Annotated in this window: 50 protein-coding genes and 1 pseudogene; 33 read left to right on the top strand and 18 right to left on the bottom strand. The window is 58.1% G+C overall.

Annotated elements, in window-relative coordinates:
* Window positions 1-63: 63 nt before the first annotated feature.
* The 4 genes from AACR14_RS12585 to rnd all read left to right on the top strand — a co-directional run bounded on the left by AACR14_RS12585 (window position 64) and on the right by rnd (window position 4,562).
* The gene (locus tag AACR14_RS12585) at window positions 64-579 is read left to right on the top strand and encodes a Slp family lipoprotein (protein WP_019446435.1); all 516 of its coding nucleotides are present in this window, start codon (window positions 64-66) and stop codon (window positions 577-579) included.
* Window positions 580-599: 20 nt separating this feature from the next.
* On the top strand, window positions 600-1,466 hold the full coding sequence (locus AACR14_RS12580; RefSeq protein ID WP_026035075.1) for an alpha/beta fold hydrolase: 867 nt from the start codon (window positions 600-602) through the stop codon (window positions 1,464-1,466).
* A 198-nt stretch (window positions 1,467-1,664) separates the two neighbouring features.
* Window positions 1,665-3,341 carry a long-chain-fatty-acid--CoA ligase FadD gene (gene fadD, locus AACR14_RS12575; RefSeq protein WP_085942148.1) on the top strand — a complete coding sequence of 559 codons (1,677 nt, stop codon included), beginning with the start codon at window positions 1,665-1,667 and terminating at the stop codon, window positions 3,339-3,341.
* A 108-nt stretch (window positions 3,342-3,449) separates the two neighbouring features.
* Entirely contained in the window at window positions 3,450-4,562 is a 1,113-nt protein-coding gene (gene rnd / locus AACR14_RS12570) for a ribonuclease D (RefSeq protein WP_019446433.1), read from the top strand.
* A gap of 188 nt (window positions 4,563-4,750) precedes the next feature.
* Here the strand turns inward: rnd and AACR14_RS12565 are convergent, their stop codons facing one another.
* From AACR14_RS12565 to selD, 3 genes are read right to left on the bottom strand one after another with little or no spacing between them, the layout of a single operon-like run.
* On the bottom strand, window positions 4,751-5,395 hold the full coding sequence (locus tag AACR14_RS12565) for an MBL fold metallo-hydrolase (RefSeq protein ID WP_019446432.1): 645 nt from the start codon (window positions 5,393-5,395) through the stop codon (window positions 4,751-4,753).
* Window positions 5,396-5,417: 22 nt separating this feature from the next.
* On the bottom strand, window positions 5,418-6,533 hold the full coding sequence (gene mnmH, locus AACR14_RS12560) for a tRNA 2-selenouridine(34) synthase MnmH (protein WP_019446431.1): 1,116 nt from the start codon (window positions 6,531-6,533) through the stop codon (window positions 5,418-5,420).
* The gene (gene selD / locus AACR14_RS12555; protein ID WP_019446430.1) at window positions 6,530-7,567 is read right to left on the bottom strand and encodes a selenide, water dikinase SelD; all 1,038 of its coding nucleotides are present in this window, start codon (window positions 7,565-7,567) and stop codon (window positions 6,530-6,532) included. Before selD ends, mnmH begins: the two co-directional genes overlap by 4 nt.
* Window positions 7,568-7,972: 405 nt before the next feature.
* On the opposite strand from selD, the gene AACR14_RS12550 reads away from it, so the two are divergent.
* The gene (locus AACR14_RS12550) at window positions 7,973-8,401 is read left to right on the top strand and encodes a GNAT family N-acetyltransferase (protein ID WP_019446429.1); all 429 of its coding nucleotides are present in this window, start codon (window positions 7,973-7,975) and stop codon (window positions 8,399-8,401) included.
* Window positions 8,402-8,435: 34 nt separating this feature from the next.
* Here AACR14_RS12550 and AACR14_RS12545 read toward each other — a convergent pair whose 3' ends face one another.
* The 3 genes from AACR14_RS12545 to AACR14_RS12535 form a co-directional block, all read right to left on the bottom strand.
* Window positions 8,436-9,620: an acyltransferase family protein gene (locus tag AACR14_RS12545; RefSeq protein ID WP_019446428.1), complete on the bottom strand. Its 1,185-nt coding sequence runs from the start codon at window positions 9,618-9,620 to the stop codon at window positions 8,436-8,438.
* Between the two features lie 349 nt (window positions 9,621-9,969).
* Complete coding sequence (locus tag AACR14_RS12540) at window positions 9,970-11,163, bottom strand: class I SAM-dependent methyltransferase (protein ID WP_005336736.1); 1,194 nt, start codon at window positions 11,161-11,163, stop codon at window positions 9,970-9,972.
* 112 nt (window positions 11,164-11,275) lie between these two features.
* Complete coding sequence (locus tag AACR14_RS12535) at window positions 11,276-12,706, bottom strand: methyl-accepting chemotaxis protein (protein WP_019446427.1); 1,431 nt, start codon at window positions 12,704-12,706, stop codon at window positions 11,276-11,278.
* An 81-nt stretch (window positions 12,707-12,787) separates the two neighbouring features.
* Here AACR14_RS12535 and AACR14_RS12530 point away from each other — a divergent pair, with 81 nt between their 5' ends.
* A complete protein-coding gene (locus AACR14_RS12530) occupies window positions 12,788-13,060 on the top strand; it encodes an acylphosphatase (RefSeq protein WP_019446426.1) in 273 nt (90 codons plus the stop codon).
* A gap of 118 nt (window positions 13,061-13,178) precedes the next feature.
* Window positions 13,179-14,346 (top strand): annotated as a pseudogene (locus AACR14_RS12525) (IS3 family transposase).
* 147 nt (window positions 14,347-14,493) lie between these two features.
* Here AACR14_RS12525 and rne read toward each other — a convergent pair.
* Window positions 14,494-17,589, bottom strand: coding sequence for a ribonuclease E (gene rne, locus AACR14_RS12520; RefSeq protein ID WP_026035073.1), 3,096 nt, complete (start codon window positions 17,587-17,589; stop codon window positions 14,494-14,496).
* Between the two features lie 413 nt (window positions 17,590-18,002).
* Between rne and rluC the strand changes: the two genes are divergently transcribed.
* Both rluC and AACR14_RS12510 read left to right on the top strand, forming a co-directional pair.
* Window positions 18,003-18,947: a 23S rRNA pseudouridine(955/2504/2580) synthase RluC gene (gene rluC, locus AACR14_RS12515; RefSeq protein ID WP_202801611.1), complete on the top strand. Its 945-nt coding sequence runs from the start codon at window positions 18,003-18,005 to the stop codon at window positions 18,945-18,947.
* Window positions 18,947-19,609, top strand: coding sequence for an HAD-IA family hydrolase (locus AACR14_RS12510; protein WP_019446422.1), 663 nt, complete (start codon window positions 18,947-18,949; stop codon window positions 19,607-19,609). The genes rluC and AACR14_RS12510 overlap by 1 nt, the downstream gene beginning before the upstream one ends.
* A gap of 102 nt (window positions 19,610-19,711) precedes the next feature.
* Here the strand turns inward: AACR14_RS12510 and AACR14_RS12505 are convergent, their stop codons facing one another.
* Window positions 19,712-20,293, bottom strand: coding sequence for a Maf family protein (locus AACR14_RS12505; protein WP_019446421.1), 582 nt, complete (start codon window positions 20,291-20,293; stop codon window positions 19,712-19,714).
* A gap of 118 nt (window positions 20,294-20,411) precedes the next feature.
* Here AACR14_RS12505 and yceD point away from each other — a divergent pair, with 118 nt between their 5' ends.
* The 15 genes from yceD (at window position 20,412) to AACR14_RS12430 (ending at window position 32,594) form a co-directional block, all read left to right on the top strand.
* Window positions 20,412-20,933 (top strand): 23S rRNA accumulation protein YceD, encoded by a 522-nt coding sequence (yceD, locus tag AACR14_RS12500; RefSeq protein ID WP_005345553.1) that lies wholly within the window; start codon window positions 20,412-20,414, stop codon window positions 20,931-20,933.
* Between the two features lie 19 nt (window positions 20,934-20,952).
* A complete protein-coding gene (gene rpmF / locus AACR14_RS12495) occupies window positions 20,953-21,120 on the top strand; it encodes a 50S ribosomal protein L32 (RefSeq protein WP_005300935.1) in 168 nt (55 codons plus the stop codon).
* Window positions 21,121-21,129: 9 nt separating this feature from the next.
* Window positions 21,130-22,149 carry a phosphate acyltransferase PlsX gene (gene plsX / locus AACR14_RS12490; RefSeq protein ID WP_019446419.1) on the top strand — a complete coding sequence of 340 codons (1,020 nt, stop codon included), beginning with the start codon at window positions 21,130-21,132 and terminating at the stop codon, window positions 22,147-22,149.
* A gap of 7 nt (window positions 22,150-22,156) precedes the next feature.
* Entirely contained in the window at window positions 22,157-23,116 is a 960-nt protein-coding gene (locus AACR14_RS12485; protein ID WP_019446418.1) for a beta-ketoacyl-ACP synthase III, read from the top strand.
* 71 nt (window positions 23,117-23,187) lie between these two features.
* A complete protein-coding gene (gene fabD, locus AACR14_RS12480) occupies window positions 23,188-24,123 on the top strand; it encodes an ACP S-malonyltransferase (RefSeq protein ID WP_005333161.1) in 936 nt (311 codons plus the stop codon).
* 13 nt (window positions 24,124-24,136) lie between these two features.
* Window positions 24,137-24,871 (top strand): 3-oxoacyl-ACP reductase FabG, encoded by a 735-nt coding sequence (gene fabG / locus AACR14_RS12475; protein WP_005333159.1) that lies wholly within the window; start codon window positions 24,137-24,139, stop codon window positions 24,869-24,871.
* Between the two features lie 158 nt (window positions 24,872-25,029).
* A complete protein-coding gene (gene acpP, locus AACR14_RS12470) occupies window positions 25,030-25,266 on the top strand; it encodes an acyl carrier protein (protein WP_005300909.1) in 237 nt (78 codons plus the stop codon).
* An 82-nt stretch (window positions 25,267-25,348) separates the two neighbouring features.
* Window positions 25,349-26,590, top strand: a complete 1,242-nt coding sequence (gene fabF / locus AACR14_RS12465; protein ID WP_026035072.1) for a beta-ketoacyl-ACP synthase II — start codon at window positions 25,349-25,351, stop codon at window positions 26,588-26,590.
* A gap of 68 nt (window positions 26,591-26,658) precedes the next feature.
* Window positions 26,659-27,465: an aminodeoxychorismate lyase gene (gene pabC / locus AACR14_RS12460; RefSeq protein WP_019446416.1), complete on the top strand. Its 807-nt coding sequence runs from the start codon at window positions 26,659-26,661 to the stop codon at window positions 27,463-27,465.
* Window positions 27,455-28,456 carry an endolytic transglycosylase MltG gene (gene mltG, locus AACR14_RS12455; RefSeq protein WP_005333156.1) on the top strand — a complete coding sequence of 334 codons (1,002 nt, stop codon included), beginning with the start codon at window positions 27,455-27,457 and terminating at the stop codon, window positions 28,454-28,456. Before pabC ends, mltG begins: the two co-directional genes overlap by 11 nt.
* Window positions 28,456-29,097 (top strand): dTMP kinase, encoded by a 642-nt coding sequence (gene tmk / locus AACR14_RS12450; RefSeq protein ID WP_019446415.1) that lies wholly within the window; start codon window positions 28,456-28,458, stop codon window positions 29,095-29,097. The genes mltG and tmk overlap by 1 nt, the downstream gene beginning before the upstream one ends.
* A complete protein-coding gene (gene holB, locus AACR14_RS12445; protein WP_019446414.1) occupies window positions 29,082-30,029 on the top strand; it encodes a DNA polymerase III subunit delta' in 948 nt (315 codons plus the stop codon). The genes tmk and holB overlap by 16 nt, the downstream gene beginning before the upstream one ends.
* Window positions 30,030-30,054: 25 nt before the next feature.
* Window positions 30,055-30,834 carry a TatD family hydrolase gene (locus tag AACR14_RS12440; RefSeq protein ID WP_019446413.1) on the top strand — a complete coding sequence of 260 codons (780 nt, stop codon included), beginning with the start codon at window positions 30,055-30,057 and terminating at the stop codon, window positions 30,832-30,834.
* Window positions 30,835-31,206: 372 nt separating this feature from the next.
* The gene (locus AACR14_RS12435) at window positions 31,207-32,148 is read left to right on the top strand and encodes a site-specific integrase (protein ID WP_019446412.1); all 942 of its coding nucleotides are present in this window, start codon (window positions 31,207-31,209) and stop codon (window positions 32,146-32,148) included.
* Window positions 32,149-32,321: 173 nt separating this feature from the next.
* Complete coding sequence (locus AACR14_RS12430; protein WP_019446411.1) at window positions 32,322-32,594, top strand: RepB family protein; 273 nt, start codon at window positions 32,322-32,324, stop codon at window positions 32,592-32,594.
* Between the two features lie 214 nt (window positions 32,595-32,808).
* On the opposite strand, the gene rsmF is transcribed toward AACR14_RS12430, so the two are convergent.
* From rsmF to AACR14_RS12410, 4 genes are all read right to left on the bottom strand, one after another.
* Window positions 32,809-34,239 carry a 16S rRNA (cytosine(1407)-C(5))-methyltransferase RsmF gene (rsmF, locus tag AACR14_RS12425; protein ID WP_019446410.1) on the bottom strand — a complete coding sequence of 477 codons (1,431 nt, stop codon included), beginning with the start codon at window positions 34,237-34,239 and terminating at the stop codon, window positions 32,809-32,811.
* Window positions 34,240-34,383: 144 nt separating this feature from the next.
* Complete coding sequence (locus tag AACR14_RS12420) at window positions 34,384-36,936, bottom strand: MlaD family protein (protein WP_019446409.1); 2,553 nt, start codon at window positions 36,934-36,936, stop codon at window positions 34,384-34,386.
* Between the two features lie 55 nt (window positions 36,937-36,991).
* On the bottom strand, window positions 36,992-37,594 hold the full coding sequence (locus tag AACR14_RS12415) for a paraquat-inducible protein A (RefSeq protein ID WP_019446408.1): 603 nt from the start codon (window positions 37,592-37,594) through the stop codon (window positions 36,992-36,994).
* On the bottom strand, window positions 37,578-38,204 hold the full coding sequence (locus AACR14_RS12410) for a paraquat-inducible protein A (protein ID WP_019446407.1): 627 nt from the start codon (window positions 38,202-38,204) through the stop codon (window positions 37,578-37,580). Before AACR14_RS12410 ends, AACR14_RS12415 begins: the two co-directional genes overlap by 17 nt.
* A 147-nt stretch (window positions 38,205-38,351) precedes the next feature.
* Here AACR14_RS12410 and prpB point away from each other — a divergent pair, with 147 nt between their 5' ends.
* Genes prpB through AACR14_RS12395 form a run of 3 tightly spaced genes read left to right on the top strand, consistent with a single transcriptional unit; the run spans window position 38,352 to window position 41,833 of the window.
* Window positions 38,352-39,239: a methylisocitrate lyase gene (gene prpB, locus AACR14_RS12405; protein WP_019446406.1), complete on the top strand. Its 888-nt coding sequence runs from the start codon at window positions 38,352-38,354 to the stop codon at window positions 39,237-39,239.
* A gap of 10 nt (window positions 39,240-39,249) precedes the next feature.
* Window positions 39,250-40,377, top strand: coding sequence for a bifunctional 2-methylcitrate synthase/citrate synthase (gene prpC, locus AACR14_RS12400; protein ID WP_019446405.1), 1,128 nt, complete (start codon window positions 39,250-39,252; stop codon window positions 40,375-40,377).
* A gap of 10 nt (window positions 40,378-40,387) precedes the next feature.
* Complete coding sequence (locus AACR14_RS12395) at window positions 40,388-41,833, top strand: bifunctional 2-methylcitrate dehydratase/aconitate hydratase (protein ID WP_019446404.1); 1,446 nt, start codon at window positions 40,388-40,390, stop codon at window positions 41,831-41,833.
* Between the two features lie 99 nt (window positions 41,834-41,932).
* On the opposite strand, the gene AACR14_RS12390 is transcribed toward AACR14_RS12395, so the two are convergent.
* Window positions 41,933-42,661 carry an FFLEELY motif protein gene (locus AACR14_RS12390; protein ID WP_019446403.1) on the bottom strand — a complete coding sequence of 243 codons (729 nt, stop codon included), beginning with the start codon at window positions 42,659-42,661 and terminating at the stop codon, window positions 41,933-41,935.
* Window positions 42,662-42,920: 259 nt separating this feature from the next.
* On the opposite strand from AACR14_RS12390, the gene AACR14_RS12385 reads away from it, so the two are divergent.
* The gene (locus AACR14_RS12385) at window positions 42,921-43,253 is read left to right on the top strand and encodes a polyhydroxyalkanoic acid system family protein (RefSeq protein WP_019446402.1); all 333 of its coding nucleotides are present in this window, start codon (window positions 42,921-42,923) and stop codon (window positions 43,251-43,253) included.
* 255 nt (window positions 43,254-43,508) lie between these two features.
* Complete coding sequence (locus AACR14_RS12380) at window positions 43,509-44,939, top strand: wax ester/triacylglycerol synthase family O-acyltransferase (protein WP_019446401.1); 1,431 nt, start codon at window positions 43,509-43,511, stop codon at window positions 44,937-44,939.
* A 115-nt stretch (window positions 44,940-45,054) separates the two neighbouring features.
* Here AACR14_RS12380 and AACR14_RS12375 read toward each other — a convergent pair whose 3' ends face one another.
* From AACR14_RS12375 to AACR14_RS12360, 4 genes are all read right to left on the bottom strand, one after another.
* Window positions 45,055-45,843 (bottom strand): hypothetical protein, encoded by a 789-nt coding sequence (locus tag AACR14_RS12375; protein ID WP_019446400.1) that lies wholly within the window; start codon window positions 45,841-45,843, stop codon window positions 45,055-45,057.
* Window positions 45,844-45,868: 25 nt separating this feature from the next.
* Window positions 45,869-46,510: a TetR/AcrR family transcriptional regulator gene (locus AACR14_RS12370; RefSeq protein WP_019446399.1), complete on the bottom strand. Its 642-nt coding sequence runs from the start codon at window positions 46,508-46,510 to the stop codon at window positions 45,869-45,871.
* 1 nt (window position 46,511) lies between these two features.
* Window positions 46,512-47,699: a patatin-like phospholipase family protein gene (locus tag AACR14_RS12365; RefSeq protein ID WP_019446398.1), complete on the bottom strand. Its 1,188-nt coding sequence runs from the start codon at window positions 47,697-47,699 to the stop codon at window positions 46,512-46,514.
* A gap of 94 nt (window positions 47,700-47,793) precedes the next feature.
* Complete coding sequence (locus tag AACR14_RS12360; RefSeq protein WP_005333118.1) at window positions 47,794-48,366, bottom strand: phasin family protein; 573 nt, start codon at window positions 48,364-48,366, stop codon at window positions 47,794-47,796.
* 248 nt (window positions 48,367-48,614) lie between these two features.
* On the opposite strand from AACR14_RS12360, the gene AACR14_RS12355 reads away from it, so the two are divergent.
* On the top strand, window positions 48,615-50,588 hold the full coding sequence (locus AACR14_RS12355) for an SDR family oxidoreductase (protein WP_019446397.1): 1,974 nt from the start codon (window positions 48,615-48,617) through the stop codon (window positions 50,586-50,588).
* 90 nt (window positions 50,589-50,678) lie between these two features.
* Here the strand turns inward: AACR14_RS12355 and AACR14_RS12350 are convergent, their stop codons facing one another.
* Window positions 50,679-51,554, bottom strand: a complete 876-nt coding sequence (locus tag AACR14_RS12350; RefSeq protein WP_019446396.1) for an esterase/lipase family protein — start codon at window positions 51,552-51,554, stop codon at window positions 50,679-50,681.
* A 170-nt stretch (window positions 51,555-51,724) separates the two neighbouring features.
* Between AACR14_RS12350 and AACR14_RS12345 the strand changes: the two genes are divergently transcribed.
* From AACR14_RS12345 to AACR14_RS12335, 3 genes are all read left to right on the top strand, one after another.
* Window positions 51,725-52,027 carry a YebG family protein gene (locus AACR14_RS12345; protein ID WP_005333111.1) on the top strand — a complete coding sequence of 101 codons (303 nt, stop codon included), beginning with the start codon at window positions 51,725-51,727 and terminating at the stop codon, window positions 52,025-52,027.
* Between the two features lie 379 nt (window positions 52,028-52,406).
* Entirely contained in the window at window positions 52,407-53,684 is a 1,278-nt protein-coding gene (locus tag AACR14_RS12340; protein ID WP_019446395.1) for a tyrosine-type recombinase/integrase, read from the top strand.
* Window positions 53,685-54,058: 374 nt separating this feature from the next.
* Entirely contained in the window at window positions 54,059-54,397 is a 339-nt protein-coding gene (locus AACR14_RS12335) for a hypothetical protein (RefSeq protein ID WP_005333109.1), read from the top strand.
* Window positions 54,398-54,668 lie beyond the last annotated feature (271 nt).

The following is a 54,668-nucleotide window of genomic DNA, read 5'->3' as shown; positions in this document are numbered from 1 at the left end:
GGGTGGCCCGACGGGCCACGCCGGCAACAGGAGAGTGACATGATGCGTAATACCAGAAGCGACATGATGAAACGCACTATGGTGGTCGGGGCGCTGGCTCTGCTGCTCGGGGCCTGCAGCTCGGTCCCCAAGGAGCTGGCCTATGAGCCAGAAAACCAGCTGGTGGCTTATCAACCCGCCCTTGGCGGAATGGAGGGCAAACCGGCCCGCTGGAGCGGCGTTATCTCGGCGGTGCACAACAAGGCGGATCAGAGCGTTATTGAAGTAGTCTATCTGCCGCTCAAGTCCAATGGTGTGCCGGAGCAGACCGAGCAGAGCCCGGGACGCTTTCTGGCCATCATGAAGGGTTTTGTCGATCCGACCCTCTACGCCAAGGGGCGCAGCCTGACGGTGCTCGGCACCATAGGCCAACCGGTTGATAGCCAGATTGGCGAGCACAAGTACCGCTTCTCTGTGCTCAATGTGACGGGCAGCAAGCTGTGGCCGCCAGTCAAGGAGGTGGAGGTACGCTATATGGACCCCTACTTCTACGACCCCTTCTATGATCCCTTCTGGCCGAGACGGCCGCTGCGTCGTTAAGGCTGGCCATGACCAACCCCATGATGAGTACTCTGTACGAACGTCTGCTGACCCTGGCAGATGGGCGGCGGGTAGCCCTGCTGGATAACCAGTCTGCGGAGCATGATCAGCAGGGCAAACCCCTGCTGATCGCCCTGCATGGCTGGCTCGACAATAGCGCCAGCTTCTTGCCGCTGGCGCCGCATCTGGGTGATTTTCACCTAATCTGTGTCGATCTGCCGGGACATGGTCACTCCGATCACAAAACCACTCCTTATGTCTTTGTCGACTGGCTGGACGATCTCTACCAGATCGTGCAGGCGGCAGGGTGGTCGCGCTTCACTCTGCTCGGTCACTCCCTCGGGGCGTTGATCGCCTCCGCCTATGCCGGGGTGTTCCCCGAACAGGTGGAGCGGTTGATCATGCTGGAGGGGCTGGGGCCGCTGAGTCAGCCTGATGAGGAGGCTCCTGCCCAGCTGCGACGTGCGATTTTAAACCGCAGTCGCACCCGGGAGCGCAGTGCTAACGGCTTTGCCTCCATCGATGAAGCCGTGGCTGCTCGTTGCAAAGTGGCGGATATCACGCCGCAGTCGGCGCGTCTTATCTGTGAGCGGCAGCTTGAGATGAGGGCAGGGCGCTGGCATTGGCGCAGCGATCCCCGTTTGCGTGATCTTTCACCCCTGAGAATGAGCGAAGGGCAAGCCCGGGCACTGATGGCGGCTATCCGTTGTCCTGTGCTGTTGATTCAGGGAGAGCAGGGCTTTGCTGCGCTTGAAGCCCAATGGCAGGCCCGTCAGGATGCCTTCCAGCAGATCGAGCGGGTCATATTGGGTGGAAACCACCATTTTCATATGGAAAATTCGGTTGATACGGCCGTTTGTATCGTAAAGTTTTGTCAAGTTCGGTAGAATCGCCAGCTTTCAATAATTCCAGGTTTGTTTTCTCCCTCACATTTTTCTGTTGTTAATTTGCTGTTAATTGATGTTGCGCTGTGTAAATATGTGCGGCATTAGAGCATCAGCTTAAAACAACCGATTAAAATGGATGTGAACCGGGACGGAGGCAACACAGTGAGCGCACAGGTGCTAGTTATGCAGGAGAAGTTTGTGGAAAAAGTCTGGCTGAAACGTTATCCGGAAGGGGTCCCCGCCGAGATCAATCCAGACCAATACAGCTCCCTGGTCGAGATGTTCGAATCCTCGGTAACCCAGTTTGCCGATCAGCCCGCCTTCGTCAACATGGGCCAAACCATCACCTACCGCCGACTGGAAGAGCAGTCCCGCGCCTTTGCTGCCTACCTGCAAAACGAGCTGAAGCTGGAGAAAGGGGATCGGGTTGCGGTGATGATGCCTAACCTGCTGCAATACCCCATCGCCGTGTTCGGCATCCTGCGCGCGGGCATGATCGTGGTCAACGTCAACCCGCTCTATACCCCGCGCGAGCTGGAGCATCAGCTCAAAGACTCCGGTGCCAAAGCCATCGTCATCGTCTCCAACTTCGCCCATACCCTGGAAAAGGTGGTCTACGACACCCCGATCAAGCACGTTATCCTGACCCGGATGGGGGACAACCTGGGGCTGGCCAAGGGCACCCTGGTCAACTTCGTGGTCAAGTACGTCAAGAAGCTGGTGCCGAAATACAATCTGCCCCACGCCACCACCATGCGTCAGGCCCTCTCCAAGGGGCGTTTCCTGCAGTACATCAAGCCGGAGATCACCAACGACGATCTCGCCTTCCTGCAGTACACCGGTGGCACCACCGGCCTCTCCAAAGGGGCCATGCTGACCCATCGCAACATGATTGCCAACGTCGAGCAGTGCCTCGGCGTCTACGGCCCCATGCTGGAGCGCGGCAAGGAGTTCGTGGTCACCGCATTGCCCCTCTATCACGTCTTTGCCCTGACCGTGAACTGCCTGCTCTTTATGCGTATCGGCGGTTACAACCTGCTGATCAGCAACCCGCGCGACATCCCAGGCTTTGTCAAAGAGATCAAGAAGTACCCCTTCACCTGCATTACCGGGGTCAACACCCTGTTCAATGCGCTGGTCAACAACGAAGAGTTTCAGGGGATCGCCTTTGACAAGCTCAAGCTCACCATCGGCGGCGGCATGGCAGTGCAGCGCGCGGTTGCGGAGAAGTGGAAGACACTGACCGACACTCCGCTGCTGGAAGGCTATGGTCTGACCGAGTGCTCGCCACTGGTGAGTGTCTGTCCCTACGATCTGACCGATTACAACGGCTCCATCGGTTTGCCGGTCTGCTCTACCGAGATCCGTCTGGTAGATGACAACGGTCAGGTGATCCACGCCCTCGGCACCCCCGGCGAAATGCAGGTTCGTGGCCCGCAGGTGATGGTGGGCTACTGGCAGCGCCCCGAGGCGACAGCCGAAGTGATGCAGGATGGCTGGCTCTGTACCGGTGATATCGCCGTGTGCGACGAGCAGGGCTTCTTCAAGATCGTTGACCGCAAGAAGGACATGATCCTGGTCTCCGGTTTCAACGTCTATCCGAACGAGATTGAAGATGTCGTTGCCCTGCACCCGAAAGTATTGGAAGTGGCCGCTGTCGGTGTGCCACACAAGGTCTCCGGCGAGTTGGTGAAGATCTTTGTGGTCAAGAAAGATGCAAAATTGCAGGAGGATGAGATTATTGCCCACTGCCGCAAACATCTGACTGCCTATAAGGTGCCGAAACTGGTAGAATTTCGTGACGAACTTCCCAAGACCAATGTGGGCAAGATCCTGCGCCGCGTACTGCGCGACGAGGAGATTGCCAAGCAATAACCGGACAGCGGCTGCAGAATCTTCTGCAAACCAGCACCGTCGTTATGCAAAACCGTGGGTCATCCCACGGTTTTTTCTTTTTGGCCCTGATCAACCGCGCAGGCACAGATGCACTATCAACTTATCACTCAGCAAGACGAACTTGAGCAGTATCTCGCTTCTCTGGCCGACGTTCCCCTGGCTATCGATACTGAATTCGTTCGCACCCGTACCTACTATCCCCAGCTTGGCCTGTTCCAGATCTATGACGGCGAGCATCTGGCGCTGCTGGATCCGCTGACGCTGGATCTCTCCGCCCTCTGGCAGCGACTGGGCAGGGAAGGGCAGATCGCCATCCTGCACGCCTCTGGTGAAGATCTGGAGCTTATCCAGCATCAGGCGGGCCACCTGCCCAACCAGATGCACGATACCCAACTGGCTACCGCCTTTCTCGGTTACGGCGTTTCGGTCGGCTTTGGCGCGCTGGTGAATGAATTCCTCGGGGTCGAGCTGGAAAAAGATCAGGCGCGCACCGACTGGCTGGCACGCCCGCTTACGCCACGTCAGCTCGAATACGCGGCAGCGGATGTCTTCTACCTGATGCCGCTCTACGAGAAGGTGATGGCCAAACTGCGGGAAAGCGGCAAGTTTGCCTGGTTCGAGCAGGAGTGCCAAAACCACTCCGCCCGCAAGACCCAGGGTAGCGATCCCCGTCAGGCTTATCTTGAAATCGTCAACGCCTGGCAACTGGGTCGCCGCGAGCTCGCCATCCTGCGCGAGCTGGCCGCCTGGCGCCAGCAAGAGGCGGTGCGCCGCGATCTGGCCCTCAACTTCGTGGTCAAAGAGCTGCACCTGTTCAAGGTGGCAGAGCGTCGTCCTGCCTCCCTGCGGGATCTCAACGAGCTCGGCCTCTCGCCCATCGAGATCAAGATCCACGGCAAGCGGATGCTCGATATCGTCGCCAAGGCGCAGCAGAGCGATCCTGACAGCTGGCCCGAGCCCATTCGCCGGCTGGTGGACTTTCCCCAGTACAAGGCCGAGCTCAAGCGCATCAAAGCCATGGTGGAAGAGAAGGCCAAGGCGAGTAATATTCCGCCCGAGCTGATTGCCAGCAAGAAGATCATTCACCAGTACTTCACCTGGAGCTGGCGGATGAACGACGAAGAGCGGGCCCGCAGCGACAAACCTATGCTGCTGCAAGGGTGGCGTCATGAGCTGGTCGGTCACCTGCTGGCACAATAAGCCACCAGACGGTTGCACCATAAATCAATCCTCACCCTCGGGTGGGGATTTTTATTGGGCGAGAAAAACAAACAGGCATGCAGAACTGGAGAACGCAGAGGGGACATGGCTGGCCGGATGGCGGGAGTCGAGAATGAAAAAGAGAGCAGAGAAGAAAAGGCAGCGGCTAACACCGCTGCCTTTTTTGATCACCAGATAGGCTGGGTCAGATAGGGGTTGCTCACCTTCTCGCGACCGAAGGTGGAGCTGGGGCCGTGGCCCGGGATAAAGACGATCTCGTCCCCCAGCGGCAGCAGGGTCTCGGTGATCGACTTGATCAGCGTACCGTGATCGCCACGGGGAAAGTCGGTGCGGCCGATGCTGCCGGCAAACAGCACATCGCCGACCCAGGCGAGTTTTTCGGCCTGGTTCAGCAGCACGATATGGCCCGGGGTGTGGCCGGGGCAGAAGTAGACATCCAGCTCGCACTGGCCAAGCAGCACCTTGTCACCCTGCTCAAGCCAGCGATCCGGCGTGAAGGCGGGGGGATGGGCGAAGCCGAACATCTGGCTCTGCTGGGGTAGCATGTCGAGCCAGAAGGCGTCCTCCTTGTGGGGGCCGGTAATGGCGACGCCGGTTTTTTCCCGCAGCTCGGCGGCGGCACCCACATGATCCAGATGACCGTGGGTCAGCAGGATATGAGTCAGGGTCAGGCCGCGTTTAGCGATGGCCGCCAGCAGTTTGTCCGCTTCGCCGCCCGGATCGATCAGGGCCGCCTGATGGGTCTCGTCACACCAGATGAGGGAGCAGTTCTGGGCGAACTGGGTGACCGGGATCACCTCGAATTTCAACATAGAGTTCCTCTCTTGGGATGGGTCAGCCGCGCAGCGCGCTGGCATGCTGCTCGGCGAAATAGTCGAGACAGGCCTGTTTGTCACCGCGAAACACGATGCGCTCCTGCTTGTTGCCAAGCTGGTAGAGATACATGGGGTCGTAGTAGCGGGTCAGCAGCAACGTGATCCAGGCCAGATGCAGCGCGGTATCGCCGCTTTTTTCCTGCTCGGTGAGGGCGGTCTGCATCAGGGCATCCAACTCGCGGTGGGCCTGATCGCCAAGGCGGCGCTTGAGGCGGGCCAGCGCATCGGTGAGGTAGGCGGCAAACAGCGGCCAGCCGCTTTCCTGGCCATACATGGCTTGATAGCGCAGCCAGAGATCGTGCACGTAATCTTCACGGATCTGCTCGGCCCGATCGATTTGCGGAACATCCACCACCACCAGCGGTGCCTGACTCATGGCCTCATGGAGGGATAGGGGCAGGCAGCAGCGGCCAATCAGCCGGCTCTCATCTTCGACCACGAAGGCATGCTCGCCCCGATGGCGGCGCTTGAGCAGCTCGATGGCCATGTTGTTTTCAAAATTGATGTTGCTGGGCTGGCCGCCGGGCAGCTGACCAAACGACGAGCCCCTGTGATGGGCATGCCCCTCCAGATCGAGCGCCTGGGCCACATGGTCCAGCATATGGGTCTTGCCGGAGCCGGTCATGCCGGTCAGCACGCTCCAGTGACACTCGGCAGAGGCCTTGTCCTGTGTGTCGATCAGGAAGCGGCGCAGCTCCTTGTAGCCACCGGCGACGCGGGGGCGAGTCACCCCCGCATCTGCCAGCCACTGTTGTACGGTTTGCGAGCGCAGGCCGCCGCGAAAGCAGTAGAGCACGGCATCGGGCTGCTGGCGCAACTGCGCCAGCCAGCCTTCGATACGTTCGGCACGTACTGCTCCCCCCACCAGCTTGTGTCCAAGCTCAATGGCGGCGGCCTGACCCTGCTTCTTGAAGCAGGTCCCCACCTGGGCGCGCTCATCGTCTGTCATCAAGGGCAGATTGGTCGAGCAGGGGAAGGCCCCCTCCTTGAACTCGATGGGGGCGCGCACATCAATCAACGGCACATCGTCCAAAAAGAGTTGGGCGTAGTCCGTGGCCAGTGGCAATTCACTCATTGGACAATCTCGATAAAGCGGGCGCCCTCAAGGGGCTTGATCTGGCCGATGGGCGAGAGTGTAAGGCCAGCTTCGCGCGCGATGGCGAGCAGCTCGGCTTCGCTCTCTTTCCCCACAGCGACCAGCAGGCCGCCGCTGGTTTGAGGATCGCACATGATGTTGCGGGTGCGATCGTCCATGGCATCGAGCTTGTGGCCGTAAGAGTCGTGGTTGCGCAGGGTCCCGCCTGGGACGCAGCCCTCGGCGAGGTAGTAATCTACCTCGTCCAGCAGCGGCAGCGCCTTGAAGTCGAGGCGGGCGCTGACATTGGATCCTTCGCACATCTCCAGCAGATGGCCCGCCAGACCAAAACCGGTGACGTCGGTCATGGCGTGGACACCGGGCAGCTCGGCAAAGCGCTGGCCAATCTTGTTGAGAGTGCACATGGCGTTGGGGGCCAGTTGTTCGTGCTCGGGCTTCAGCTTGCCCTTCTTCTGGGCGGTGGTGAGGATGCCGATACCGAGGGGCTTGGTCAGATAGAGGGTGTCACCCACCTTGGCGGTGTCGTTCTGCTTGATGGCGTCAAGGGGCACGATACCGGTCACCGCGAGGCCGAAGATGGGCTCGGGGGCATCGATGCTGTGGCCACCGGCCAGCGAAATCCCCGCTTCGTGGCACACCTGACGGCCGCCGTCGATCACCTGCTGGGCCACTTCGGCGGGCAGGGTATTGATGGGCCAGCCGAGGATGGCGATGGCAACGATGGGCTTGCCGCCCATGGCGTAGATATCGCTGATGGCATTGGTGGCGGCGATGCGGCCAAAGGTAAAGGGGTCATCGACGATGGGCATGAAGAAGTCGGTGGTGGAGACAATGCCCTGACCGTTGCCGATATCGACAACGGCCGCGTCATCCTTGCTGCTGTTGCCAACGATCAGGGTCGGGTCGTTGAAGCCCGGGATCTGGCTCTTGAGTATGGTGTCGAGTACCTTGGGAGAGATTTTGCAGCCGCAGCCAGCGCCGTGGCTGTATTGGGTCAGACGAATGGAAGACATACTTACCCCTTTTATTTGCAAACAGAGCAGAGGCTCTGTGGAGCCGTCTTGGTCAATGGGCGGCCTTGTAGAGAGAAGGACAAGAAGCCGCAAATATGGGTGGCCTCGGTGCCAACAGGGGCAGCGATGACTGGCAGTTATGAAGGACCGCCAGGCCGGACGGGGAAGAAATGGGCGACAAGGTACGCCAGCGCAGCCCCGCCAAGGGCCACAGGACGGGGCATTATGCCACATTTGCCCCTTGGGGTTCGAACAGGAATTCACATAAACAGCAGGGAATTGCCCGCACTTGCCTGTCATCGGTCTGGATCCGGCGCTGGCTGATTGATTGCAGTACAGATGCAGCAAAAAGAACGCCAAAGAGACCAAAAGCACGCAACCGCCGATCTACAACAGGAGAGCTTAGTGACCACCACATTTTTGGTTAACCACCCCATCACCACGGCGCAGTTTGCGGCGTTGTTGGCGCAGACCTCGCTGGGGGCGAGACGGCCGCTGGACCATCCGGACACCCTGCAGGGCATGCTGGATAACGCCAATTTGCTGATCACCGCTTGGCAGGGCGAGACCCTGGTCGGGGTGGCTCGCTCGGTGACCGATTTTCATTTTTGTTGCTACCTCTCGGATCTGGCGGTAGCTGAGTCAGTGCAGGGGCAGGGGATTGGCAAAGCCCTTATTCGCGAGACGTTTTTACAATTGCAGCCCGGCTGCAAGCTGATCCTGCTGGCCGCGCCGCAGGCGGTGGCGTACTACCCCAAGCTCGGATTTAGCCAGCACTCGAGCGCCTGGGTGATGAGCAGTCTGGATGAACTGGTACTGGATGAGTTGGCATAAAGCCGTCAACTCATCCAGACAGGGCGAGATTAGCTTATCCGGCTTGCTCCAGCGCCGGTTGCCGTGACTTGCCCCAGCGGCGCAGGCGCCGTTGCAGTGGTCGCTCCAGCAGGTTGTAACTTAAAGAAGAGAACCCGATCAGCACCGCCAGCATCAGTAAGTTGGCCACAACCCCCAGCAGCGGGTTGGTCTGGCCATACCACCACTCGGTGAGCCCCGGTGCCAGATAGTGGATGAGCTCGCAGCCGGTGAGCAGCACCAGCGCATGGAGCAGGTAGATGGAGTAGGAGAGATCCCCCAGCCAGTTGGTGAAGCGGTTATCCAGGAGGTGCAGCAGCGTGCTTTGGCGATTGCCTTGGCAGGCGGCAATCCAGATCAGCAGCACGTAGGAGGCGATCAGCAGCAGTGTCAGTGGTGGCGTCATGGTGAACTGCATCAGCGCGAAGGGCAGCACAAAGGCGACCAGCAGCGGCAGATCTCGCTTCATCATGGGCACGCCTTGCGCGGCCTTGACCCTCGGCAGCAGCCAGAGGCCGAGCACAAATTCACTCACCCCGCGCCCCATCGCTAAGGCGCCGCTGGTGACATCGAGCGTGCCGCGACTGTGCACGATAAAGGCCAGCACCGTCAGCGCCAGCAGGGGGGCGAGATGGCTCCAGCGACTGCGGGTGACTGCGAGGGGGATAAGCAGCGGGAACAGCAGGTAGCTGATCCACTCCACGCTCAGGGACCAGGCGGCGAAGTTCCAGGTCAACCCGTGATCGGTTACCACCTGCAGCAGCAGTAAGGCGCTCGGCAGCGCTTCGGCTGGCGTGAAGGGCGAACCGAAAGGCGGCATCCCTTCCCACTCCCACATCTTGAACAAGGGGCCGGCATAGAAGCCTACTCCGTGCTGCGCCTTGTAAAGTTCCCAGCCGACCAGCAACAGCAGGGTGACGAGGTAGAGGGGGTAGACGCGGGTCAGCCGCAGCCAGAGAAAGCGGCCATAGCCCACGGTGCGGGGCGTGCGGGTGAAGGCCTCCCCATAGACATGTGCCAGCACCACGCCGCTCAAAATAAAGAACAGATCGACCCAGAGGTAGCCATTCTCGATGAGTTGTGTGTGGCCTGCAATCGGCTCCATCCACTGGGGAAAGAGCAATAATCGGGCATGGAACAGCACCACCATCAGGGCAGCGATGCCCCGCAGCGGCGTTAACAGCGGCAATGATTGATTCATAACGGGATCCCTTGTGATGTTCAGCTTGGCCTGACATCGATTTTGTTGTTGTACCGTCCATCAATCCTGATGGGACGGTTGCCCCGGCTTGGCTGCCGCAGGCGGGATCACACTACGGAAAAGAGAGTCATACGGATGTGATTTAAATCATAAATGTGCAGTTATTGTGCAAAGTAATTTAAACAGAGAAGAAGTGGGGCGCTGGCAGCAAAAGAGGAGGAGAAGGAACGCGAATAAAGCAGAGAGGGTGGTCATCGGGGCGAGCGTCAGGCTCAGGTTTATACGGCGCGATGCAAAACAATCAGGCCCGCAAGGGGCCTGATTAATCACAAGGGAAGATGACGACCGATCAGCGGGCGCGTACCACCAGTCCCTTGAGGTAGAAGCCTTCCGGATAGGCGGTACCGATGGGGTGATCGGAGGCCTGGGAGAGCAGCTCCAGGATCTGGGCATCGCGACCGGCATCGAGCGCCGCATCGGCAACGATCTTCTGGAACAGACTCTGCTCCATCAGGCCGGAGCAGGAGTAGGTCAAGAGCACGCCACCCGGTGCCAGCAGCTGGAACGCCAGCATGTTGATATCCTTGTAGCCGCGGCAGGCACCCAGCAGCTGTGCCTTGCTCTCGGCGAACTTGGGTGGATCCAGCACGATGACGTCGAACTTCTCGCCCTTCTCGCGATATTCACGCAGCAGCTTGAACACGTCGTGACGGACAAACTGGGTGTTGCTGGTATCCAGCCCGTTCAGCTCGGCATTCTGGCGGGCAATATCCAGCGCATTCTGGGAGAGATCGACGTTGACCACTTCCTTGGCGCCGCCCTTGAGTGCATAAACGCCAAACCCACCGGTGTAGCAGAAGCAGTTGAGCACACGCTTGCCTTCGGTGTACTTGGCGGCAGCCTGACGGTTATCCCGCTGATCCAGATAGAAACCGGTTTTGTGGCCGTTGCGAATATCCACCAGGATCTTGACGCCGCCATTCTCCTCGATGACCACCGGCTCATTCGGGGTCTCGCCATAGATAACGCCGGTGCGCTCTTTCAGCCCTTCCTTCTTGCGCACTGCCACGTCGGAGCGCTCATAGATGCTGCACTCTGGGTAGAGGGTACGCAGTGCCTGCGTTATCAGCTCACGCTGGAACTCGGCACCGGCAGAGAGGATCTGGCACACCAGAAAATCGGCATAACGGTCGATGGTCAGACCCGGCAGGCCGTCGGATTCGGCGGCGCAGAGGCGATAACCGGTGAGACCCTGACGCTTGATCAGCGGATCGCGAGACTCCTGCGCATATTTGAGACGACGGATAAAGAAGTCGAGATCGACGGTCTCATCCTTGTCGAAGGTCCAGACCCGGGCACGGATCTGGGAACTGCCTGACCAGGCGCCACGGGCGAGCCACTTGCCATCGTTGGCATAGATCTCGACGGTATCGCCGTCAATGGGGTTGCCCTGAACCCGCTCAATCCCCTTGGAGAAGATCCAGGGGTGGCGACGCAGCAGGGATTTTTCGCGGCCTTTGACGAGATAGATGGAAGCGCTCATGGATGTTTGCCGATGGTAGAAAGAAAAGGGCCACATTCTATGTGGCCCGCAGGTAAAACTCAAACAACCCTGTGTAATGGATGGGGTTGCCCTGATCTGACACCTCATATGGTCAGAGCTTAATCCCCTTGAGCGCCTGGGTCAGCTCGCTGGCGGTGGCTTTCAGCCCCTGCGTACCGGCTACCGAGGCGCTGGCGGATTCTTCCACCTGCGCCGCTTCATGGCGCACTTGATCCAGATTGTGGGTGATCTCGGTGGCGACCGAGCTCTGCTCTTCGCTGGAGGTGGCGATCTGGGTACTCATCTCCAGTACCGCATCGCTGTGGTTGCTGAGCTTTTCGATATCGAGCCCCACCTCGCTGATGAGCTGCTGGCTGCTGGCGGCACGCCCCACGGTTTTCTCCATGATCTCGTTCAGCGCGCCGGTACCGGTCTGCAGCTCTTCGATCATCTGCTGGATCTCCACCGTCGCCTGCTGGGTACGGCTGGCGAGAGTACGCACTTCATCCGCTACCACCGCAAAGCCGCGACCCTGCTCACCGGCACGGGCCGCTTCGATGGCGGCGTTGAGGGCCAACAAGTTGGTCTGCTGGGAGATGGCGTTGATGACGTTGACCACCTCGTTGATCCGGTTGGCGTTGTGGGTGAGCCGCTCGACCGCGCCGGAGGCGTTGCCAATCTCGTCGGCCAGAGTACGGATCGCTTCGATGGTGCGGGCCACCCGGTTGGCGCCATTGGCCGCCTCTTGGCTCGACTGGCGGGTCTGCTGCAGGGTGTCGTTGGCATTGCGCGCCACTTCGCGGATCGCTGCCGACATCTGCTCCATGGCAGTGGCCAGTGAATCCATGTGCTGGCGCTGTGAACGCGCCATGGTCTCGCCTTCGCGGGCATGGTCACGAAACTCGTCGGCGGCCATGGTCAGCGCTTCGGCAGACTCCTCCACCAGTTTGACGATCTGGTGCTGGCGGTCGGTAAATCGGTCGATGCTGCCCGCCAGGGTGGAGAACTCGTCCCGCACCGGGAAGAAGTTGAGTCGGAAGGTGAGATCCCCGTCCGCCACGGTTTGCAGCGCCTTGTTGGTGGAGTAGAGCGCACCGGAGACAAAGGTCATCATGTAGTGGATCACCAGTGCCATCAGGGCGGCCAGCGCGCCGATCAGGAGCAGGGTCGAGCCCTGACCTTCCCACATGGAGAGGTTGCCGGTGTCGAGATCACCGGTGACGTAGCCTGCCTGACCTGCTGGCGCGGTAAAGAGGTAGTGACCTCCTTGCTGCTGCAACCCGCTGCTGCCTTGCCGGGTCAGACGCAGATCAGCAGGCAACACCAGAGTTGGCTGCTGGCTGACCAGCTGCGCCGTGGTTTCGACCCGTTGCTGCAACTGTGCTACCCGCAGGGAGACCTCCTGCTGATGGCTGGCCGCCAGCATGTACCAGCTGAGGAAGGCGATGATGAATAGAGGTAACCAGAACGCGATATGGAATTTTTCACTGATGGTGAGGTGAATGAGATAGCGGTCAACCCACCGAAATTTAACTTCTTTCATAATGGAGCTGCATCCTGCAGAGATAGAGTGTCGGCACATTATCGTCTCGGGAAATTTTTTCTTAAGCGGAAGGTGTGAGAAATGGGAGAGCAATCGTTTGTCATTCGGGTGTGGGGGCAGGTGCAGGGGGTGGGATTTCGCTATTTCACCCGCGAGCGGGCGCTGCAACTGGGTTTGCGGGGCCATGCCTACAACCTGGAGGATGGCTCTGTGGAGATCCTCATCAGCGGCTCCGCGCAGGGGGTGCAGATGATGCTGGGGTGGCTGGAGCATGGCCCGCGCACCGCCAGAGTGACCCGGATGGAGTATGAGGAGGCGCTGCCGCCCACCGGCCAAGGCTTTCATACCAACTGAGGTTTTAGGGGCAAGACAACTATATTTTTTTCCTTAATTCACAGCATCACGTTTAGTGAGGTATCCTGATTTTCACAGACAGTCCCGATTGTTACTATGAGACAATCGGGGGTATTTAATGAAATCGAGAGAACACTATTCACCAGAGTTTCGGGCAGAGGCGGTTCGACTGCTGTTGGAGCAAGGCCTTGGCCAAGCTGAAGCCGCCAGAAGGTTGGGTATAGCCAAAGGCACACTGAGCAACTGGGTGGTCGCAGCCAAAGGAGGAAAGGATACATCGGCCATTCCCGGAGCGCGTTCTGTCGCCGAGCTGGAGGTGAAGTGGCCCGGCTACGCAAAGCTCTCGCACAAGCCAACATGGAGCGCGACATCATAAAAAAGGCCGCCGCGTACTTTGCTCAGGAGTCACTGCCAAGTACGCGTGGATAGCCAACCAGCAGGATCTCTATCCCATTTCCGTTATCTGTCGTGTGCTGGAGGTCTCTCGTGCGGGCTTCTACCACTGGCGCCAGCGTCCACCGTCACAGCGCCAACAAGAAGATGAACGACTCAACCTCGCCATTCGGGCTGCTCACAGCAAGACGCGCCAGACCTATGGCGCAGCGCGTTTACAAGCTGAGTTGGCCGCCGAAGGATTTTACGCCGGACGGGACCGAATTGGGCGATTGCGCCGTGAAATGGGGTTGTCTTGCAAACAAAAGTGCAAATTCAAGGCGACAACCCATTCTGCTCATTCCCTGCCTGTGGCGGAGAATCGCCTTGGTCAGGTCTTTACGCCGACGAAGCCCAACGAAGTCTGGACCGGTGATATCACCTATATCGCCACCGACGAAGGCTGGCTTTATCTGGCTGGTCTCAAGGATGTGTTTACCTGTGAGATAGTGGGTTATGCGATGGGAGAGCGAATGACCACCAGGTTGGTCAGTCAGGCGCTGTTTCGGGCTGTGCAGCAGAAGAGGCCACCAGTTGGGCTTATTCATCACACAGACCGGGGCAGTCAGTACTGTGCCAAGGCTTACCGGGCTCTCCAGGTACAATTTGGCATGCAGACCTCCATGTCACGCAAGGGGAACTGCTTCGACAATGCCCCGATAGAAAGCTTCTGGGGGTCTCTTAAAAATGAACTGGTTCACCACCATAGATTCAAGACGAGAGCGGAGGCCAAGGCAGCGATTCAGGAATACATAGAGATTTTTTACAACCGCCAACGTCGGCATTCACGACTTGGCAATGTCAGCCCGGCGGAGTTTAACAAGAGGTATTGGAGAACAGCTCAGGCTGCTTGATCTGGGACTGTCCGATCTTGTCAGGACACCTCAGGGTTCTCCATTTATTGGGGGAAAAGGTGTAAACCATATTCAGAACGGGACACGAGAAATAAAAAAGCCACACCGGTTGGTGTGGCTTTTGTTTAGGGGGTCAACCCGGGTTGCTTAGGGGCGACCGGCCGGGCAGGTGGCCACGTTGACGGCGGCAGTGCTGCCACCATGACGACCTGAGGTGCTCACCTCGTTGCGTACCAGCGGCGGGTAGTTAACCGGCTCGCGGGCAGGCAGGGCAGGGGCCTCGGCAGGAGTTGCCATCGGGGCGGATGCCTTGCGGGCACGAGCAAGCAAGCCAGCGGAGCGTGCTACCTGTTTGGTGACGACCGGAGTCTCTTCCGCAACAACGGCAGCGACAGGTGCCGGGGTTTCGACAACAGCAGCTGGCATCTCGACTGCAGCGGCGACCGGTGCAGCTTCTACGACAGGCGCGGTAACAACAGGGGCTTCAACAACCGGTACAGTTTCAACCACTGTGTCGGGAGCCACGTCGGCAACCGGAGCAGCGACAACAGCTACTTCTGGCTCTGCTGCAACCACTACCTCAGCAACGGTTTCAACAACCGGGCTTACGGCAACATCGGCTTGAGTTGCTTCAACCTGGGCAGTGGCCTGCTCGGCAGCTTCTTCAGCGATGGCCTCGGCAACCACGTGCTCGGTCAGTGCTGCAGAGGCCTGCAGGGCTGCGGCAATGGCTTCAGCGCTCGGGATGGTGACAACAGGTGCTACCGGCTCTTCAACCTGTGCTTTGGCAATATCTGCCTGGGCTGCGGTGGTCAGCGTGGTGGTATCTTGCTGTTCTTCGTCACGCTGGCTGCGGGCATCTTCGTTGATGCGCTTGCGGCGCTGACCTTCGATGCGCTGGCTGCGCGGAGTGCGGCGTGAACGGCGCTGGCCTTCACTCTGCTCTTCCTGCTCGTTACCCACGGTGGCATCGATCACTTCAGCTTGCGCTGGTACTTCGTCAACCGGCAGGGCAGGGGTGTCAGCAGCGGCGACATCGACGCGGATCTGCTTGCGCAGTTGGCGACGTTCGCGGCGCTCGGCCACTTTCTGCTCTTTCTCCTGACGTGGCTGGACGGCAGTTGCATCAACGGCATCTACCGCTTCAACAACGACTTCGGCGCGCGGCTCACGGGGAGCACGAGGTTCACGGGCTGGACGTGGCGCACGTTCCTGGCGCGGCTCGCGAGGTTCGCGCTCCTGACGGGGTTCACGTTCCATGCGCTGTTCGCTACGCACCTCACCACGGGCTTCACGCTCCTGACGAGGCTCGCGCTCTTTGCGGGGACGGCGATTGCGGTTTTCACCGGCTTCGCGGTTGCCACCTTCACGCTTCTCGCCAGCTTCCGCATTGTTGCGGTTGCCACGATTGTCATCACGACGAGGACGCTGACCACGGCCACGGCCTTCTTCGCGCTGGTGACGTTGACCTTCATCCTTGCGTACTTCACGAGCTGCTGGTTTCTCGGCGGGCGCTTTCACGTCGGCAGGGGCTGCATCGCTGCTGAACAGGCCGGTAATGCCTTTGATCAGCTTGCTGAAGAAGCCGGCTTCGGCAGGGGCCGCAGCAACGGGAGCCGCCGGCTGTTGCGGCGCCACAGGGGCCGGTTGTGCCGGTTGGGCAAAGCCTTGCAGCAGCGGTTGCTCACGCTCGATCACCTGAGCTTGCTTCGGTTGGTAGACCGGCTTGGCAATCTCGGTTTTCAGTTCGTAGCTGGCCGCTTCCGGGATCTCGTTCTGACGAATACGAGTCACTTCGTAGTGCGGGGTTTCCAGATGCTGGTTCGGAATGATGTAAACACGCACATCATTGCGCTGTTCCAGACTGGCGATGGCGGCACGCTTCTCGTTAAGCAGATAGGCGGCAACATCCACTGGCACCTGGCCATGAACCTGCTCGGTATTGTCCTTCATGGCCTCTTCTTCGATGAGACGCAGGATGGACAGGGCGAGAGATTCGTTGTCACGGATCACGCCCTGACCCTGGCAACGGGGGCAGATATGGCTGCTGGACTCGTTGAGGGAGGGGCGCAGACGCTGGCGAGACATCTCCAGCAGACCGAAACGGGAGATCCGGCCCAGCTGAATACGGGCCCTGTCCTGATGCACAGCTTCACGCAGACGGTTTTCCACTTCGCGCTGATGGCGAACCGGGGTCATGTCGATGAAGTCGATTACGATCAGGCCACCCAGGTCGCGCAGACGCAATTGACGGGCAATTTCGTCGGCCGCTTCCAGGTTGGTTTGCAGCGCAGTCTCTTCGATATCGCCGCCCTTGGTGGCGCGGGAGGAGTTGATATCGATGGAGGTCAGCGCTTCGGTCGGATCGATAACGATGCTGCCACCGGAAGGGAGGCGCACTTCACGCTGGAAGGCTGATTCGATCTGGCTCTCAATCTGGAAGTGGTTGAACAGGGCAACTTCACCCTTGTACAGCTTCACGCGGTTGAGGAAATCGGGACGTACCAGCTCGATATGGGCCTTGGCGCGTTCGAAAATCACCGGATTGTCGATCAAAATCTCGCCCACATCGCGACGCAGGTAGTCACGGATGGCACGCACGATGACGTTGCTTTCCTGGTGGATCAGCACCGGCGCAGCGCGCTCCTGAGAGGCCTTGTGGATGGAGTCCCAGTGGTTGAGCAGAACGTTCAAATCCCACTCCAGCTCTTCCGGAGACTTGCCCACACCGGCGGTACGTACGATCAGGCCCATGCCTTCCGGCACGGTCAATCCGCTCAGGGCTTCTTTCAGTTCAGTCCGCTCATCACCCTCGATGCGGCGGGAGATTCCACCGGCACGGGGGTTGTTGGGCATCAGTACCAGGTAGCTACCTGCCAGGCTGATAAAGGTGGTGAGGGCTGCACCCTTGGTGCCACGCTCTTCCTTGTCGATCTGGACGATAACTTCCTGACCTTCGCGGACCACTTCTTTGATGTTGGGACGACCCTGATAGGAGTAACCGGAGGGGAAGTAATTGCGGGCGATCTCCTTCAACGGCAGGAAACCGTGGCGCTCGGCGCCGTAGTCGACAAAAGCAGCTTCAAGGCTGGGTTCTACGCGGGTGATCTTACCCTTGTAAATGTTCGCTTTCTTCTGCTCGTGTCCCGGACTTTCAATATCCAAATCGTAGAGCTGTTGTCCGTCAACCAGCGCTACGCGCAACTCCTCTTCTTGAGTTGCGTTGATAAGCATTCTTTTCATTGAGTTCTCATTATTGTGTCATTTTGATTTCCTCCATCTGGGTCCTGCCAGCGCCGGCCTCGGGTCTTCAGCATACTGGGGCAACCTCCCGGTTGGGGTATGCATGAGGCGCAAACTAAGGGCGTTCTGGTCATCACTTCTCGAGAAGGAATGAATAAGGATGCCGAAATGGAGACAAATAAACGGTGATGTTTGTGTTCTCCATGCGTTGTACCTCGCACCCGGGAACCGTCATGTTCTTGTATACACGGTGTTTCGGGATTGGGTGGCATACTTTTTGGCCACTTAGTACAAGGCTTGAACACAATGACAAAACCTTGTTTATTATCCCATTTAAACCTCTTTTATAGCAAGGCGCCATTTTTCAACAAACCATGCAGCCAAGGGGCGCGGGCAGTGTTAAAATCCGCGCCATGACACAGATACAACAACAAGTGCAGCTGCTCACCATCGAAGCTGAGCATGACGGGCAGCGCATCGACAATTTTCTCAAGACTCAGCTAAAGGGCGTCCCCAAGAGCCTGATCTATCGCATCCTTCGTAAAGGCGAAGTGCGAGTAAACAAAAAGCGCATCAAACCGGAGTACAAACTCTGCGCAGGTGACGAGGTGCGGGTGCCCCCCGTGCGCGTTGCCGAGAAGAATGAGCTGCCTTCGGCAAACCTCGGGGTTATCCAGCGTCTGGAGAGCCAGATCCTGTTCGAAGACGATGCCATGATCGTGCTGAACAAGCCCTCCGGCATGGCAGTACATGGCGGCAGCGGCCTGAGCTTTGGCGTGATTGAAGGGCTGCGAGCCCTGCGGCCGGAAGCCCGTTTCCTCGAATTGGTTCATCGACTGGATCGCGACACCTCTGGTGTATTGCTGGTTGCCAAGAAGCGCAGCGCCCTGCGCAGCCTGCATGAGCAGTTGCGCATCAAGACCATGCGCAAACAGTATCTGGCGCTGGTGCGTGGCAAGTGGCAGGCTCACGTCAAGGTGGTTAATGCGCCGCTGCGCAAAAACGATCTGCAATCCGGTGAACGGGTAGTACGGGTCAGTGCCGATGGCAAGCCCTCCGAAACCCGGTTCCGTATCGTGCGTCAATTTGCCGAAGCGACCCTGGTCGAGTGCAGCCCCATCACCGGTCGTACCCACCAGATCCGCGTGCATACCCTGCATGCCGGTCATCCGATCGCCTGTGACGATAAGTACGGTGAAGCAGCATTTGACGAGAAAATGCGCAGCCAAGGTCTGAAACGGCTCTTTTTGCATGCCTGGAAGCTCAGCTTCACCCATCCGGCCGATGGTCGCGAAATGCAGGTAGAAGCGCCGCTCGCACCTGAGCTCGACAACTTCCTCAACGGCTTGCCACGCTGATGCAGGATATCCGGCTCGCCATTTTCGATTGGGACGGTACCCTGATGGATTCGGTAGGCCGGATTGTGGCCTGTGTGCAAGGGGCCGCCAGAGATTGTGAGCTGGCGGTACCTGCACCAGCCCAGATCCGGCAGATCATCGGATTGAGCCTCGATGTCGCCATGTCCCGTCTGTTCCCCTTATGCAGTGGCAGTGGCGCCACCAGCGGTGAGCGCCAGATTGCCGCAATCATCGATCGCTATCGTCATCACTATCTGCACGACGCGACCCCCAGCCCGCTGTTTGCCGGGGCTGGGGAGTTGCTGCATGACTGGCAGTTACGAGGGCTGCAACTGGCCATCGCTACCGGCAAATCGCGCCGTGGGCTGGATCGGGTATTGGATGAGACCGGGCTGCGCTCGTTGTTTGTGACCAGTCGTGGGGCCGATGAGGCTCGCTCCAAGCCTGATCCGCTGATGCTTGAGCAGATCCTGGACGAGCTGGGGCTGTCACCCCGGCAGGCCGTCATGATCGGCGACTCTGTTCACGATATGGCGATGGCCGAGGCAATTGCCATGCCGCGCATCGGCGTTACTTGGGGTGTAGATAGTCGGGATGCCCTCGGTCGTCAAGGACCTGTGGCGGTGGTGGACTCCATGAAGGCTCTTCGCGCGCTGTTTTAGACGCCTCTTTTTAACAGACATCAATCTGATTGATAACAGAAGCCCGGTCTATTGATCGGGCTTTTTATATCCTCGATCTAGCTTATCTATTCTCGTCCGCAATCAGGGCAGGGCAATACCGTGGCGCTCCAGCAGTTCGATCAGGCCGATCAGTGGCAGACCGATCAATGCGTTAGGGTCGCGCCCCTCCAGCCCCTTGAACAGAACGATCCCCATCCCTTCACATTTGAAGCTGCCCGCACAATCTAGGGGCAATTCTGCCTCTACATAGCGGCGAATGGCGGCTTCATCGAGGTTACGAAAATGGACGGTGAAAGGTTCCACCAGTTGATGAGTCTCACCGGTTGCGGCATTTACCACGCACAGGCCGGTATAGAAGGTGACGCTGCGACCTTGAGCCGCCATCAGCTGGGCGATGGCATTGTCGATGGTGCCCGGTTTGCCGAGGATGCGTCCATCGCAGACACACACCTGATCAGATCCGATGATCAAGCCGTGATCACGATGTCGGGCGATGGCATCAGCCTTGGCACGAGCCAGTCTGGCCACCAGCGCCTCGGCGGATTCGCCAGCCAGCGGGCGTTCATCCACATCGGGGGCGGCACATTCAAAGGGGAGGCCGAGCTTCTCCAGCAGGGCTTTGCGATAGCGAGAAGTTGAGGCGAGGATCAGATTCTGTGGCATAATCAGGTACCGATGAAAGCGAGTACCGGCATTCTAGGGACTTGTGACGTTAAAATCATCGGCGGTAAGGACTTTTTCCTTTGACTATCAGTTGTTGGACCTATATTATTCGCGCCCTATGCAAAAGGTGAAGTTGCCCGTTAAGGTTGATCCAGTCCGTAGTGCCTTGAAGCTGCTCGATTACATCGGGATAGTGGAAAAGTCGCAGATGCCCAGGCTGGAGGAATCAACCGCTGGCTTGCAGAGTGATATCGAGGTATCACTGCACTTTGGCAAAGATGTCCAGAAGTTGACCGTTATGAAAGGCACTGCCCATGCCAAGGTTGACTTGGTTTGCCAACGTTGCGGAGAGACATTCGAACACCTCTGTGAAGCTGAATTTATCTACACTCCGCTGTTCGAAAGAACAAACGAGGAAGAACTGCCGGAAGCTTATGAGCCCATTGAGTTGGACGAAAACGGCGAGATAGATCTTCATCAAATCCTGGAGGATGAACTCATCCTCTCGTTGCCTCAAGTCGCTATGCATTCTCTGGATGCATGCCCGAGAGGAAACATGGAGATGACCTGGGGTGAAATCGAACCTGCTGATGAGCGGCCGAATCCCTTTGCAGTTCTTGAAGAGCTTAAACGTAAGTGAATTTAGGAGTTAGCCTACAATGGCCGTACAACAGAACCGTAAAACCCGTGCCAAGCGTGGCATGCGTCGTTCCCACGATGCGCTGACCACCGCTGCCCTGACTGTTGATCAGACCAGTGGCGAAATTCATCGTCGTCACCACGTGACTGCCGATGGTTTCTACCGCGGTAAAAAGGTAATCGCTTAAGGATTGCCTTTGTCTACGCAAACTGTCGCGCTAGACATCATGGGGGGAGATATTGGCCCCTCGGAAACAGTGCCTGCCGCCGTGCAGGCACTGTCTCTTTTACCCCAGCTAAAACTGATCCTGGTCGGCGACCAGCACCAGACCTCTTCTTTGCTGCAGCAACATGGCTTGCTGAATCATCCCCGCGTTCGTTTCGTACATGCATCCCAGGTAGTTGGCATGGGCGATAAACCGATCGTGGCGCTGCGTACTCTGAAAGACTCCTCCATGCGGGTGGTACTCAATCTGGTGAAAGCCGGTGAGGCCGATGCCTGCGTCAGTGCTGGCAATACAGGTGCGTTGATGGCGATGGCCAAGTGCGTGCTCAAATCTCTACCCGGGGTAGACAGACCAGCCCTCATCAAGGCGTTGCCAACATTGAGTGGTAAACGCACTGTGATGCTGGATCTCGGCGCCAACGTCAGTTGCGATGCCGATACCCTGTTGCAGTTTGCGGTGATGGGCTCCGTCGTGGCCGAAAAGGTAGAAGGCATAGCATTACCTCGTGTTGCCTTGCTCAACATCGGCGAGGAGGAGATCAAGGGCAACGATCTGGTGCGCCACAGCGCCGAATTGTTGCGTCAGTGCCACGCGCTCAATTATGTCGGGTTCGTCGAAGGGGATCGCATCTTCAGCGGCGACAGCGACGTGATCGTCTGCGACGGTTTTGTCGGCAATGTCGCCCTCAAGACGGCAGAAGGGGTGGTGCGGATGATGGCCCAGCTGGCCGGATATCCCCGCAAGAAACGCACTTTTCTTGGCCGGATCGCCGGATTTATGTTCAAACGGCGTTTTTCTTACCTGAACCCCGACCAGTATAACGGGGCAAGTCTGTTAGGATTGCGCGGCATTGTGGTAAAAAGTCATGGGCGGGCCGAACGGCGCGCTCTGTGTAATGCGATCCTGCTGGCCGCACAAGAGGCCAAACATCAACTTCCACTGCAAATAGCAGATCGCCTTGAAGCTGTCTTCTCTGACAGGGATCTATAAGAACTCTATGCATAGCAAAATTCTGGGTACTGGCAGCTACCTGCCGAGTTCAGTGCGTACCAACGCCGATCTCGAGCAGATGGTTGAGACCAGTGATGAGTGGATCGTGGAACGCACCGGTATCCGTGAGCGCCGTATTGCCGGGGCTGACGAGACCGTTGCCACCCTCTCTTACCAGGCCGCCCTGCGCGCCTTGGATGCAGCCGGTTTGACCGCTGCCGATCTCGATATGATAGTGCTGGCCACTACCAGTGCTGAAAATGCCTTCCCGGCTGCCGCCTGCGAGCTGCAGGGGCTGCTCGGCGTACCGGGCATCCCTGCCTTTGACGTGGCAGCGGCCTGCGCAGGCTTCACTTATGCGCTCTCCATTGCCGATCAGTTCGTCAAATCCGGCGCCGCCCGCCATGTACTGGTCGTCGGGGCCGATGTACTCTCCCGCATGTGCGATCCACAAGATCGCGGCACCATCATCCTGTTTGGTGATGGGGCTGGGGCTGTGATTGTCGGTGCCAGCGAGACGCCGGGCATCCTCTCTACCCATCTCCATGCCGATGGCCGTTATGGCGAGCTGCTCAAGCTGCCGCACCCTCGCCGCGGCATGCCGGGTGCCGAGCTCGAAGCCTACATGTATATGAAAGGCAACGATGTCTTCAAGGTCGCGGTCACCCGTCTGAGCGAGATCGTCACCGAAACCCTTGCTGCTGCAGGCATCAAGCCGAGCGAGCTGGATTGGCTGGTGCCGCATCAGGCCAACTTTCGCATCATCAGCGCCACCGCCAAGAAGTTGGGTATGAGCCTCGATAAAGTGGTGCTGACCCTCGACAAGCACGGCAATACCTCTGCCGCTTCCGTTCCGGTCGCCTTTGACGAAGGGGTGCGGGATGGCCGGATCAAACCGGGTCAGCTGGTACTACTGGAGGCCTTCGGCGGCGGTTTTGCCTGGGGCTCGGCGCTGGTTCGCCTCTGATCTTCGGCGGGATGGTGCGCCCATCATCCCGTCACCGATTTCATTTTTGTCTTATCTAAAAGGAATCAATGATGACCCAATTTGCCATTGCCTTCCCGGGACAAGGTTCCCAGTCCGTTGGCATGCTGGCCGAGCTGGCCGAACAACATGCCGTGATCAAGGAGACCTTCGCCGAGGCGAGTCAGGTGCTGGGTTATGACCTGTTTGCCCTGGTGATGGATGGTCCGGTTGAAGATCTGAACAAAACCTGGCGCACCCAGCCTGCGCTGCTGACGGCCTCTGTCGCCCTGTGGCGCCTGTGGCAACAGCAGGGTGGGGCAACTCCTGCCATGATGGCGGGTCACAGCCTGGGTGAGTACTCCGCGCTGGTTTGCAGCGGCGCACTCGATTTTGCCGATGCGGTCAAACTGGTCGAGTTGCGTGGTCTGGCCATGCAGGAAGCGGTACCGGAAGGCACCGGCGCCATGGCGGCCATCATCGGTCTGGATAACGAATCCATCGCCGCCAACTGCGAAAAAGCGGCACAAGGGCAGGTGGTCTCTCCGGTCAACTTCAACTCCCCGGGCCAGGTGGTTATCGCCGGTCACAAAGAGGCCGTTGAGCGCGCCAACGTGCTGATGAAAGAGTCGGGCGCCAAGCGTGCGCTGCCGCTGCCGGTCTCCGTGCCGTCTCACTGCGCGCTGATGAAACCTGCCGCAGAAAAACTGGCAGCTGCGCTGGACGGGATCGAGATCAAGGTTCCAACCATCGCTGTCATCAATAATGTCGACGTATCCTGTGAACAGGATCCGGCCGCCATCAAGCAAGCGCTGGTACGTCAGCTGTTCAGCCCGGTTCGTTGGACCGAGACTGTCGAGCGGATGGCCAACGAGGGGGTTACCCTCGAGATCGAGATGGGACCGGGCAAAGTGTTGACCGGGCTCGCCAAGCGTATCGACAAGCGCGTGGAAGGTATTCACGCCAACGATGCCGCCTCTTTCGAGCAGGCGCTGGCCCAGATCAAGTAAACAGGAGCAAGTGATGAGCTTTACCGATAAGGTTGTGTTGGTGACCGGTGCCAGTCGTGGCATCGGCCGTGCGATTGCCGAAACATTCGTGGCCCGTGGCGCGAAAGTGGTCGGTACGGCGACCAGCGAGAGCGGTGCCGAGGCGATCAGCGCCTATCTGGGCGAGAATGGTTGCGGCATGGCACTGAACGTGACCAGCCAGGAATCCATCGAAGCCGTCTTCGCCGCCATCAAGGCGCGCTTTGGCGACATCGACATCCTGATCAACAACGCGGGTATCACCCGTGACAACCTGTTGATGCGGATGAAAGATGACGAGTGGAACGAGATCATCGATACCAATCTGACCTCGCTTTATCGTCTGAGCAAACCTGTGCTGCGTGCCATGATGAAGAAACGTCACGGTCGCATCATCAGCATTGGCTCCGTGGTGGGAACCATGGGCAATGCCGGTCAGGTCAACTATGCTGCCGCCAAGGCCGGTCTGGTTGGTTTTACCAAGTCGTTGGCGCGGGAAGTGGCATCCCGTGGTATCACAGTGAACGCGGTTGCTCCCGGTTTCATCGAAACCGACATGACCCGTGCCCTGAATGACGATCAACGTGCCGGCATCATGAGTCAGGTGCCTGCCGCCCGTTTGGGTGATCCAAAAGAAATTGCCGCAGCTGTGGTATTCTTGGCTTCTGATGAAGCAGCCTATATCACCGGCGAAACCCTGCATGTTAATGGCGGGATGTACATGGTGTAATCAATTTGTCGTAAGATCTGTTCAAATTTGCGATAGTACGCCGAAGTTTGGCACATTTCGTGGTTTGACCAGCGGCAAGCTACTTGCAAACTCACGTCAATTGAATAAACTACCCCAACCAGACGCAAATAGCGTATTTTTAAAGGAAAATTCAGGTCATGAGCAACATCGAAGAACGCGTAAAGAAAATCATCATCGAACAACTGGGTGTTAAAGAGGAAGACGTTAAGAACGCTGCCTCCTTCGTCGACGACCTGGGCGCTGACTCTTTGGATACCGTTGAACTGGTAATGGCGCTGGAAGAAGAATTCGATACCGAAATTCCTGATGAAGAAGCCGAGAAGATCACCACTGTTCAAGCGGCTATCGACTACATCACCGCTAATCAGGAATAAGTTCCTGTTCTAAGAGAAGCGGCCCAAGGGCCGCTTCTTTTGTATTTGTTCCTTTTCAAAACACCTCTCGGAGACTACCTCAGTGTCAAAACGCAGAGTCGTGGTGACCGGCTTGGGGATGCTTTCCCCGGTGGGTAACACTGCCGAATCCAGCTGGCAAGCACTGCTCAACGGGCAGAGCGGCATTTCCCTTATCGAACACTTTGATGCCAGCGAGTTTGCAACCCGCTTCGCAGGTCTGGTGAAGGATTTTGATCCCGAGCAGTACGGTATCAACCGTAAAGACGCTCGCAAGATGGATCTCTTCATTCAATACGGCATCGCGGCCGGTATCCAGGCGCTGGATGATTCCGGCCTGACCATCAATGAAGAGAATGCCGAACGTGTCGGCGTGGCGATTGGCTCCGGTATCGGCGGTCTGGGTCTGATTGAACAGAACCACGAAAGCTTGGTCAATGGCGGCCCGCGCAAGATCAGTCCCTTCTTCGTTCCGTCCACCATCATCAATATGGTGTCCGGTCATCTTTCCATCATGAAAGGTCTGCAAGGGCCGAACATCGCCGTGACGACCGCCTGTACCACTGGTACCCATGCCATCGGTATGGCGGGTCGGATGATCGCTTACGGTGATGCCGACGTGATGGTCGCCGGCGGTGCCGAGAAAGCCTCCACCGCGATGGGGATGGGTGGCTTCGCTGCCGCCAAGGCACTCTCCAACCGCAACGACGAGCCGCAAAAAGCGAGCCGTCCGTGGGATAAAGATCGCGATGGTTTCGTGCTGGGTGACGGTGCCGGTGTACTGGTGCTGGAAGAGTACGAACACGCCAAGGCCCGTGGCGCCAAGATCTACGCCGAGCTGGTCGGTTTTGGCATGAGCGGTGACGCGTACCACATGACTGCGCCTCCTGCAGATGGCAACGGTGGTGCTCGCGCCATGAAAAATGCCATCAAGGATGCTGGCATTGCCCCCGAGCAGATTGGTTACATCAACGCGCACGGTACCTCCACCCCGTTGGGTGATGTGGCTGAACTGCGTGGCATGAAGTCGGTGTTTGGTGAGCACGCCAAATCCCTGATGGTGAGCTCCACCAAGTCCATGACCGGTCACCTGTTGGGCGCCGCCGGTGCCATCGAGGCGATCATCACTGTGTTGGTCCTGCGTGATCAGGTGGCTCCGCCCACTATCAACCTGGATAACCCGGATGATGAGTGCGATCTGGATCTGGTACCCCATGTGGCCAAGCCTGGCAGCTTCGAGTACGCCCTTTCCAACTCATTTGGTTTTGGCGGCACCAATGGCTCACTGATCTTCAAACGCGTATAATTTGCCGCAGGGCAAAGACACAGGCCCGATACTGCCGGTATCGGGCCTTTTTTATCGGAGGGATCCCTTTGCTTATCAATGGCATGAAGCTTGATACCATCTCGGCCCATGATCGGGGGCTGGCCTATGGTGACGGTCATTTCACCACCATGGCGGTCAGGGAGGGTCGCGTGTTGCAGTGGCCTGCCCATCTGGCACGGTTGCAGCTGGCCAACAACCGGCTGGGATTGGTTGAACCGGACTGGGATCTCTTGACCCAGGAGGTTGAAGAGATTGTGGCCGACCAGCCACAATGCGTGGCCAAGGTGATCCTGACCCGCGGCGAGGGGGGGCGGGGCTATGACGGCAGCGGATGTCAGCACACAACCCGGATTGTCACTCTGGCACCATTTCCCACTCACTATGGCCAGTGGCAACAGGAGGGGATCGAGATAGTGGTGTGCCGCCAGAGGATCGGTGATGCGCCTATGCTGGCCGGGCTTAAAACCTTGAATCGTCTGGAGCAGGTATTGCTGAAAAGCGAACTTGTCAGCCGAAATGCAGTCGAAGGGATAGTGCTTAACAGTCGTGGTTTTCTGATTGAAGGGGTCAGTGCCAATCTGTTTTGGCGTCGGGGCAAGACGGTGTTTACACCCGATCTCGCCCGCGGTGGTGTCGATGGCATCATGCGCCGCCAGGTGATGGCGATGTTGAAACAGATGAGTATTGAGTTGCGTGTTGTAGAGGCTCCGCTGGAGTCACTATGGCAGGCGGAAGAGGTGTGGCTCACCAATACCCTGATGGGGGTCGTGCCGGTCAATGGCATCGAGGATATTCACTATCCCACAGCGGTATTGAGTCGCCGTTTACAGGAGCGTTTGGTCATTGAAGTTTAATCGGCTTTACACCCTGCTCGCGGGGGCGGCACTGACGGTAGCCGCTGCCGGGGGCTATGTACATTACAAATGGCAACAGGTAGAGACGCTCACCAACAAGGGGCCGACCCGGCTCTTTACGGTGGAGAAGGGCGCCCATGCGGCGCGCCTCATCGCCGAACTAGGTGAGGGGGAAACCAGCCCCTGGGCGGTGCGGCTCTGGCTGCGCAGCCATCCCGAACTGGTGGCCATCAAATCGGGCACCTATGAAATCAAGGAAGGGGCCCCTCTCAAGGAGACCCTCTCTCTGTTCGCATCGGGCAAGGAGTTTCACTTCAGCCTCACCTTCGTCGAAGGTTCCCGTTTCGAGGATTGGCAGAAGCAGCTCTCCAGCGCCCCATACCTTGAGCGATTGACCGTCGAGCAATCCGAAGCCGACTTGGCGCAGGAGCTCGGCATCGAGAATGGCAAGCTGGAGGGTTGGTTCCTGCCGGAAACCTATGCCTATACCACCCATGCCAGCGATCTCTCGATCTTGCGTCGCGCCCATCAGGATATGGAGACTTTCCTGCAGCAGAGCTGGGAGAAACGTCAGGCCAACCTGCCGTACAAAACGCCCTATGAGGCGCTGATCATGGCCTCCATCATCGAGAAGGAGACCGGCCAGCCGGACGAGCGGGCACAGATCGCCTCGGTGTTTGTCAATCGTCTGCGTCTGGGCATGAAGTTGCAAACCGATCCCACCGTCATTTACGGGGTGAAAGATCGCTACGATGGCAACATTCGCCGCAGCGATCTGACCGACAAGAATCCCTACAACACCTATGTGATCGACGGTTTGCCGCCCACGCCTATTGCCATGCCGGGCAAGGCCTCCATCGAAGCTGCGCTTAACCCCAAATCGACCGATTATCTCTACTTTGTCGCCAAGGGGGGCGGTGCTCACTATTTCTCCAAGACCCTCGATGAACACAATCGGGCGGTTCGCGAATACATATTGAAGAAACCCTAATGTCTAAATTTATTGTGATCGAAGGATTGGAAGGGGCAGGGAAGAGCTCGGCCGTTCGTTATGTGACCGACTATCTGCAGCGCCACGGCATCAACCGGATCGAGTGCACCCGCGAGCCGGGTGGTACGCCACTGGCCGAGCGGATGCGGGCCATCGTCAAAGAGGTGCACGACGAGCGCCTCACCATCGAGGCGGAATTGCTGCTGATGTATGCCTCCCGGGTACAACTGGTGGAGACCCGCATCAAACCCGCACTGGCCGACGGTGTCTGGGTGGTGGGGGATCGCCACGATCTCTCCTCCCAGGCCTATCAGGGTGGCGGCCGTGGTATCGATGCACAGCTTATCGGAGCCATCAAGCAGGCAGTGCTGGGCAACTTCAAGCCGGATCTCACCCTCTATCTCGATATCGATCCCGCCCTTGGCTTGCAGCGCGCGCGCCATCGTGGCGAGCTGGATCGCATCGAACTGGAGCAACTGAGCTTCTTCGAGCGCACCCGAACTCGTTATCTCGAACTGGCCGCCAAGGATGATTCCATTGTGGTGATCGATGCGGCGCAAACGCCGGAACAGGTCAAAGCTGCCATCGAGCTTGCATTGGATCACTATCTGTCAAACGAGCGCCTATGTATCCCTGGCTGATCCCCGACTGGCATGCCCTGAGCCAGACTGCCCAGTCCGGTCGTCTCGGCCACGCCTGGTTGTTGCTCGGCGATCCCGGTCTTGGCAAAGAACAGCTGGCCGAGCGGTTGGCGCGTCTGCATCTTTGTCAGCAACCGGATCGCGGAGAGCCGTGCGGCCACTGCCACTCCTGCCAGTTATTTGACAAGGGCAACCACCCGGATCTTGGCACCATCACCCGCGACAGCAAGACAATCGGGGTCGAGGCTATTCGCGAGATCTGCACCCGGCTGCAGGGCTCTGCCCAGCTCGGCCGTGGCAAGGTGGTGATTATTCCTGAGGCGGAGCGGATGACCGAATCGGCGGCTAACGCCCTGTTGAAAACCCTGGAAGAGCCGGCCGGCGACAGCTTGCTGTTGCTGATTGCCTCCCAGATTTCCCGGTTGCTTCCCACCATTCTCAGTCGCTGTCACAAACATGTCTGTCAATTGCCTGCGGAAGGGGAAACAGTACGCTGGTTGGCCGAGCAGGGTCATCAGGCCACGTTGGCTCAGGTGCGGATCTGTCAAGGGGCCCCGTTGCGGGTACTCGACTATATCGAGCAGCAACAGGACGGTACTCGCCGCGAATTGCTGGAGCAGTTTGTCGCCCTGAGTCAAAGTCCGGTCAAGGCGACGGCACTGTGCAGCCAGCTTGGTCAGGAGACGCTGGTAAGGTTGCACTGGTTGCAGCTCTTCTTGTGCGATGCCCTGAAAACCCAGGCAGGATGCGGTCACCATCAGCTGGCCATGCCTGATCTGGCCATCTTGAGTCAACGGTTGGCGGAGCAGCACTCCAGCGAAAAACTGCTGGAGGCAGAACAAGATCTGGTAGCCCTGAAAGCGGCATGCCAGCCGGGCCAGCTCTCCAATCCCACCATCCATCTGATGAACTGGCTCAGTCGCTGGTTATAAGTACCGACAAGCAGAAAGGTTTTATATGTTACTCGTTGATTCCCATTGTCATCTCGATCGCCTCAGCTATGGCAGCAAGCAGACCAGCATGTCTGATGTACTTGCCAAGGCCGCGAAACTGGACGTGGGATATTTTCTCTGTGTCAGTGTGACTCAGGCACAGTTCCCGACCATGCTCGAGGCGATCGCACCTTATCCCCAAGTGTTTGCCTCTTGCGGGGTACACCCGCTCAATCAGGAACCCGGGGTGGATGCAGCCTTGCTGCTTACTCAGGCGGCGGACGAAAGAGTGATCGCCATCGGTGAGACCGGGCTCGACTACTTCTACTCCCCCGAGAACAAGGAAGTGCAGCAAGCTTCTTTCCGCGAACATATCCGGGTTGCTCGCGCGCTGAACAAGCCGCTGATCATCCACACTCGCGATGCCCAGCAAGATACCTTGCAGATCATGCGAGAAGAGGGCGCTGATCAGGTCGGCGGTGTGCTGCACTGCTTCACCGAATCCCTCGAGATGGCGCAAGCGGCGATGGCGATGGGGTTCTATATCTCCATCTCCGGGATCGCCACCTTCAAAAATGCGTCTGCACTGCAAGAGGTGGTCAAGGCACTTCCCCTCGACAGATTGCTGGTCGAAACCGACTCGCCCTATCTTGCCCCCGTGCCGCATCGGGGGAGGGAGAACGAACCCGCCTTTGTGCGAGACGTTGCGCAGTTTATTGCCGATCTGCGTCATATTCCGCTTAATGAATTGGCAGAAGCCACCAGCCGAAATTTCTTTGAACTATTCAAACTGGCGAAAAAATAACACATAAGCCCCGTTGCTCGGGGCTTTTATATTTCAAATACCAAGCTGATTACCCACCTGAATATCAACACCGAACTGTGTTATCTCTCACATTTATCCAGTCTATGTAGCCTGTTCATCCATACAAACCGAGTCGAATCATATTCTGATGTTTCGTTTATCTAATGTGGCCAAGAGGTATAAAAACATCAGGCTATAAGTATCGATAATATTCATTATCGATACTTGATGTGTGGGAAGGATCCTGTAAGATCCTCTCAAACTTCATATTAATCATAGCGTTCCGTGGCATATCCAACCTTGTCTAATCCAGCTCATCAGTCACTGCAGACTGTTTTTGATGCGCAACTAAATAGCCGGGCGCGCCGCTTTTTGCGCAGTGCAAAAGCGGATTCCACCCTCAATGCCTATCAGGCTGATACCCGTATTTTTGTCTTCTGGTGCCAATTGCACGGGCTGGATCCGCTACAAACGACCCATCACGACATCATGAATTTTCTCGCTGATCAGGCCGACGGCGTATTGGCCGACTGGATATGGCTGGATAAAGAGGGGGGGAAGGGGGAGCTGCGTAATGGCGAGCCTCGAAAACCAGCAACCCTGGTGAGACGGCTGGCGGGGATCCGTTATGCCTTCAAGCAGAAAGGAATTCACCCCATGCCCACCGAACATCCCGAAATCAAGGAGATGATGCGCGGTATTGTCAGGTTAGGGGATAACCGCAAGCGCAAAACCGGTGCCCTGACGCTGCAACCATTGATCCAGGTACTGGATGGCATCGACACCAATGACCTCGCGGGTTTGCGTGATCACACCCTGATACTGCTGATGTTCAGTGGCGCCTTGCGCCGTTCGGAAGCGGCCCGAATTGAGGTTAGCGATCTCGATTTTATGGGGCAGGGGATCCGCCTTCGCCTCAAACCGAGCAAGCATCAGCTGCATGAAACCGAGATAGCCTTGATTCCGGGCAAGCACTATTGCCCCGTGTCGGCACTGCAAAAATGGCTACACAAAAGCCGGATCAGCGAAGGGCCGCTGTTTCGGCGCATGAACCGCTGGGGCCAATTGATGGCCGAACCACTCGGCCCACAGGGCATCAACCTGATGATCAAGCGGCGAACCGGCCAAACCATCGACGATCTTTACGTCAGTGGCCATAGCCTGCGGCGCGGTTTTATCACCTCGGCGGTGACTGCCGGCAAACCGATGAACAAGATCATTGAAGTCACTCGCCACAAGGATATGCGAACCCTGCAGGAGTACTTCGATGATGCCCATAAATTCTCCGATCATGCCCTTGATGGCTTGCTTTGACACAACTGCGTCACTTCATTTTTTATGTTAAATGATATCTTGTTGATCTGATGATATATTTGCCGTGCAGCCAGCAGCCCAAGGTGGAAGGGGCATCTTCCAATGGATAATGGCATGTGATGAGAGATAACAAACTCGGAAACGTAATATCGCAAGGACATATGAGCCAAGAAATGACAGGGCGTGAAGTGCAAGAGGCGGGGCCCCAAAACAATGCCGAGCGGCAGCGCCAACATGTAAAACGCAAGCAGGAGACCCATACCCGGCTGCAATGCTGGATCAGCAATCGCCACGCCGAGCGATTGGCCGCTCTGGGTATCCATCTCGAAGACAGTCAGGCATCACTCATCGAGCAGGCGATCGATCTGCTCTACCAACATGAGCTGGGTAGAGAACCTCCGTTTGAAAACAGAGTCACCACACAGGTCGAAGAGACCGTTGAATAGACACAAGAGTGAAGTAACAGCGATACGTGAAGAGATAAAAAAAGCCAGGTACGAATTCCTTGTACCTGGCATAGGGGAATTGGCTCCTTGCAGAGCCGTGCGCTAACTGGTGTTCGGATTGCCTTAAGCTTAGACAAGGCTCAAGGCTTTTCAAGATCCGAAGAAAAGTTCAACCAGAGTGTGGGTATTTCAAGTGCTTATGCACCGAACGGCCCTACGCATTGAACAGATTGTTGTCACGCACCAGCTCGCGGGGGAGAGCATTCTTGACCCGACTCCCCACCCATTTCCCCATGCCCAGGGTATGCCCCTGATAGTGGACGATAACCTCGCCAGTGCCCGCATCCTGTTCTGGCCAGACGTCCCGCCCCATCATGAATTCCCGCGCATTGGCGCTATCCAGCTCGACCACGCCCTTGCTCGCTTTATCGCCATAGGCCAATGCCCACTCATGAGTGAGGCGATAACCTTTCTTGAAGGTTTCGGCCAACTTGATACCGATGCGATCGAAACGCAACTTGCCCTGCACCTGATCAAACCGCTGGGGGAAGAGCCAGATCTCGTCATTGCGGCCAAACAGCTGACCCTGCGGTGCCACCCCAAAGTTGGCTTCGATCTCGCGCAATATGGGTTCCGCCTCTTTGGCAGGAAGCGGCGTAAAGGGGAATTTACCCAGCTTGCCCGGCTTGAACATGGTGTTGGGCACCGAGTGATGCTTGCGCAATCTGGCGACGAAAAAGCCTTCACTGTCGAAGATCTGGGGCCAAACGTGCAGGTATCCTTCGGATGTACAGGCCTGCTCTGCATGGGGGAATAGGTCAGCCAACGAATCAAAACTCAAGGCATCGCCAAACTTGTCCAGCAAGGATTGGCAAACCGCTTGGTTCTCCTGCTCACTCAAGGTACAGGTGGAGTAGACCAGCACACCACCCGGTTTCAGGGCATGGAAGGCGCTCTCCAGCAACCCTTGTTGCACTGCCGCAATCTCGTCGATGCTCTCGATGCTCCAGTTGCGCAGTGCATCTTCATCCTTGCGCACCGTACCTTCACCGGAGCAGGGGGCATCGAGCAGGATGGCATCGAATGTCTCCGGCAACCACTGGCCAAATACCTTGGCATCAAAATGGGTCATACCTACATTGGTCACTCCGCAGCGCTGGATATTGGCGCTGAGCACTTTCAACCGGCTGCTGGAAAACTCGTTGGCAACCAGCATCCCCTGATTGTTCATCAGAGCGGCTATCTGGGTGGTCTTGGAGCCGGGGGCCGCCGCCGCATCCAGCAACATGCCATCCGCTTTGATCTTGTCGCTGGCAAAGAGTGCCGTCACCGGCAGCATGGAGCTCGCTTCCTGAATGTAGAAGAGCCCGCTCAAGTGCTCGGCGGTGTTGCCAAGGGGGACGGTTTCATCGCTGCGGGTCAGCCAGAAGCCGGTATCACACCAGGGCACAGGGTCGAGCTGCCAACCCAGTGGCTCCATCAGGGCGACGAAATCCGAGACGGCGATCTTCAAGGTATTGACCCGAATGCTGCGGCGCAGCGGACGTCGACAACTGGCCACAAACTCATCCATCGAGAGATGGGCCGGCATGATGGCCGCAATGTGGCGTAAAAAGTAATCGGGAAGGAAGGTGTTGTCGTGCACTGTGCCGTCTCGTTGACCGAAAAAGAGGGGCGATATCCTACCACAAGGCTAAGAATATTCTGAATCTGAACCCTATCAACAGGTACCGGAATATAAAAAAGCCCGGCACTATGCCGGGCTTGGATGAGATACAAAGGGAAGAGATCAGGGCTGGATACGCGGACTCCACTCCAGCCACTCTTTCTCGGCCTTGCCATAGAGCGGATAGCTGTGGCCCGCTTTGACGGTCGGCCCCATCTCCTTCTCCGGCGTATTAAAAGCAATGCCGCCGGCCAGCAGGCTCTGCACCGTCTCCACTTCGATGGTGCCACCGGTCAGCCCGATATCCGCCTTGACCCCGGAGACATTCCAGAAACGGGAGTTTGCCCGCACCAGATGGGTATATTCCTGATCCACGTTGACGTCGATCACCACCTCGCTGCCATCGTGGGCCAGCGCTACCTTGGTAACGCTGCCCACCACCATCTTGCGAAACAGCAGCGGGCTGCCAACGCTCAGGCCATTGACGGAGGGGCTCTTGAGGGTCAGGGCCAGACCCACCGGGCCGACCTGACTCAAGGGGAAGCGATCTTTGCCAGCGCCTTTACCGGGTTGTGCTTCTACAAACGCCCCCTTGATCAGGGTATCGAGGTGAGCGACACCGCCCAGCCCCAGCTTGGCCTGCACCAGAGTAAAGCGGGCGCCGGACTGCAGGAAACGCTCGGCATAGTGGCCATCGAGCTCTGCCTTGAAGATCACCTGACCCAGGGACGGCTCCAGCTCGATCTCTTCAATTTTGCCGATATCGACCCCACGATAGCGGATCGGGCTGCCAATCCCGAGCCCCGGGTTACTCTCTGCCACCAGTGACAGCTGGCGCACCTTGGCCTTGGCTTGCTCCCTGGAATCGAACAGTTGATGGCTGCTGCGGCCATTGGCCAACCGGTCGAACTCGATAGCGCCGCGCAGCAGGGTACCGAGGTTGCCCACCTTGACCTGCACCCCATCGACCCGCACCTTGGTGTCGATGGCTGGTTTTTTCCAAAACTGGGGTTGCTGGGCGAGGAGGGGAGCATAGACCCCATCAATCTCGAGTTCGATCTCGACCCCCTCTTTGGCGGCGCGCAGCTGTTTGACCTTGCCCGCTTCCAACCCCAGATAGAGCACAGGCGAGCCAATGCCAATGCCATCGGCCTGATCTGCCTTGAGCAACCAGCGCTGCGGCTTGGCATCACGGGTACCGAGCAGTGCCAGCTCCTGACTCGGGTAGAGACGGTTAATCCGCTCGCCACTACTGGCTTGTATCAGCTTGATCCCGCCTCCCAACCAGGCACTGGCCGGACTGGTTTCTACTTTGATGCCACTCAGATCGGCATCGATCTGCAACGGGGCGGCGCGATAGAAGCGGGCACGGTTGAGCAGATGACCATAGTTCGGCGCCATCACCAGCTCGACGCTGGCATTGCCGCGCGCATCCAGGGTGAGCTGGCTGATACGGCCCACCTGCAATCCCTTGTACCAGACAGGTGCATCCTGATTGAGCCCCGCCAGATCGTCAGCCTGCAGCGTCACCTTGGTGCCGCTCTGGGGCGCGCGATCGGTAAGGGTCATCTTCTGTACCGGTTTGCCCGCCACATAGTCGAGGCGAATGGCCGGACCGGAGAGCAGGCGATCTGCATGCTGCACACCGGTCGCGGAGAGGGAGACACTCTCCCACACCAGCTGGCTCTTGTCGGTAATGCGATAGGCCTGTTCAGGATTGATCAATGCCGTGACTACGCGGCCTTTGTCGGTCAGGCGAATGGGGTCGATACGACCGATCTCGATCCCCTCATAGAGGATGGGCATCCCCTCCTTGACCGGGAGATCGCCAGCCGCAATGTCGATACGCTCGCCGCGCGCTGCTTCCGCCAGCCCTTTATAGAGGACGAAAGTCTGTCCCTTCTCCGGTTCCGGTGAATCTTTGGGCGAGTCAAAGGCAATGCCGCCGCTCAGGATGGAGGTGAGGCTGCCAGCCTCCACGCTCACCCCGGCCAGACTGAAGGAGCCCTTGATACCGCTGATATTCCAGAAGCGGGTATCAGCTTTGACCAGATGCTCGAAACGCGGCTCGATCACCAAATCCAGAATGACGTTCTGGTTGTCCTGACCCAGGCGCGTATTGATGACGCTGCCAACCTCGATACCGCGGAAATAGAGCTTGGCGCCAATCCCCACCGAGCCCAGCGAATCAGCAGTCAGGTGCAGCATCCGCCCCTGAGCCTGATAGCCGGGAGGAGGGCCCTCCAGGGCATCGAAGGTCTCCTCCAGCGGATTGCTTTCACGCCCCGGTTGCAGGTTGATGTAGTTGCCGGAGACCAGGGTATCGAGGCCAGAGATCTCGGTGAGCGACGCCTTGGGGCTCACCAGCCAGAAGTCGGATCCCTTGCGGATCAGCGGTCTGGCACGGCTGTCAATCTTGGCCATCACCGCAATCTTGCGGCCATCTTCAGCCAGCTCCAGCTCTTGCACCACGCCGATGGCCACCCCCTGATAACGAACCTGGGTTTTACCCGGCAAGATGCCGTTGCCCTGGGCGAAGTTGATCTGGATAAGCTGGCCACGGCTCAATACCTGCTGATAGAGAAAGCCACCTGCCAGCAGCAGGGCTATCAGGGGTAACAGCCAGACCGGCGATAACCAGCGGCGCTTTTCGATGACGGGTTCAGCCCCGATCATAGTGACTCCTTATTGGCTGGATTAAACAGCACATCAGACAAAAACAGAGAAATCATCAACGGGCCGCCTTGTCCCACAGTAAACGGGTATCGAGCATGCGGGCCGACATCATGGTCAGCACCACCACACCGGCAAAGGCGGTGGCCCCCGGGCCTGCGCGGACACTCAGCAGCACACCCCGATCGACCAGCGCCACCATCAGCGAAATCACGAACAAGTCCAGCATTGACCAGCGACCGATAAAATCGATCACCCGATACATCACCAGCTGGCGCTTGCGCCGCACCGGTTTGGCCCGCTGCAACTGCCAGCAGATCCAGCCCAGCCCCAATATTTTTCCCACTGGCACCAGTATGCTGGCGGTGAGGACTATGGTGGCAATCCCGCTCATTTTGCTGCGATAGAGCATCATGATACCGCTGAAGATGGTATCTGACTGCAGCAACCCCTTGTTGTAGAAATGGGTAATGGGCAACAGATTGGCAGGCAACAACATAAAGGTGGCAAGTGCCAGCAAGCCCCACGACCAGGCGAGGGAGCGGGGGATGCGCACCTGCAACTTGCTGCTGCAGCGGGGGCAGACTGCCTCGGCTTGATAACGCACCAGAAGACCGCAAGTATGGCAGCGGCAGAGCCCCATCTCACGGGCGCTGGTCATGTTCCGGCTCCTTTAACGGGATCCGCGCCCAGTAGGGGGCGGGATCAAACAGGATCAGCAGGGTCATGTTGAGCAGCATCAGAATACCGAGGCTGAGCAAGCCGCCACCGAGGCGTACATCGGCAATGTCAATCAGTTTGAACAGGGCAACAAGCAGGCTGACGATATAGACCTCCAGCATGGCCCAGTGGCGAAACACCTCGACCAGCTTCAAGGTGACGGGAAGAATGTGCCAACGTTTGGCCAGACCCGAAGCCAGCGCAAAGATCCCCGCCAATAACCCCACCGGCGCCAACACGGCGCACCAGAGCACCAGGCTGGCTACCCACCATTCACCTTCGCCAAACAGCACCAGGATACCGCGCAGCAGATCGGCGTCGGTGTTGACCCCCGCCAGCCGCAGATAGATCAACGGCTCAAAAAATGCGGAGGGCAGCAGCAGAAAACCGGTGATGGTCAGAGCCATCAACTGGGAGGGACGAAAGGCATAACGGCCATAGAGATGTTGGTGACAACGCGGGCAGTGGGCATGGCAACGCAGCGGCAGTGCTTTGCGCTGGATCAGCAAGTCGCACGCCGGACAGACAATCACGGAACCGGGCTCCATCATACAATTCAACCTGTTGAAGGAATTGGTGAAATTTACCCTAAAACCGGTTTCCTGTCTTGCCTGCAGCCGGAATGTTACGAAAGTATAATTGACGTTAACGTAAACGTGATATTAGATAGCCAGACTAGACAGGTGAAAGGAGTCATGATGTCCAGTTTGTCCCCCTCGGCAGGCCTGCGCTTTCGCACCGCCCTTGCCAATGAACATCCCCTGCAGATCGTCGGCACCATCAATGCCTATATGGCGCTGATGGCCGAGCGCAGCGGTTTTCAAGCCCTCTATCTCTCCGGCGCCGGAGTGGCCAATGCGTCCTACGGCTTGCCGGATCTCGGCATGACCTCCCTCAACGACGTGCTGATCGATGCCGAACGGATCACAGCGGCGACCCGTGTGCCGCTACTGGTCGATATCGATACCGGCTGGGGCGGGGCATTCAATATCGCCCGCACCATTCGCGCGTTCGAGCGAGCCGGAGTTGCCGCCGTCCATATGGAAGATCAGGTGGCCCAGAAGCGTTGTGGTCATCGCCCCAACAAGGCGGTGGTCACGCTTGAAGAGATGTGTGATCGCATCAAGGCCGCAGTGGATGCCCGCGAGAATAGCGAGTTCGTCATCATGGCCCGCACCGATGCACTGGCGGTGGAGGGGATGGAGTCGGCTCTTGAACGCACCGCTGCCTATGTAGCCGCCGGGGCCGACATGATCTTCGCCGAGGCGGTGACCGAGCTGGCTCAGTACGACCAGTTCAAGCAGGCGGCCAAAGTGCCGATCCTCGCCAACATGACCGAGTTCGGCAAAACCGAACTGTTTGACAAAGAGCAACTGGCCGCCCACGGGGTCGACATGGTGCTCTACCCCTTGAGTGCCAACCGAGCCGCCAATCAGGCCGCTCTCAACGTCTATCAACATATTCGCCAGGATGGCCATCAAAGGGCTGTCGTGGAGACCATGCAGACCCGGGAGTCGCTCTACGACTTCCTCGGATATCACCACTACGAGCAGACACTGGATCGTCTGTTTACAGCCAAGGAATAGGAGGCAGCTTATGGGACAGCAAAAACCGTTGGGTGGGGCAGGTCTGCGCGGGCAGAGTGCGGGGGAGACCAGTATCTGCACAGTAGGCAAGAGTGGTACCGGTCTTACCTATCGCGGCTATGACATCAAGGAGCTGGCCGACAGCGCCCAGTTCGAGGAGGTCGCCTATTTGCTGCTCAAGGGGGAGTTGCCCGATGAGCAGCAGCTTGACGCCTACAAGCGCGAACTGTGTCGCCTGCGCACTTTGCCCCAGCCGCTGTTGGAAGTGCTGGAGCGCATTCCCGCCGATGCTCACCCCATGGATGTGCTGCGCACCGGCTGCTCCATGCTCGGCGATCTGGAGCCGGAAGATGGTTTCGAGCATGAGCATGAAGTGGCGGATCGGCTGCTGGCCGCCTTTCCGGGCATTCTGATCTACTGGTACAAGTTCAGTCACGAGGGAGTTCGCATCGCCCTCGATACCGATGAAGAGTGTATCGGTGGCCATTTCCTCGCGCTGCTGCACCAGAAAGCGCCGAGCGAGCTGGAGCGGCGGGTGATGCATGTCTCCCTCATCCTCTACGCCGAGCATGAGTTCAACGCCTCTACCTTTGCGGCGCGGGTTTGCGCCTCAACCCTTTCCGACATGTTCTCCTGTATCACTGCCGCCATCGGCACCTTGCGCGGCCCGCTCCACGGCGGCGCCAACGAGGCAGCCATGGCGATGATCGAACACTGGCAGGATGAAACGCAGGCAAGGCGCGAACTGCTGGCCAAGCTGGCGGCCAAGGAGAAGATCATGGGCTTTGGCCACGCCATCTATCGCACCTCGGATCCGCGCAACGTCATCATCAAGGAGTGGTCGGCCAAGCTCGCCGAGGCGGTGGGGGATGATCGCCTCTATCGCGTCTCCTGCGAGGCGGAGAAGGTGATGTGGGAGGAGAAAGAGCTCTTTCCCAACGCCGACTTCTTCCACGCCAGCGCCTATCACTACATGGGGATCCCGACCAAGCTGTTCACCCCCATCTTCGTCTGCTCGCGGGTCACCGGCTGGTGCGCCCACGTGATGGAGCAGCGCGAGCACAACCGGATCATCCGCCCGAGCGCCGATTATGTCGGCCCGGCCCCCCGTCACTTTGTCTCTCTACAACAACGATAAGGAAGTCACGATGTCCGCCAACGTCGACGTCAACCACAGACCAGACCCTGATCAGGTGCTGGTCGATATTGCCGATTATGTCTGCAACCACCCCGTAACCTGCGAGGCGGCTCTCGACACCGCCCGCTACTGCCTGATGGACACCCTTGGCTGTGGCTTGCTGGCCCTGCGCTTCCCCGAGTGCACCAAACACCTTGGCCCCATCGTCCCCGGGACTCTGGTACCCCACGGTGCCCGGGTGCCCGGTACCCAGCTCTGCCTCGACCCCGTCAAGGCAGCCTGGGACATCGGTGCCATCATCCGCTGGCTCGATTACAACGACACCTGGCTGGCCGCCGAGTGGGGTCACCCCTCCGATAATCTGGGGGGCATTCTCGCCACTGCCGATTGGCTCTCCCGTACTCGCGTGGCAGAGGGCAAGGCACCGCTCACCATGGCTGATGTGCTGGTGGCCATGGTCAAAGCCCACGAAATTCAGGGGGTGCTGGCGCTGGAGAACTCCTTCAACCGGGTTGGTCTCGATCACGTGGTGCTGGTCAAGGTCGCCAGCACCGCCGTGGTGACTCATATGCTGGGTGGCACCCGCGATCAGGTGATCGATGCGGTCTCCCAGGCCTGGGTCGATGGCCAGAGCCTGCGTACCTACCGCCATGCCCCCAATGCGGGGTCGCGCAAGAGCTGGGCAGCGGGGGATGCCACCTCTCGCGCAGTGCGCCTCGCCCTTATCACCATGAGCGGCGAGATGGGCTATCCCGGCGTGCTGAGCGCCCCCAAGTGGGGTTTCTACGACGTGCTGTTCAAAGGCAACCAGTTCGCCCTGCATCAGGGGTACGGTAGCTATGTGATGGAGAACGTGCTGTTCAAGATCTCCTATCCCGCCGAGTTCCACGCCCAGACTGCTGTGGAGTGCGCCATGAAGCTGCACGCTCAGGTGAAGGGGCGGCTCGACGAGATCGACCGTATCGAACTCACCACCCATGAGTCGGCCATTCGCATCATCAGCAAGGTCGGCGCCCTCAATAACCCGGCCGATCGGGATCACTGCCTGCAGTACATGGTGGCGGTGCCGCTCATCTTCGGTCGCCTGATCGCCGAGGATTACGAGGACGATGTTGCCGCCGATCCCCGCATCGACGCGCTACGCGGCAAGATGGTGGTACAGGAGGACAAACGCTACAGCCGCGAATATCTGGAGGCGGACAAGCGCTCCATTGCCAACGCCATCCAGATCTTCTTCAAGGACGGCACTCATACCGCCAAGGTGGAGGTGGAGTACCCGGTCGGCCATCGTCGCCGTCGGGAGGAGGGGATCCCGCTGCTGGTGGAAAAATTCCAGCACAATCTGGCGACTCGCTTCCCGGCCAAACGGGTCAACGATATTCTGGCCCTCTGTCAGGATGGGCCGCGCCTTGCCGCCACCCCGGTACACGCCTTTATGGATCTGCTGGTGATCTGACCGGTCTTGTATTGGGCTACATATCGGCAAACAGTGATAAACGAAAAGCGGGCTCATCGGCCCGCTTTGTTATTCTGGCGGCTTATCCCTCGATAAGCATCACCCCAGCGCACTGCTGTCGTCGTTAAAAAGCGCCGTCATGATGGCCGTTTCGCGACTGGCGATGGTTTCGAGAAACTCGTTGGCACGCCCCATCTGATGACACACCTGATAACCACGCTCGACAAAGGAGAAGAGCTCGCCAAGCCCAGCCAGATGGGCGGGCCCTGACACCAGCTTGAGGGTTGCCCCCAGCAGTGGCTTTCTCGCCAATCTGTCCAGCGTCATCCCAAGCTCGCTCACCAATGCAATCTGATGTTCACGGCGCGCCTGTTCACCCACGGCACGATAGGCGATGGTGTAGTGGTCCGGCGTGATGGGATCAATGCCATCAATGCGCCGCAGCGCCACCACCATCAGGTAGTCCAGCTCCTCGGAGAGGGCATCAAGCTCGATCGCTTGCGCCAGCACCTTGAGGCCGGACTCCGGCAACAGCCGCTCGGCGGTTGGCATCACCCGCATCACGTCCGCATCGCGGCGGGCACAATCCCCCGGGCCATAGAGATCGGTCAGGAAAAACTCGGCGGCAGGGCCGTAGCGGTCACTCTCCAGCAGATCACGATGGGTTCGCCCCAACCGGTCGGCCTGCCACTGGCGTAGCCGATCCCGATCCTGCTGATCTTCCGGGTGGGCACGCATCTGCTCGCGCAAGGCTGCAACCCGCTTGAGCTGGCGGTAGAGCCGACCCAGGGTGCTATCGTCGTCGTGGGCATGTTCTTGATGCGTCATCTACAGCTCTCTGGCCTTGGGCCCATTGATGGGGATTGGGTGATACGAAGATACAAGTGAATGAAAAACAAGCAGCTTTTGCTGACCGTTCCGTGACAAGTGTAGCGCGCACGGGGGAGGGAATAAATGCCATGTCCCGCTGATGGCCTGCATCCCTCTCGACTCTGTTAAGTGAGTCCCATTTATGTGAACCATCCTTTCATTTGTTGTGAACATGTGTTTAATATCAATAACTAACTTATGACCCAGAGTAACGACCATGTTCTTCAACTCGCTCGCTGGCAGCAGCGCACTCTCTATCATTCAGATCAGCCGTCAGCATCCGCTGGGACTGGCCGCCGCCCGGATCGCGGCCGAAGCCATCGCTGCGGACATGAGCGAGAGCTATCAACTCGATTGCGAATGGGCGGATGAAGAGGAGACCGAGCTTCGTTTTCGCGGCTCAGGGGTACATGGCACTCTCACCCTGGACGAAGATACCCTGGAACTGGAAGTGCATCTTGGTTTGATGCTGTTGCCAGTACGCAGCGTGCTGGAGCAAGAGATCCTCGATTATGTCGACAATCGCTTACCTTGCCCCAAACGTGTTTGAAACTCTTCGTTGCACTGGTTTTAAATAAACCAGCTGTAAACGATGGCTGTTTGAAATAAGTTGGCAAGCCATATGGTTTGTCAGATTTATTATCCAGCGAGGTCTCGATTCTATTTTTTAAGTAATCTTTCATCTTTATTTCATATTTCGAGTCGGCACTCATTAAAGTCATTCTGATTGCATCAAGCCTTCATCCGGATATGAGGGAAGGAGCAATTTGCCGCCTCGGTAAATTCATTTTGTAGGGAAACAACCATGCCACTGAGTGAATTTATCTCCTGCGTCGATACCGCCTGGTTACGCATGGACAGACCCAACAACCTGATGCAGATCATCGGTGTCCTGATGTTTGAAGGAGAGCTTGATGAAGCGCGTCTGCGGGCCGGATTGCGCCACACCATTTCGGTGCAACCCCGCTTTCACCAGCGGGCCGTGCTGGAGGGGGGCTCCTACTACTGGCGCCATGATCCCGATTTCGATCTCGATCAGCACCTCAAGCGAGTGATCCTGCCGGGTGAAGCAGGCAAGCTGGAGCTGGAGAAGCTGGTGGCCGATCTCGCCTCGACGCCGCTCAACCACCAGCGCCCCCTGTGGGATATGCACCTGACCGACACGTCGCTGGGTGGGCAAGCGCTGGTGGTGCGCATTCACCACGCTATGGGCGATGGCTTCTCGCTGGTGCGAGCCATGCTGACCATGATGGATAACACCCCGGAAGGGGCGCCGCGACCACCGTCACCGGAGCCACTGGATGACAGCGATGACGAGGATGATGAGGATTGCCACCAGGGCAGCCGTCTGGTGCGAGCCGGTCTCAAGCTGACCGGTAGCCTCTGGTCCAAATATGTCGAAGTGGTCACCCATCCCACCAAGGCGGTGGATTACCTCAAGACCGGGCGCGATCTGGCGAGCGAGCTGTGCAATATCGCCACCCTAGGTGATGACTCCCCCTGCCGCCTGCGGGGCAAGACCACCAGCACCAAGCGAGTGGCCTGGTCGGAACAAATTGATCTGCCGGATATCAAGGCTGTGGGCAAGGTACTGGGCTGCTCGGTCAACGATCTGCTGATCGCCGCCACCGCAGGGGCGTTTCGCCACTACCTGCAGGAGAAGGGGGATAATGCCAACAAGGTCAAGATCCGCGCCCTGGTGCCAGTCAATATGCGTGCACCGGACGATGAGGGGGCACTTGGCAACCGCTTCGGGCTGGTGGCCCTGGACTTGCCACTGGATGTTGAACACCCGTTGCAGCGGCTCTATACCGTGCGTGACCGGATGCAGGCGCTGCGCACCTCGCTGCAACCCGTGGTGGTGCTCAACTTGTTACATGCCCTTGGCATGGCCCCCAATGCGGTGCAACAGCAGGCCGTCGAGCTGCTCACGGCCAAGGCCAGCGCGGTGATCACCAATGTACCCGGCCCGCAGCAGACCCTCTATCTGGCTGGAGCAAAATTGCGTCAGCCGCTGTTCTGGGTGCCGCAATCGGGGGATATCGGCGTCGGCGTCTCCATCCTCTCTTACGATCACAAGGTGCAACTGGGCCTAATCACCGACAAGAAGCTGGTACCGGATCCGGATCGGGTGGTCGAGCGGTTTGCGGTGGAGTTCGAGCAACTGCTGTTGCTGGTTCTGATGGAGCCGGAGCTACTGTTTGACCCCAACGGACTGGATGCGCTGCTCGGTTGAGTGTGTACTTGAGCGACCGGTGACGGCGTAGCCAACCGGTCTGTACCCATAATAAAAGAGGCCAACCCACGGGTTGGCCTCTTGTTTTGTTGTCTATCCGTGGCAAGAGTGGCGGTTAATCCTCCAACTCTTCCCGCGCCGCCTCCACATCGAGACGTTCCATCGCATCCATCGGTTCGCATTCGGCCGCTTCGGCATAGAGGGCTTCGGCCGCTTTCAGGCGGCTCTTGCCGTGCAGCATCACCTGAGCGTTGGCGTACTCCATGCGGGCGATAGCCGATTCGGGGATCAGCGCCAGCGCCTCCTTGAAGTGACGCTCGGACTCCTCCTTCTTGGCGCCATAGGTGAGGCCGCCGATCATGGCCCCCAACTTGTCGACGATCTCCGCATGCCAGGCGCCAAAGGCAATATGGGCCTCGGCGTGATCTGGCGCCAGCTCCAGCGCCTTCTCAAGGCTTGCCTTGATCTTGTCGCCAATTCCTTGCGAGAGGGCCTTGGAGATGGAGATCACCTGGCTGTAGCGCCCGAGGGCCAGCGCGTGGAAATACCAGGCGTTGGCGTTCTTGGGTTGGCGCTTTTGCAGCTTCTCGGCATGGCTGGCCGCCCGCTCGAAGGCGGCGCGCTTGGCATACTTGTCTTCCAGCAGATAGCTGGCGTGGATCACCAGTGCCTTGTTTGCCACATTGAGGCCCGCCTCACCGGCCGCTTCGCCAAGGGCGACGGCCCGGGCAAAATCCCCGGCATGATAGGCCCGCCAGGCATCCTGTACCTGTTCATCCTCGGGCCAGGGTTCGACATCCCCCTGATGGAGACGATCCCAGTTGTCCGCCAGCTTCTGGCCAGCATAGTCATAGGCCGCATCCGCGTAGGGGAAGGGGACAAATTCGAGTTGTGAAGTGGTCATGCTTGTTCTCCCTGTAGCATGTGAATCAAACCTTGTCGGTGTAGTGGTGGGCGAGGGCGCCCAGATGAGCGCGGGCATCGGCCCGCAAATAGGGGGCGACCAGTTGCATTACCTGAAAGACGCCGAGGGCGATATCGGCGTCCGCCTTGGGGTGCAGTGCCCGCTGGTAAGAGATCCAGAATGTGCCCACCAGCGCCACATTGGCCGCCAGCGTGCGCATCTGTTGCGCCGTGCCCTTCATCAGCCCGACCGTTTGCAGATGGTTGCAAATGGCGATGGCGGTCTGCTCCTTGCGGCGCAGCAGGGCGGAAAAGCGCTGTTCCACCTGATGATAACCACTCATCAGGGTCGCGATATCGTAGTAGAGGAAACGGTACTGCCATATGGCTTCAAACATCAGGTGGAGAAAGAGCCAGATATCTTCTGGCTCATCGGACGGGGTGCTGACCGCCTCCAGCAGGCGATCCATCTGCTGTTCAAATTCGCAGAACAGGGCGTTGACGATCTCCTCCTTATTGTGGAAGTGGTAGTAGAGATTGCCCTGGCTGATCTCCATCTCGGCCGCAATGGCCGAGGTGGTGACGCTGGGTTCCCCTTGTCGATTGAAGCAGGCGAGGGCAGTGGTCAGGATCCGCTCCCGGGTACGACGTTTGGGTTTGCGATCCATGCTACTCCTTTGATGATGAACGGCGCACGCCGTGGCGATAGCGTTTGGCAAGCCAGTGCTGCAACTGCTCCAGCGACTTGTCGAGGGCGGCGACCGAGCCAATGCCGGGGGCCAGCAGGGTGCGATCTTCATCGGCCAGCGCGGCCAGATTGAGCTCGAGGCCATGCTTGGCCAGCACCGGCGCCAGCTCGTCACGACGCAGCCAGAGATCGCGGCGGGTATGCTGGTAAGCGTGCTCGCAGAGGCGGCGGCGATCCCGGTAACTGAACACATTGGTGAAGAACATCTCGCCATCGGCTGAAGAGGGCTCAAACAGCAGGGCGTCAGCGTCGGGATATTGGTGTTTGTAGCGATCCATCCCCACATGCATACGGGAGTGGATGATGGCGCGAAAGGTCTGGGCCAATACCACCGGCAGACCGCTGTCCACCAGATTGGTCGGCGCGCCGGCGGCCATGTCCGCATCATAGGGCACCAGCGGATTGATGCAGAACACCAGATCCGCCCCCTCTTCCAGCGCTACCGAAGCGTGCAGAGTCTTGATCAGCGCCCCGTCCACATAGTAACGACCGTTAATCAATGAAGGGGGAAAGAGGCCGGGCAGAGCGGCCGACGCCTGTACCGCCGCCGAGATAGGCACGTCATCGAGCCCCGGGCTACCAAAGGCAACCGGATGACCGGTGTCGAGTTCGGTTGCGACCACAAACAGTCGGCTGCGCAGCTGGCGAAAATCGTTGCTGCGGCCGGGACGAGAGAAAAACTGGGTCAGGGTGCGATCTACCCCGCGGTTGTCGAACAGTCCGGTCGGAATGGCCTTGGAGAGCCCCTGCAGCGATTCAAACAGGCTGCGTTTCCAGGGCGCCGCCAGATAGTAGGTCAGGCTCTGCCACGCCAGCGGCGGGATCGAGGCCAGACGGTCGGCATATTCACGAAAGGCGGGGCGCAGCAAGGTAGCCGGGTCAAACATCTCCCCCGAGTCATCGCTGAGCAGGATCCGCACCAGCTTAGCCGGCGAGATGCCGTTGGCCAGCGCCGATGCCACCACGGCCCCCGAACTGACACCAACATAGATATCGGCATGGTCAAGGCGCAGGCCGTTGATGCTGTCAGAGAGGGCTGCGCAGGCACCGATCTCGTAGATGCCGCCGAGCGGCCCGCCGCCAGCAAGGGCAATTGCGATGGTACTCATAGCGTCGCCTCTCTATCCATGACATTCACCATGACAAGACCGGCCCAGCGCAGGGCATGGGCCGGTATCAATCACCTTCCGTCACCGCGAGGGATCAGGGCAGGACGCTCTCTGCTTTGGCCTTCACCTCTTTCACCGCATCTTCCGCTGCGGAGAGGAGATCGGCGGCCTGCTCAACTACGGCCTCTTTGGCCTTGGCTACCGGTGCCTTCTTTACCGGAGGCTTGCGGGCAGCGGGCTTTTTGGCGGCAGCCGGTTTGGCTTCAGCGGCAGGGGCCTCCTCTTCCTGCGCATCCAGCAGTTGCTGGACCACATCGGTCAGCTCGGCCATGCGCTTGGAGAGCTTGTCGATATCCTTGCGGGTCGGAATGCCGAGGCTGGCCACAGCGCGGGCCACGCGATCTTCAAACACCTGCTCCAGACGACCCCAGGTATTGGCGGTCTTGTCGGTCACAGCGGCAATCTTCTCATCTGCGCTCTGACGGGTTTTTGCTTGCAGCGCTTCACCTTCCTGCACCAGGGCTTCAAAGATCTTGCCACCCTCTTCCTGCGCCTTGGCATAGGCACCCAGACCCGCCAACCAGATCTGCTGGGTGGACTCCTTGATGGTGGAGGTGAGTTGGTTGTCGGTCACTGACCCTGCCAGCGCTTTCAATTTCTTAGCCATGATCTTCTCCTTGAATAACGACAGTTAAATGTAATGGCGACAACGAAACTGCAATCGGGTTGTGGCATTACTGATTTTTCAACTTCAGTCTAGGGACAAAAAATAGAGGGTTCTACCTAATAACGGAACAGGCACACCACCGAAATTAGGGTTTGCTCACGAACCGACAATCAAATTGCAGATTCCCATATGAATCGTGATATATCTAACAACCTAGTAACACCCTAATCAGTAGCAGGATTCTCTTTATGAACTATTTCATTACTGGCGGTAGTGGTTTTATCGGGCGTCGATTGATCAAAAAGTTATTCCAACAGCATCCCGACTGTACCGTCTATTTTCTGATGCGCGCCTCTCATCAGGAGAAATTGTCAGAGTTGTTCTCATTCTGGAATGTGGATGAATCGCGCGCAGTCCCGGTTTTTGGCGACATGACGCAACCGCTGCTGGGGGTATCGGTCGAGATGCAGGAGCAGTTGATCGGCAAGATCGACCACTTCTTCCATCTGGCTGCCATCTATGATCTCAACGCCAAGGCCGGGATCCAGCAGCAGGTCAACACCGAAGGGACCCGTCATGCTGTTCAACTTGCCGAGCGGCTGGGGGCGGGGCAGTTCCACCACTGCAGCTCCATCGCTGCAGCGGGCCTGTTCGACGGTCTGTTTCGCGAGGATATGTTCGATGAGGCCGAACACCTCGACATGCCTTACTTCCAGACCAAGCACGAAGCGGAAGGGATTGTGCGCAATGAGTGCACAGTTCCGTGGCGAGTCTATCGACCGGGGATCGTTGTCGGTGACTCCAATACCGGCGAGATGGACAAGATCGACGGCCCTTACTACTTCTTCAAGACCATTCAGAAACTGCGTCGTCTGCTACCTCCCTGGATGCCAGCCATCGGGGTGGAAGGGGGCCGTATCAATATCGTGCCGGTCAACTTTGTGGTCGATGCCATGGTGCATATCGCCCATCAGGAGGGAGAGGAGAACAAAACCTTCCACCTGACCGACCCCAATCCGATGCGGGTTGGCGATATGCTGAGCACCTTCTCCCGCGCCGCCCATGCGCCAGAGCCTGCGATCCGCATCAACGCCTCTCTCTTTAATTTCATTCCCCGCCACCTGACCGCCATGCTGATGACCATGGCGCCGGTGCGCCGCATCCGCGATGCCGCCATCGCCGATCTGGGTCTGCCCAAGGATGTGTTCCGCCTTATCAGCTATCCCACCCGTTTCGACAGTCGCGAAACTCAGCGGGTACTGAAAGGGACCGGTATCGAAGTGCCGCCGCTGCACAGCTACGCCTGGCGGCTGTGGGACTACTGGGAGCGTCACCTCGACCCGGAGCTCTTCATTGATCGCTCCCTGCGTGGTCGGGTAGAGGGCAAGGTGGTGCTGGTGACCGGGGCAACCTCTGGTATCGGCCGTGCAACCGCGCGCAAGCTGGCGGGGGCGGGGGCCAACGTCGTTACCATCGCCCGCGACGAGCAGAAGATTGCCGAGACTAAAGCGGAGTTTGCCGAGCTGGGGCTGACCATCGAGATCTATCAGGGGGATCTCTCCAATCTGGCGCAGGCCGAGGAGATCACCGCTCGCATCGTGGCCGATCACGGCGGCGTCGATATTCTGGTCAACAATGCCGGCCGCTCCATCCGCCGCTCCATCGAGGACTCCTTCGATCGCTTCCACGATCTGGAGCGCACCATGCAGCTCAACTACTTTGGCGCGCTCAAGGTGATCATGGGGGTGCTACCCACCATGATCGAGAAGAAAAAAGGGCACATCATCAACATCTCCTCCATCGGGGTGTTGACCAATGCGCCGCGCTTCTCCGCCTATGTTGCCTCCAAGTCGGCCCTCGATGCCTGGGTGCGTACCGCCGCCTCCGAGTTTGCCGATAAAGGGGTGAGCTTCTCCATCATCAATATGCCGCTGGTGAAAACGCCGATGGTCGCGCCGACCAAGGTCTATGAGCAGGTACCTATGATGACGCCGGAAGAGGCCGCCGATCTGGTGTGCGATACCATCATCAACAAGCATGTGCGACTGGCCACACGCCTCGGGGTGTTTGGTCAGGTGGTGCATGCCCTGGCACCTCGTGTTGCGCAGGTGATCATGAATACCAGCTTCCGCACCTTTGCCGATCCCAAGGATGGCGACAAATCCAAGGCCACCGCCGATCAGGTTGCCGTCTCGACCCTGATTAAGGGGATACACTTCTAACCGGGTGATACGATAAAGAAATCAACAGGGGCCTGAGCAATCAGGCCCCTGTTTTATTTGGAATAACAGTTGAAGGTCGAATAAGGAGAATCAGACTCGGGACAGCAGATCAAGCAGCAGATCAGTCGTGCGACGGGAGTAGAGCAAAGAGAGATGGCCAATGGCGGGCAACTCGATATCTTCCATTCCCACCAATCGTTGCCGCTCCTGCGGCATCACCACATTGTCGTGACTGGTGCGCACCGAGATGCCGGGCACGCAAAGCGGCACAGAGGCAAAACGCTGCAACCAGCCGGAACCGGGCTCCATCTCGCGGGCATTGGCCCCAAGCCCTAGGGCGGCAAGCTGACTCCCCTGATGAGGCGTAGCCAGGGTGATCAGGCGCACGACCTTGTCACCCCCATGGAGAGCCAGATAGTCGCGGCAGACCAGCCCCCCCATGCTGTGACCGACCAGCACCAGCTTGTCAGCCCCGGTCTGCGCCAGCACATCGTCAATCCGGGTGGCCAGCAGCGGCACCATCTCATCGATATGACCAAATGGTGGCATCAGGGTAATGGTGGCAACCACATGGCCTGCGGCTTCCAATCTGGCGCGCTGGGTGCGCCAGATCCCGCGACTGCAACCGTAACCATGCACCAGCAATACGGGACGCTGGCATGGACGCAGCCGATCGGGTGCCATCAACAAAGGCTCGAACGGTAGCAACAAGGTGAAGGTGTAGAGGTAGGCCAGCATCTCCTGCGCCATCATCTTTACCCGGCGCCCGAGGCCGATAGCCGGGGAGGGGTAGAAGCGGGTAAACAGCCAGCTGCCGAGCACCACCAGACAGCGCAACCCAAGCAGGGCAAACACGACAAACAGCAAGGTCAGCAACCAAGGAAGTCCCACGACCAGGTGGGCGATACTCCCGAGGAGCAGCACCTCTACCATCAGCAGGATAAACAGGTGTCGTACGATCGTCATAAGGCCATGATCCGACCAGTCAGGCGTGGAAGTCAAATGGCACTTTGAGACAGCTTGATCCAGCGCGGCTTTTGTCGCTAAACCCCGGCGAACTCTTTTCCGGTGAGGTTATTTGCAATACTGTATATCCATACATATACTCTATCCATCATCACCAAGAGGAGGCCATCATGGCTGTCGAGATCAAATATGTGGTTGTTCGTGGGGGAGTGGAAAAAATGACCTTTGCCAGCAAAAAAGAGGCCGATGCCTATGACAAGCTGCTGGATACGGCCGATGAGTTGATGACCCTGTTGGCTGGCGCCCCGATCGAGCTGGCGCCAGAGCAGCAAGAGAGTCTGGCATTCTACCTGGCAGAGCAGCGCGATGTGCTGCAAACCCTGCTGCGCGGCGGCAAGGTTCAGGCAGGCACGAAAGAGGAAGAGGCCCCAGCAGCCAAGCGCAAGGAGAAGCCACTCAAGCAGGTGGCCTGATTGCACAGACCTTATTTCTCGGGATAAACAGCTCGCAGCATTCACTTTATTTGCATTTAAAACCATTTTTACGGCTATTTACCCCGAGAATTTTTTAACAACGGTGCATATCCAATGCATAACTGAATAGCGAGCACCACTGCGCGACATCAGCCTGATCTATGAGGAAATAATTGAGCAAACAGTGGAGAGAACGTTATCCAGATCGCTCCCGGTTACCTTAATCAGCAACAACAAGAGGTAGTACCAATCCCAACAGAAGCCGCATTCATGTATCACGAGCCCTTTTCTAGCAACTCGGCTCACAGGCTCATATCGACTCATCTCAGCATCAACAAGCAACACCATGACTCAACAACCATTATCCTTGCCGCCAGCCATGCCGCTGTTTGACAGCCTTATCTATCTGGAAGCTGGCAATCCGCAGGTCAATCAGTACCTTGCCAACCTCAGCCTCAATGATGTGCCCGATGCCGGGCTGGTTTACGAACTGGCGGTTGATTGGCTGCTGGAGCAGCGCAACAGCGAAAACAACTACAAAACCTATCGCAGCGAACTGACCACTTTTTTGCACTGGTGCTTTCGCGAGGCGGCCATCAGCCCGAAAGATCTCACTCGCCGCATCATGATCCGCTATCTCGACTACTGTCAGTCCCCCCCTGGCGAGTTGATCGCCTATCGCAACGTGGCGCAGTTTGTCCTCGACAAGGAGTGGGGAGAGCGGTTGCCCAATCCGCAATGGCGACCGTTTCTCGGCAAGCGGGAGCTGGGCCGCACCTTGCCCTATCGCCTGAGCGAGCAGGCGATGAAGACCAAGCTCGCCATCCTGTCGGCCTTCTTCCAGTTCCTGATCCAGGAGGAGTACATGGACAGGAATCCCGCTCTGCTACTGCAGCGGGTCAAACGGCCGCAACAGCTGGAGGCCGATGATCAGGTGCAGGCCTTCAGCGAGTTGCAGTGGTCATACGTGATGCAGGCTGCCGATACCCTTGCCAACGACCATCCGGAGCAACACGAGCGCAGCCGTTTTCTCACCATTCTGATGTACGCCTGCTATCTGCGGATCTCTGAGGTTGCAGCCCGGCCGGGCTTTACCCCTGTGATGGGGCAGTTCAGGCGGGATCGCAAAACCGGCGTCTGGGGCTACTTTATTCCGCAAAGCAAAGGGGGCAAACGGCGTACCGTAGCGGTATCCCAAGCGCTGCTGGCGGCACTCGAGCGCTACCGCCGTTTCCTCGGTCTCTCTCCCTTGCCGACACCGGATGAACAGACGCCACTGTTCGTTCGTCATAAAGCGGCAGCCCACGGCCGCGAGCAGGGGGAGATCAACGCCAACCTCGGCATTCGCCAGTTACGGGATTTGATCATGGTGATCATCGGTAAAGGCGCAGAATTGGCAGAGCAGGATGGATTTGTCCAGGATGCGGCCGAAATGCGGCAACTCTCTCCCCATGCGATCCGCCACACCGGGATCACCCATGACATCAACCTGCATGGGCGGCCGCTTTCCCATGTACAGGCCGATGCAGGACATGACAGCATCGACACCACTTCGAAATACCTGCACACCAGCCACAGTGAACGACATGAGAGCGCCCAGCAAAAGCCGCTGGACCGACTGAACCAACAAGTGAGAGATAACGTTCGCAAAAGCTAACGAACAACGTGACATTACCCTGATTTGTATTGACTGCTCTTAGAGCACAGAATGGCTTGTTTGGGATGTCATAGAAGTTGGTGCAGCGATGTTGTACTTCTCTGGATGGCAATCGGTTCAGGGAATATTTGTGGCTCACATGGATGATTAAGAATAGGCACCTTCTCATCTGCGGCATACATATTTATCGCGTAACAGAGAAGCAAAAAAACAAAATTGCTTGCTGAAACACCGAGACCACCCGATGCCGAAAGCTAAGTAACATGCCGGAAGCAATCATATTCGGATTGAACAGCGCCTTGTTATCACACTTGCATATCCAGTCATCATTGGTGATATTGATGTCAATATTAACGAGAAGCCAAGGAGCGGATATGCAAGTGGCAGTGGTGGAAAAGACCTTCAGGATCGTTGGCAAAGGGTCGCTCATGGCCCAGTTCACCTTTATCTCTTCAGGCACACTGCATATCTGGTTTCCGGATGTGGGCCTGCAGATGGAGGCCCACTGCAAAGAGTTGCGTATCGAAGATTGCACCATTATCTATACCAATGGCCTCCATCATGGCCAGCCCAGAGCACTCTGGTCCTTAACCCTCCATCCCGACGATATGAACGAGCTCAAACGCATATTGCAGCAGTTTAACAGCAACCTCTACTTGACCTGCCAGCCACCCACATTGGCCATCGCCAAACGTGCCTTGAATATGAATTGACCCGACTTCCAAAAAAGTCGCAATCATGCCAGCCACAACAATAAGCTGTGAGGATTAAGGGGAGGGGAATCTATCGCGATAGTCGGCATTTTTATGGCTGTTTTACAAGAAGGAGTATCAATATTTCCAGAGAGAGACCTCTCAAGTAGGGGACAGATATTTCCAAGAATATTCACGGTAATGACGATAGTTATAACGGTGAAAATCAAACATAACGCTCAATAAGTGAGGGGGATTCCGCACAACGGATTGATTTAATAGTGAACTCTTG

It is taken from the genome of Aeromonas sp. 159, assembly GCF_963862045.1.
Lineage (GTDB): Bacteria > Pseudomonadota > Gammaproteobacteria > Enterobacterales > Aeromonadaceae > Aeromonas > Aeromonas veronii.
Note: the sequence above shows the minus strand (reverse complement) of the source record. Positions and strands in the feature narration are given on the sequence as shown.

What these genes read in the sequence shown, in the direction of transcription:
- AACR14_RS12375 (WP_019446400.1), bottom strand. Translation starts at nt 45,843, where the DNA reads ATGACCACTTCACAACTCGAATTTGTCCCCTTCCCCTACGCGGATGCG.
- AACR14_RS12415 (WP_019446408.1), bottom strand. Translation starts at nt 37,594, where the DNA reads ATGACCAGCGCCCGTGAGATGGGGCTCTGCCGCTGCCATACTTGCGGT.
- AACR14_RS12485 (WP_019446418.1), top strand. Translation starts at nt 22,157, where the DNA reads ATGCATAGCAAAATTCTGGGTACTGGCAGCTACCTGCCGAGTTCAGTG.
- tmk (WP_019446415.1), top strand. Translation starts at nt 28,456, where the DNA reads ATGTCTAAATTTATTGTGATCGAAGGATTGGAAGGGGCAGGGAAGAGC.
- AACR14_RS12360 (WP_005333118.1), bottom strand. Translation starts at nt 48,366, where the DNA reads ATGGCTAAGAAATTGAAAGCGCTGGCAGGGTCAGTGACCGACAACCAA.
- AACR14_RS12505 (WP_019446421.1), bottom strand. Translation starts at nt 20,293, where the DNA reads ATGCCACAGAATCTGATCCTCGCCTCAACTTCTCGCTATCGCAAAGCC.
- AACR14_RS12390 (WP_019446403.1), bottom strand. Translation starts at nt 42,661, where the DNA reads ATGACGCATCAAGAACATGCCCACGACGACGATAGCACCCTGGGTCGG.
- rpmF (WP_005300935.1), top strand. Translation starts at nt 20,953, where the DNA reads ATGGCCGTACAACAGAACCGTAAAACCCGTGCCAAGCGTGGCATGCGT.
- AACR14_RS12430 (WP_019446411.1), top strand. Translation starts at nt 32,322, where the DNA reads ATGACAGGGCGTGAAGTGCAAGAGGCGGGGCCCCAAAACAATGCCGAG.
- AACR14_RS12340 (WP_019446395.1), top strand. Translation starts at nt 52,407, where the DNA reads ATGCCGCTGTTTGACAGCCTTATCTATCTGGAAGCTGGCAATCCGCAG.
- AACR14_RS12380 (WP_019446401.1), top strand. Translation starts at nt 43,509, where the DNA reads ATGCCACTGAGTGAATTTATCTCCTGCGTCGATACCGCCTGGTTACGC.
- rluC (WP_202801611.1), top strand. Translation starts at nt 18,003, where the DNA reads ATGACACAGATACAACAACAAGTGCAGCTGCTCACCATCGAAGCTGAG.
- AACR14_RS12395 (WP_019446404.1), top strand. Translation starts at nt 40,388, where the DNA reads ATGTCCGCCAACGTCGACGTCAACCACAGACCAGACCCTGATCAGGTG.
- AACR14_RS12385 (WP_019446402.1), top strand. Translation starts at nt 42,921, where the DNA reads ATGTTCTTCAACTCGCTCGCTGGCAGCAGCGCACTCTCTATCATTCAG.
- fabD (WP_005333161.1), top strand. Translation starts at nt 23,188, where the DNA reads ATGACCCAATTTGCCATTGCCTTCCCGGGACAAGGTTCCCAGTCCGTT.
- AACR14_RS12545 (WP_019446428.1), bottom strand. Translation starts at nt 9,620, where the DNA reads ATGAATCAATCATTGCCGCTGTTAACGCCGCTGCGGGGCATCGCTGCC.
- AACR14_RS12580 (WP_026035075.1), top strand. Translation starts at nt 600, where the DNA reads ATGATGAGTACTCTGTACGAACGTCTGCTGACCCTGGCAGATGGGCGG.
- mnmH (WP_019446431.1), bottom strand. Translation starts at nt 6,533, where the DNA reads ATGAGTGAATTGCCACTGGCCACGGACTACGCCCAACTCTTTTTGGAC.
- AACR14_RS12530 (WP_019446426.1), top strand. Translation starts at nt 12,788, where the DNA reads ATGGGAGAGCAATCGTTTGTCATTCGGGTGTGGGGGCAGGTGCAGGGG.
- holB (WP_019446414.1), top strand. Translation starts at nt 29,082, where the DNA reads ATGTATCCCTGGCTGATCCCCGACTGGCATGCCCTGAGCCAGACTGCC.
- yceD (WP_005345553.1), top strand. Translation starts at nt 20,412, where the DNA reads ATGCAAAAGGTGAAGTTGCCCGTTAAGGTTGATCCAGTCCGTAGTGCC.
- selD (WP_019446430.1), bottom strand. Translation starts at nt 7,567, where the DNA reads ATGTCTTCCATTCGTCTGACCCAATACAGCCACGGCGCTGGCTGCGGC.
- AACR14_RS12535 (WP_019446427.1), bottom strand. Translation starts at nt 12,706, where the DNA reads ATGAAAGAAGTTAAATTTCGGTGGGTTGACCGCTATCTCATTCACCTC.
- AACR14_RS12420 (WP_019446409.1), bottom strand. Translation starts at nt 36,936, where the DNA reads ATGATCGGGGCTGAACCCGTCATCGAAAAGCGCCGCTGGTTATCGCCG.
- AACR14_RS12350 (WP_019446396.1), bottom strand. Translation starts at nt 51,554, where the DNA reads ATGACGATCGTACGACACCTGTTTATCCTGCTGATGGTAGAGGTGCTG.
- prpC (WP_019446405.1), top strand. Translation starts at nt 39,250, where the DNA reads ATGGGACAGCAAAAACCGTTGGGTGGGGCAGGTCTGCGCGGGCAGAGT.
- fabG (WP_005333159.1), top strand. Translation starts at nt 24,137, where the DNA reads ATGAGCTTTACCGATAAGGTTGTGTTGGTGACCGGTGCCAGTCGTGGC.
- acpP (WP_005300909.1), top strand. Translation starts at nt 25,030, where the DNA reads ATGAGCAACATCGAAGAACGCGTAAAGAAAATCATCATCGAACAACTG.
- AACR14_RS12410 (WP_019446407.1), bottom strand. Translation starts at nt 38,204, where the DNA reads ATGATGGAGCCCGGTTCCGTGATTGTCTGTCCGGCGTGCGACTTGCTG.
- AACR14_RS12355 (WP_019446397.1), top strand. Translation starts at nt 48,615, where the DNA reads ATGAACTATTTCATTACTGGCGGTAGTGGTTTTATCGGGCGTCGATTG.
- AACR14_RS12335 (WP_005333109.1), top strand. Translation starts at nt 54,059, where the DNA reads ATGCAAGTGGCAGTGGTGGAAAAGACCTTCAGGATCGTTGGCAAAGGG.
- AACR14_RS12565 (WP_019446432.1), bottom strand. Translation starts at nt 5,395, where the DNA reads ATGTTGAAATTCGAGGTGATCCCGGTCACCCAGTTCGCCCAGAACTGC.
- AACR14_RS12510 (WP_019446422.1), top strand. Translation starts at nt 18,947, where the DNA reads ATGCAGGATATCCGGCTCGCCATTTTCGATTGGGACGGTACCCTGATG.
- AACR14_RS12440 (WP_019446413.1), top strand. Translation starts at nt 30,055, where the DNA reads ATGTTACTCGTTGATTCCCATTGTCATCTCGATCGCCTCAGCTATGGC.
- rne (WP_026035073.1), bottom strand. Translation starts at nt 17,589, where the DNA reads ATGAAAAGAATGCTTATCAACGCAACTCAAGAAGAGGAGTTGCGCGTA.
- prpB (WP_019446406.1), top strand. Translation starts at nt 38,352, where the DNA reads ATGTCCAGTTTGTCCCCCTCGGCAGGCCTGCGCTTTCGCACCGCCCTT.
- AACR14_RS12365 (WP_019446398.1), bottom strand. Translation starts at nt 47,699, where the DNA reads ATGAGTACCATCGCAATTGCCCTTGCTGGCGGCGGGCCGCTCGGCGGC.
- rnd (WP_019446433.1), top strand. Translation starts at nt 3,450, where the DNA reads ATGCACTATCAACTTATCACTCAGCAAGACGAACTTGAGCAGTATCTC.
- AACR14_RS12345 (WP_005333111.1), top strand. Translation starts at nt 51,725, where the DNA reads ATGGCTGTCGAGATCAAATATGTGGTTGTTCGTGGGGGAGTGGAAAAA.
- AACR14_RS12585 (WP_019446435.1), top strand. Translation starts at nt 64, where the DNA reads ATGATGAAACGCACTATGGTGGTCGGGGCGCTGGCTCTGCTGCTCGGG.
- AACR14_RS12540 (WP_005336736.1), bottom strand. Translation starts at nt 11,163, where the DNA reads ATGAGCGCTTCCATCTATCTCGTCAAAGGCCGCGAAAAATCCCTGCTG.
- AACR14_RS12370 (WP_019446399.1), bottom strand. Translation starts at nt 46,510, where the DNA reads ATGGATCGCAAACCCAAACGTCGTACCCGGGAGCGGATCCTGACCACT.